Origin of the sequence: Actinomadura nitritigenes, from assembly GCF_017573545.1 — a bacterium.
In the GTDB taxonomy this organism is placed as follows: domain Bacteria; phylum Actinomycetota; class Actinomycetes; order Streptosporangiales; family Streptosporangiaceae; genus Spirillospora; species Spirillospora nitritigenes.
In genome coordinates this window covers 1-57,671 of record NZ_JAGEOK010000040.1, presented here as the reverse complement: position 1 = coordinate 57,671, position 57,671 = coordinate 1, and the positions used below count along the sequence as shown (strand labels likewise).

At 73.9% G+C, this 57,671-nt stretch carries 40 protein-coding genes and 1 pseudogene (1 of these 41 running past the window's edge); 20 read left to right on the top strand and 21 right to left on the bottom strand.

What is annotated here, in order from left to right; genetic code table 11:
• The 3 genes in view from J4557_RS41630 to J4557_RS41620 are tightly spaced (at most 9 nt apart) and all read right to left on the bottom strand, a layout consistent with a single transcriptional unit that may run on beyond the window.
• A protein-coding gene (locus J4557_RS41630; protein WP_208272343.1) for a WXG100-like domain-containing protein crosses the window boundary here: on the bottom strand, positions 1-4,908 show its 5' end (the start). The gene continues 5,829 nt to the left of window position 1, outside the view; the window shows 4,908 of its 10,737 coding nt (coding positions 1-4,908); it begins with the start codon at positions 4,906-4,908; its stop codon lies beyond the left edge, outside the window.
• Between the two features lie 9 nt (positions 4,909-4,917).
• Positions 4,918-5,220: a WXG100 family type VII secretion target gene (locus J4557_RS41625; protein WP_208272342.1), complete on the bottom strand. Its 303-nt coding sequence runs from the start codon at positions 5,218-5,220 to the stop codon at positions 4,918-4,920.
• Positions 5,217-5,624: a YbaB/EbfC family nucleoid-associated protein gene (locus tag J4557_RS41620; RefSeq protein WP_208272341.1), complete on the bottom strand. Its 408-nt coding sequence runs from the start codon at positions 5,622-5,624 to the stop codon at positions 5,217-5,219. The genes J4557_RS41625 and J4557_RS41620 overlap by 4 nt, the downstream gene beginning before the upstream one ends.
• 225 nt (positions 5,625-5,849) lie before the next feature.
• Here J4557_RS41620 and J4557_RS41615 point away from each other — a divergent pair, with 225 nt between their 5' ends.
• Positions 5,850-6,125: a hypothetical protein gene (locus J4557_RS41615; protein ID WP_208272340.1), complete on the top strand. Its 276-nt coding sequence runs from the start codon at positions 5,850-5,852 to the stop codon at positions 6,123-6,125.
• Positions 6,126-6,215: 90 nt separating this feature from the next.
• Here the strand turns inward: J4557_RS41615 and J4557_RS41610 are convergent, their stop codons facing one another.
• A complete protein-coding gene (locus tag J4557_RS41610) occupies positions 6,216-7,043 on the bottom strand; it encodes a hypothetical protein (RefSeq protein WP_208272339.1) in 828 nt (275 codons plus the stop codon).
• Between the two features lie 226 nt (positions 7,044-7,269).
• Between J4557_RS41610 and J4557_RS41605 the strand changes: the two genes are divergently transcribed.
• Entirely contained in the window at positions 7,270-9,084 is a 1,815-nt protein-coding gene (locus J4557_RS41605; RefSeq protein WP_208272338.1) for a MinD/ParA family ATP-binding protein, read from the top strand.
• Complete coding sequence (locus tag J4557_RS41600; RefSeq protein WP_208272337.1) at positions 9,081-9,560, top strand: hypothetical protein; 480 nt, start codon at positions 9,081-9,083, stop codon at positions 9,558-9,560. The genes J4557_RS41605 and J4557_RS41600 overlap by 4 nt, the downstream gene beginning before the upstream one ends.
• A gap of 93 nt (positions 9,561-9,653) precedes the next feature.
• Here the strand turns inward: J4557_RS41600 and J4557_RS41595 are convergent, their stop codons facing one another.
• From J4557_RS41595 to J4557_RS41585, 3 genes are all read right to left on the bottom strand, one after another.
• Positions 9,654-11,081: a DUF1266 domain-containing protein gene (locus tag J4557_RS41595; protein ID WP_208272336.1), complete on the bottom strand. Its 1,428-nt coding sequence runs from the start codon at positions 11,079-11,081 to the stop codon at positions 9,654-9,656.
• A 33-nt stretch (positions 11,082-11,114) separates the two neighbouring features.
• Positions 11,115-12,113 carry a glycoside hydrolase family 113 protein gene (locus J4557_RS41590; protein ID WP_208272335.1) on the bottom strand — a complete coding sequence of 333 codons (999 nt, stop codon included), beginning with the start codon at positions 12,111-12,113 and terminating at the stop codon, positions 11,115-11,117.
• Between the two features lie 146 nt (positions 12,114-12,259).
• On the bottom strand, positions 12,260-13,201 hold the full coding sequence (locus J4557_RS41585; RefSeq protein WP_243777197.1) for a DUF6177 family protein: 942 nt from the start codon (positions 13,199-13,201) through the stop codon (positions 12,260-12,262).
• 138 nt (positions 13,202-13,339) lie between these two features.
• Here J4557_RS41585 and J4557_RS41580 point away from each other — a divergent pair, with 138 nt between their 5' ends.
• Entirely contained in the window at positions 13,340-14,773 is a 1,434-nt protein-coding gene (locus tag J4557_RS41580; RefSeq protein WP_208272334.1) for an LCP family protein, read from the top strand.
• 305 nt (positions 14,774-15,078) lie between these two features.
• Positions 15,079-16,173: a glycosyltransferase gene (locus J4557_RS41575; protein WP_243777196.1), complete on the top strand. Its 1,095-nt coding sequence runs from the start codon at positions 15,079-15,081 to the stop codon at positions 16,171-16,173.
• Between the two features lie 76 nt (positions 16,174-16,249).
• On the opposite strand, the gene J4557_RS41570 is transcribed toward J4557_RS41575, so the two are convergent.
• From J4557_RS41570 to J4557_RS41560, 3 genes are all read right to left on the bottom strand, one after another.
• Complete coding sequence (locus J4557_RS41570; RefSeq protein ID WP_208272333.1) at positions 16,250-19,546, bottom strand: beta propeller repeat protein; 3,297 nt, start codon at positions 19,544-19,546, stop codon at positions 16,250-16,252.
• A 111-nt stretch (positions 19,547-19,657) separates the two neighbouring features.
• Positions 19,658-20,782 (bottom strand): alpha/beta hydrolase, encoded by a 1,125-nt coding sequence (locus J4557_RS41565; protein ID WP_208272332.1) that lies wholly within the window; start codon positions 20,780-20,782, stop codon positions 19,658-19,660.
• A gap of 55 nt (positions 20,783-20,837) precedes the next feature.
• Positions 20,838-22,304, bottom strand: a complete 1,467-nt coding sequence (locus tag J4557_RS41560; protein WP_208272331.1) for a sulfatase family protein — start codon at positions 22,302-22,304, stop codon at positions 20,838-20,840.
• Between the two features lie 288 nt (positions 22,305-22,592).
• Here J4557_RS41560 and J4557_RS41555 point away from each other — a divergent pair, with 288 nt between their 5' ends.
• Positions 22,593-24,050: a family 43 glycosylhydrolase gene (locus J4557_RS41555; RefSeq protein WP_208272330.1), complete on the top strand. Its 1,458-nt coding sequence runs from the start codon at positions 22,593-22,595 to the stop codon at positions 24,048-24,050.
• On the opposite strand, the gene J4557_RS41550 is transcribed toward J4557_RS41555, so the two are convergent.
• The 4 genes from J4557_RS41550 to J4557_RS41535 are packed head-to-tail and all read right to left on the bottom strand — an operon-like array spanning position 24,047 to position 29,205.
• Entirely contained in the window at positions 24,047-25,774 is a 1,728-nt protein-coding gene (locus J4557_RS41550) for a glycosyltransferase family 39 protein (RefSeq protein ID WP_208272329.1), read from the bottom strand. The two genes, J4557_RS41555 and J4557_RS41550, sit on opposite strands and share 4 nt — an antisense overlap.
• Entirely contained in the window at positions 25,752-26,723 is a 972-nt protein-coding gene (locus J4557_RS41545) for a glycosyltransferase (RefSeq protein WP_307800509.1), read from the bottom strand. The genes J4557_RS41550 and J4557_RS41545 overlap by 23 nt, the downstream gene beginning before the upstream one ends.
• On the bottom strand, positions 26,720-27,916 hold the full coding sequence (locus tag J4557_RS41540) for a hypothetical protein (protein WP_208272328.1): 1,197 nt from the start codon (positions 27,914-27,916) through the stop codon (positions 26,720-26,722). Before J4557_RS41540 ends, J4557_RS41545 begins: the two co-directional genes overlap by 4 nt.
• A gap of 2 nt (positions 27,917-27,918) precedes the next feature.
• Positions 27,919-29,205 carry a hypothetical protein gene (locus tag J4557_RS41535; protein ID WP_208272327.1) on the bottom strand — a complete coding sequence of 429 codons (1,287 nt, stop codon included), beginning with the start codon at positions 29,203-29,205 and terminating at the stop codon, positions 27,919-27,921.
• A gap of 134 nt (positions 29,206-29,339) precedes the next feature.
• On the opposite strand from J4557_RS41535, the gene glf reads away from it, so the two are divergent.
• The 3 genes and pseudogenes from glf to J4557_RS52340 form a co-directional block, all read left to right on the top strand.
• Positions 29,340-30,509 carry a UDP-galactopyranose mutase gene (glf, locus tag J4557_RS41530; RefSeq protein WP_307800508.1) on the top strand — a complete coding sequence of 390 codons (1,170 nt, stop codon included), beginning with the start codon at positions 29,340-29,342 and terminating at the stop codon, positions 30,507-30,509.
• On the top strand, positions 30,506-32,587 hold the full coding sequence (locus J4557_RS41525) for a glycosyltransferase (protein ID WP_307800507.1): 2,082 nt from the start codon (positions 30,506-30,508) through the stop codon (positions 32,585-32,587). Before glf ends, J4557_RS41525 begins: the two co-directional genes overlap by 4 nt.
• Positions 32,518-33,234, top strand: a pseudogene (locus J4557_RS52340) (ABC transporter permease); the annotation flags it as partial. The gene J4557_RS41525 and the pseudogene J4557_RS52340, both read left to right, overlap by 70 nt.
• On the opposite strand, the gene J4557_RS51285 reads toward J4557_RS52340, so the two are convergent.
• Complete coding sequence (locus tag J4557_RS51285; RefSeq protein WP_279576372.1) at positions 33,201-33,332, bottom strand: hypothetical protein; 132 nt, start codon at positions 33,330-33,332, stop codon at positions 33,201-33,203. The pseudogene J4557_RS52340 and the gene J4557_RS51285 sit on opposite strands and share 34 nt — an antisense overlap.
• Positions 33,333-33,454: 122 nt before the next feature.
• Between J4557_RS51285 and J4557_RS41515 the strand changes: the two genes are divergently transcribed.
• From J4557_RS41515 to J4557_RS41495, 5 genes are all read left to right on the top strand, one after another.
• Positions 33,455-34,219 (top strand): ABC transporter ATP-binding protein, encoded by a 765-nt coding sequence (locus J4557_RS41515; RefSeq protein WP_243777194.1) that lies wholly within the window; start codon positions 33,455-33,457, stop codon positions 34,217-34,219.
• 78 nt (positions 34,220-34,297) lie between these two features.
• Entirely contained in the window at positions 34,298-36,958 is a 2,661-nt protein-coding gene (locus J4557_RS41510; protein WP_208272325.1) for a hypothetical protein, read from the top strand.
• Positions 36,948-38,828 (top strand): class I SAM-dependent methyltransferase, encoded by a 1,881-nt coding sequence (locus J4557_RS41505; RefSeq protein WP_208272324.1) that lies wholly within the window; start codon positions 36,948-36,950, stop codon positions 38,826-38,828. The genes J4557_RS41510 and J4557_RS41505 overlap by 11 nt, the downstream gene beginning before the upstream one ends.
• 292 nt (positions 38,829-39,120) lie before the next feature.
• Positions 39,121-41,184, top strand: coding sequence for a hypothetical protein (locus J4557_RS41500; protein ID WP_243777193.1), 2,064 nt, complete (start codon positions 39,121-39,123; stop codon positions 41,182-41,184).
• 42 nt (positions 41,185-41,226) lie between these two features.
• Positions 41,227-44,325, top strand: a complete 3,099-nt coding sequence (locus tag J4557_RS41495; RefSeq protein WP_307800506.1) for an ATP-binding protein — start codon at positions 41,227-41,229, stop codon at positions 44,323-44,325.
• Between the two features lie 10 nt (positions 44,326-44,335).
• Here the strand turns inward: J4557_RS41495 and J4557_RS41490 are convergent, their stop codons facing one another.
• The 6 genes from J4557_RS41490 to J4557_RS41465 form a co-directional block, all read right to left on the bottom strand.
• The gene (locus J4557_RS41490) at positions 44,336-45,256 is read right to left on the bottom strand and encodes a LysR family transcriptional regulator (RefSeq protein WP_208272323.1); all 921 of its coding nucleotides are present in this window, start codon (positions 45,254-45,256) and stop codon (positions 44,336-44,338) included.
• A 62-nt stretch (positions 45,257-45,318) separates the two neighbouring features.
• Positions 45,319-46,452: an NAD(P)/FAD-dependent oxidoreductase gene (locus J4557_RS41485; protein ID WP_208272322.1), complete on the bottom strand. Its 1,134-nt coding sequence runs from the start codon at positions 46,450-46,452 to the stop codon at positions 45,319-45,321.
• Positions 46,449-46,637: a ferredoxin gene (locus J4557_RS41480; RefSeq protein ID WP_208272321.1), complete on the bottom strand. Its 189-nt coding sequence runs from the start codon at positions 46,635-46,637 to the stop codon at positions 46,449-46,451. Before J4557_RS41480 ends, J4557_RS41485 begins: the two co-directional genes overlap by 4 nt.
• Positions 46,634-47,815: a cytochrome P450 gene (locus J4557_RS41475; protein WP_243777192.1), complete on the bottom strand. Its 1,182-nt coding sequence runs from the start codon at positions 47,813-47,815 to the stop codon at positions 46,634-46,636. The genes J4557_RS41480 and J4557_RS41475 overlap by 4 nt, the downstream gene beginning before the upstream one ends.
• A 169-nt stretch (positions 47,816-47,984) precedes the next feature.
• Positions 47,985-48,983, bottom strand: coding sequence for a hypothetical protein (locus J4557_RS41470; RefSeq protein WP_208272319.1), 999 nt, complete (start codon positions 48,981-48,983; stop codon positions 47,985-47,987).
• Between the two features lie 272 nt (positions 48,984-49,255).
• On the bottom strand, positions 49,256-50,944 hold the full coding sequence (locus J4557_RS41465) for a hypothetical protein (protein WP_208272318.1): 1,689 nt from the start codon (positions 50,942-50,944) through the stop codon (positions 49,256-49,258).
• A gap of 396 nt (positions 50,945-51,340) precedes the next feature.
• Between J4557_RS41465 and J4557_RS41460 the strand changes: the two genes are divergently transcribed.
• From J4557_RS41460 to J4557_RS41435, 6 genes are all read left to right on the top strand, one after another.
• Entirely contained in the window at positions 51,341-52,591 is a 1,251-nt protein-coding gene (locus J4557_RS41460; RefSeq protein WP_208272317.1) for a Mur ligase family protein, read from the top strand.
• Positions 52,581-53,291 (top strand): type 1 glutamine amidotransferase, encoded by a 711-nt coding sequence (locus tag J4557_RS41455; RefSeq protein WP_208272316.1) that lies wholly within the window; start codon positions 52,581-52,583, stop codon positions 53,289-53,291. Before J4557_RS41460 ends, J4557_RS41455 begins: the two co-directional genes overlap by 11 nt.
• A gap of 86 nt (positions 53,292-53,377) precedes the next feature.
• Entirely contained in the window at positions 53,378-53,830 is a 453-nt protein-coding gene (locus tag J4557_RS41450; protein ID WP_208272315.1) for a hypothetical protein, read from the top strand.
• A gap of 274 nt (positions 53,831-54,104) precedes the next feature.
• Positions 54,105-55,541, top strand: a complete 1,437-nt coding sequence (locus J4557_RS41445) for a purple acid phosphatase family protein (protein WP_208272314.1) — start codon at positions 54,105-54,107, stop codon at positions 55,539-55,541.
• A 100-nt stretch (positions 55,542-55,641) separates the two neighbouring features.
• Positions 55,642-56,181: a hypothetical protein gene (locus tag J4557_RS41440; RefSeq protein ID WP_208272313.1), complete on the top strand. Its 540-nt coding sequence runs from the start codon at positions 55,642-55,644 to the stop codon at positions 56,179-56,181.
• Positions 56,178-56,423 (top strand): hypothetical protein, encoded by a 246-nt coding sequence (locus J4557_RS41435; RefSeq protein WP_208272312.1) that lies wholly within the window; start codon positions 56,178-56,180, stop codon positions 56,421-56,423. Before J4557_RS41440 ends, J4557_RS41435 begins: the two co-directional genes overlap by 4 nt.
• Positions 56,424-57,671: the final 1,248 nt, after the last annotated feature.

Sequence of the window (57,671 nt, the reverse complement as noted above, 5' to 3'; positions counted from 1 at the left end):
TTCGGCCTGCTGGTGCGGCATGCGGGGGCCGCCGGGCTCGTCCGCCGACGTGCCGGACGGCGAGTCGGGCGGCGGGGTCGAGCCGTCGCCGCCGGCGGGATCGGACCCCTCCTCGCCGGGACGGGACCGCCGGAACTGCGGGCCGTCCTCGCCCTCGCCGGGACGCCCGGGCGTCCGCTCGCCGGGGTGCGGTTCGGTCTCGCCGGCCGGGCGGCGCTCGCCGGGGGTCAGCTCGCCGCCGTCGTGGCGGGGCGGTGCCTCGCCGCGGCCCGGCTCGGTCTCGTTCGTGCGGGGCCTGCCGTCGTCCGGGCGGGGCTCGGTCTCGTTGGAGCGCGGACGTCCCTCGTCGGGACGGGGTCCGGTCTCGCCGCCGGCCGGGCGGTGCTCGCCCGGGGGCAGCTCGCCGCCGTCACGGCGCGGGGGCCCGCTCTCGTGCGGACGGCCGTCGTCCGAGGGGAGCTGCCCGCTGTCGTGCCGCGGCGGGGTCTCGCTCCCGGGCGGTTCGGTCTCGGTGGTGCGCGGGCGGCCTTCGTCCGGACGCATCTGGCCGTCGTCGTGGCGGGGCGTCCCCTCGCCCGTGCCCCGGTCGTGCGGTGCGGTGGACGGGTCGGTCGTGCCGTCGCCGGTCCGCGGCGCGCCCTCGGGCGTGCCCCGGTCGGTGCCCGGCGTGCCGTCGTGGGAGACGCGGTTCCCCGGAGCGCCGCCGTCGTTCGCGGACGGGGTGCTCGCGGGCGCCTCGCCGCGGAAGTGGCGGTCCATCACGTCGCCGACGGCGCGGGCGAGGTCGCGCGGGTTCTCGGCGAGGCGGTGCTCGGTGAACGCCTCCGCCATTAGCTCGTGCGGGTTGGTCGCGCCGTACTGCGACAGCGCGTTCTCGATGCGCGACTTCATCGCGGGGTCGTGCGGCCGGGTGGCGTCGTAGGGGACGCCGAGCGCGTCGGAGATCGCCCGGTTGAGCTCGGCCCGCATCACCGGGTCGTTGAGGAGCCGCTGCCCGAGCTGGTGCCCGAACTCGTGCGTGAACACGCCCTCGGTGGACCCGCCGCCGGGGACGGTGTAGCCGTCCGCCTCCTCGTCGGCGCCCTCCGCGTTGCGCTCCGCGTTGTCGCCGAACGCGTCGTCGTTGATGTAGATGCCCTGGTCGGGGCCGCCCGTCCGGGCGTAGGCGAGGGTGTCGCTCTCGTTGGGCGGCATCGCGGTCGTCTCGATGCGGTTGAGCTGCCGCATCGTGCCCGGGTAGTCCGCGGCGAGCCTCCCGAGGGCCCGGTTGATCTCGGCGGCGGCGGCCGGGTCGATCGGGCGGGACGTGAAGTCGACCGCGGGCGCGTCGTCGCCGAACTGCGAGAGGATCTCGCGCGCCTCGTGCTCGGCGTCCGCCAGGTCGTGGGAGGAGTCCCCGCCGTCGTGGTCGCCGGACGCGTCGTCCGCGCCCTGGTCGTCGCCGCCGTGGTCGCCGGTTCCGTCGTCGGACTGGCCGTCGCGCGGGGCGGACCCCTCCGGCTGCTCGTGCTCGCCGGGCGTCCCGGCCTGCTTCGGATGCTCCTCCGGCGCGCCGGACTCCGGTCCCTGGCGGCGCGGCGCGTCGCCGGGCTCGCCGTCGCGCGGGGAGGACGCGCCGTTCTCCCGCGAGGGGCCGCCCTCGCCCGGTGCGGGCTCGCCGGTCGTCTCCGGCGCGTCACCGCGCACGACGCCCTGGTCGTCGACGTCCTGGATGGGCCGCTCGGCGGGGTCGGCGGGGCCGTTGCCGTCGGTGAGCGGACGCTCGGGCGCCGCCTGCCCGCCCTCGTCGCCGGACGGGGTGCGCTCCGGCTCCGGTCCCGCGTCGCCCTGCGGGTCGCCGGGCCGGACGACGCCCTGGTCGTCGAGGTTCTGGATCGGGTGTTCGGCGGGGTCGGCGGGGGAGTTGTCGTCGGTGAGGGGACGCTCCGGCGCCGGGCGTCCGCCCTCGTCGCCGGAGGGCGCGTCGGGCGCGGGCCGGGTGTTCTCCGTCCCGGCGGGCGCGTGCTCGGCCGGAGGCGTGGCGCCCTCCTGGGCGGGCGGCGTCTGCTCGTGCGGCGGCGGCGCGTTCTCCGTCCCCGCGCCGGACGGCGCCTCGTGCGTCGGCTGCGGGCCGTTCTCGCCCGGCGCGGCGCCGTGGCCGTCACCCGGGCGGGACGGCTTCGGAACGCGGCTCCCCGGCTCCTGCGGCGAGCGCGACGTGGTCTCGGGACGTCCCGATCCGGAGGACGGCGTGGTCGTGCGGACCCGCGTCCCACCGCCACCGGACCCGGCGGCGGCATCGCCGCCGCGCACGGCGGACCCGCCGCCGCCCATGCCGCCCATCGGCATCGGCACGCCCGCGATGACGCCGGGCTGGCCGCTCGACCCGTCGGACCCGCCATGGTCGGGCGCCGCCATCGCGTCGGGCAGGTCGGCGGTCGCCCGTCCGCCGTCCTTCGCGTCGGGCGACCCGGCCGTGCTGGTGGGCGGAGCGTCGGCGCCTTCGGGCGCGGACGGGTCGCCGCCGTCCGCCGAGCCGCCGTCCGCCGGGTCGGAGCCGCCGCCTGTCGCCTCGGAGCCGCCGCTGTCACCAGGTGCCGAACCGCCGCCGCCTTCGGGCGCGGAGCCGCCGCCGCTGGTGGGGGCGCCGCCGCCTGTCGTGGCCGTGCCGTGGTCGCCGGAACGCGTGGAGGTGCCGGAAGGCGTGCCGCCGGCCGGCGTCGTGCCGCTTCCGCTCGCCGGGGGCGTGGTGTTGCCGCCGGTCGGTGCGGTGCCGGAGGTAGGGGTGTGCTCGCCGCCCGCGGGCGGCGTCGTGCGGCTGCCGGTCGGTGCCTCGTTGCCCGTGGTGGGCGTGCGTTCGCCGCCCGAGGCCGGGGTCTGCTCGCCGCCTGCGGGCGGCGTGGTGTGCTCGGTCGCGGGCGGCGTGGTGCGGCTGCCGGACGGCGCCTCGCCGTCCGGTGCGGGAGCGTGCTCGCCGCCCGGAGGCGGTGCGTGCTCGGTGGGCGAGGGCGTGGTGTGCTCGCCGGTCGGGGACGGCGTCTCGGTGCGGGCCGCGGGGTCCGTGCCGCCGCCGGACGGCACGGAGTGCTCGTCGCCGGGAGACGTGTGCGGGTCGCCCGGCGCGGCCGTGCCGTCGCCGGGGGAGCGGGACGAGGTCGAGCCGGACGGGGACTCGTCGCGGCCACGGCCAGAACCGCCACCGGACGAGCCGGAGCCCGTCGAGGGGCCGCCGCCCGCCGGTGAACCCGGGGTACCGCCGGGCGCACCGCCACCAGGACGGGCGCCGGAGGGGCCGCCCGAACCGCCGGAGCCGGCCGAGCCGGAGCCGCTGCCCGGCGCGCCCGAGCCGGAACCAGAGCCGGAACCGGAACCGGAACCGCCGGCGCTTCCTGTGCCGCCGCCTCCGGACGGGGTCGCGCCACCGGGGACGCTGCCGCCGCCCGCCGCGGGGGCGCCGCCGGGGGCAGTGCCGCCGCCCATGGGGACGGCGCCGCTCGGTCCACCGCCGGACGAGGCGGAGCCCGGCGCGCCGCCGTCCGAGCCGCCCGCGCCGCCGCCGCTGAACGCGCCGGGGTTGCCGCCGAGGCCACCGCCGGACCCGCCGCCGCCCGAGGAGGGCGCGCCGCCGCCTCCGCCGCCGCCCTCGGGAGCCGCCGACGCGAGGCTGACGCCATGGTTCGTGCCACCGCCGCCGCTGTCGCCGAGCAGGGTGGATATGCGGTTGCCGCCGCCCCCGCCGGAGCCTCCGCCGTCGTGGGAACCGCCGGCGCCACCGCCGTGGGAGCCGCCGCCTCCTCCGCCGGAGCCTCCGCCGTCATGGGAGCCGCCGCCCCCGCCGCCGCCTCCACCGGTGACGTGCGAGCCGCCCCCGCCGCCCGAGCCGCCGCCCGAGCCGCCGCCGTCGGAGCCGCCCCCGCCCGAACCGCCCTCGCCCGAGCCGCCGCCGGTCGACGGGGTGTGCGTGGTCACCGGGGTGGGGTCGACGTTCGGTCCGGCCGGGTCGCCGCCGGGGACGCCCCCGTCGAACTCCGTCAGCCCGCCCTTGCCGCCGCCGACCGCGCCGCCGAACGCGCCCGACGTGGCGCCCTTGGCGATGGCGTCCCAGCTCAGCGGGTCGCCGTGGATCGCGGACGTGGCGACGGTGCCGGCCACGCCGCTGACGGCCTCGGACACGCCGTCGCGCGCCATGCCCTTGAACATGTTGCCGAGCGGGGTGGCGGCCGCGTCGCCGACCCCGGGGATCTTGCCCGCGCCGAAGCCGATGCCGCCGGAGATCGCGCCGCCGATCGCGCCGTCCAGGGTGGCCTGGCCCGTCTTGGCCCAGTCGACGTCCTTCCGGTTGCCCTGGGCGATCTGGACGCCCTGCACGATCAGGTCGAGCCCGCCGCCCTGGAGCGCGCCGAACGCGGCGCCCTTCAGGACCGCGCCGAGGAACTTCTCCCCGAGCTTCTCCATCAGCTCTTTGAAGATGGTGCGGGCCGTGACCTGGGCCGCGCCCTCCACCGCCGGGATCCCCGCCGTGGACGCGCCGAACGTCTCGAACGCCGCCGCGATCAGCATCGCGATCTCGATCGCGGTGACGATCAGCAGCGCGATGAACATGTACTTCGCGTACTCGATGTCCAGCGCGCCGTTGTCCATGACGTCGGCGAGCTTGTTGCAGGCGTCCGCCATGCTCGGCAGCAGCCGCGGATCGGTGGTGATCCACTGCTCGACGTTCTTCTGGAACTTCTCCGCGGCCTCCGCGTCGAGGGTGCCGCGCACGTCGTTGACGCTGCCGGTGACGTCGCCGACGAGATCGTTGATCGAGGTGGCGGCCTGGCGCCAGGCGTCGGCGCAGCGCCGCATCGCGGTCTCGTCGCCCTCGGGCCAGTCGGAGCCGACGATCCACGACAGCCACTGGACCTCGGCGGGGATTTCCAGACCCACGGGATCAGCTCACTTCAGCCTCGAGGCGTCTTCGGCCTTCTTGTATTCCTTGGCCATCTCGTCGACGCCCTTCTTGATGCCGTCCAGCCCCGTCTTGAGCTTGGGGAAGGCCTCCAGGACGTTCTTGCTGGGCTCGCCGTAGCCCTCTTCGAGCTTCTGGCCGGTCTCGTCGGAGCCCCAGCACTTGCCCTCGGCCTGCAGTGCCGAGTTCAGCGCGTCGAAGATCTGCTGCAGGGTGTTGGCGTTGGTCTCGAAGCCGCCGCCGGCGCGTTTGAGGTCCTCGGTGTCGACCTCGTACCCGTCGAAGGTCATTTCGGCTGGATCCCGAGGCGGGCGCGGACCGCCTCGATGTCGTCGGGCCGTTCGGGCAGCAGCTTGGTGAGGTCGAACCCGCCGCCCTCGCCGGACGCGCCCTCGGGGGTGAGGCCCTGCATCGCGGCGCGCATCTGCTCGGCGACGTCGGCCTGCGCCTTCCTGGACGCCTCCATGACGGCCTCGGCGAGCTCCTCGCTGCCGAGCTTGCGGGACACCCGCGGGTCGAACTCGAGCGAGGTCAGCCGGCCCTGCCGGTCGACCTTGACGCGGACCATGCCGTCGGCGGCCTCGGCGGACGCCTCGATGGTCTCCAGCCGGGACTGCATCTCCTGGATCTGCCGGCGCTTCTCCTGATAGGTCTGCAGGAGTTCGTCGATATGCGCCTGCCATTCAGCGCGCACGGGGGACCCCTCTGTTCGTCGGGAGCTGAACGAGCCCGCGACCGCGCACGATCACAGACACACAGGGACCGGTCATTATGATGATTTCGCCGCTCATGTCGCAACCCGCTATCTGGTGATCGCGGCGGGCGGGGAAGGCGTTACCGCGGGTGTGGAACACTGCGGCGAGGCCGCCGGCGGCGCGTGCGGGCGGCGCGAGCGGGAAGCGGAGAGGACGGCCGGACCATGCGCAGGAGACCCAGCATCTGTGACGCGTGCGTGCGTCTCCAGCAGCGGGCCAACCCCGACGCGGAGACGTCGATGGACACCTGGATCCCGTACTGCGACGCCTTCCCCGAGCGGGTGCCCGCCGAGATCTACACCGGCGGCTTCGACCACCGGGAGCCGTTCGAGGGCGACCGCGGGATCCGGTTCGAGATGCGGCCGGGCGGCGAGCGCGCGCTGGCGTCCTACGAGCGGGCGCAGGCCCGCAAGCGCGGGGCGCAGCGGCAGGACGGCTGACACCGCGGCCGTGACCTGGTGGGACGTGGGGCCGCGCGGCGCCGGGACGGGCGGACGACCGCCCCTCCCGCTCCCGCGCGGCACGTTCCATCAGTTCGACCAGAGCAGCGTGTTGGTGACCTCGACGCCCAGCTCCCCGGCCGTCGCGAAGACGCTGCCGGTGCGGCCGCCGGTCGCGCCGCCGCTCTTCCAGTACGACTGCGCGTAGATCACGTTCCGGCCCTGCGACCAGGTCCGCGTCCAGTACGCCGGGTTCGCCCGCGGCTGCGGGAGCCCGCTGGCGTCCGACGGGGTGAGCAGCTTCGGCCAGCCGCTCTGGTCGGTGACGCCCTTGACGTAGATCGCCGCGGACGGGCTGCCCATCGTCATGATCGACACGGACGTGATGATCGTCCTGGTCGGATTGGCGTAGACGGCCGAGTGCATCATCCCGACGCACGGGTACCTGCGCAGCGCGGTCAGCAGCTTGGCGTTGGCGCGCGTCACGCACGACTCGGTCCGGACGCCCGCCTGGGTGAAGGTGTGGCCCTTCGCCGTCCGGATGGTCCGGGTGAGGACGCTGGACGGGTCGCCGGTCCCGCCGCCGATGGACGTCCGCGGCGACGGCGGGGGCGAGTAGGTGGTCCCCGAGGACGGGTTCAGATGGGTCACCGTCGGCAGCGTGACGGGCCGCTTCGGCTTGTCGTCGCTGCGCAGGATGAAGAACGCGCCGATCCCGACGACGCCGAGCACGGCGACCACGCCGATGATCAGCACGGGCACGAGCGCGCTGCCCCCGCCGCGCCGCGGCGAGGGAGGGGGGAAGCCCATCGGCGGTCCCGGCGGACCGGGCAGCGGGGGGCCGGGCAGCGGCGGGCCGGGCGGTGCCGGCGGGTAGCCCGGCCCGCCGGGCTGACCGGGCCATTCAGGGGGATTCATGGTCGCTCCGGGCGGTGTGCTCACGTGGCGGGGTGCCGATCGAGGTCCGGCAAGACTAGCGGGCAGGTAAGGGTGATTTCAGGGGAGATCGCCGGTCTGGGGTTGTCTGTGCCGGTGAGACCGGTGTGCACGGTGCCTCGGACCCCGTCCGGGAGGAGGCGCCGAGCCCGCGGCGGTGCGTGGGGTGACGGGTGTCTCGTAGTCTTGGCAGGGAGAGGGGAGGCCGGTGTCCGACTCCAGCTGGCAGCAGGCGGTACTGAGCGAGATCGGCGTGTCCCGGCGCGGACTGCAGGTCCTCGACGCGACGCCCTCCGGCCCCGCACAGGGGACCTGGGGCGCCGATGCGCCGCCGCGCCCTGCCCAGGAACGGGCGCTCGCGGCGTCCGTCCCGCCGCAGGTGGCCCAGGCCGCCCAGCCGGAGCCGCAGCCCGCGCCCGTCCAGACCGCGCAGCCCGCCCAGAGCGCGCAGCCCGTCCAGAGCGCGCAGCCTGCGCAGACCGTGCAGGCCGCGCAGGCCATGCAGAACGCGCAGCCTGCGCCGGAGGCGCCGTCCCCCGTCCCTGAGGCTCCGCCCTTCCCGCAGGTCGCGGACGCGGCGCAGGACGTCCCGGACGAGCCGGCCCCGCTGCTGCCCGAGCCGCCGGCCCCCGAGCCGCCGGCCCCCGCCCCCGTGGCGCCCGATCCGGTGCCGCCGCCCCAGATCCAGCAGCAGGCGCCTCAGCCGGCTTTCCAGGACCAGGCTTTCCAGGAGCAGGCGGCCCAGCAGCAGGCGCTTCAGGAGCAGGCGTTCCAGGAGCAGGCCGCGCAGCAGGCGGCGACCCAGCAGCAGGCCGCGCCGCAGCAGCAGACAATGCAGCAGACGACGGAGCAGGCAACGCAGCAGGGCGCCGACGTCCCGGCCGAGGCGCAGCAGCAGGCCGACCCGTTCATCCACTCCGACTTCGACTGGGAGGCCGCGGTCAACCCGGTCCTCGGCGCGGTCCAGCCCGCCGCCGACCAGGCGATGCAGCGGGGGCAGCAGGGGCAGCAGGCCGCCTGGCCCGACCCGGCGGCCGCGGCGCAGCAGGCGGCGCAGCCCGCGCCCGTCCAGCCGGTCATGCCCGGGCAGCCCGCCGGTCCCGGGCAGATGCCCGGCCAGCAGATCCCGCCCGCCGACCTCGTCCGCAGGAACCAGCACGGCGACGCGCTGGCCCGCCGGGTCGGGCGCGGCGTCCTGAAGGCGGTCGGCGGCGGCGCCCGCGAGGCCCGGCTGCTGGCGGCGTTCGGCGAGCTGATGCAGCGGTCCGTGCCGAGCTCCCGCCAGATCGCGGTCGCGAGCGTGCGCGGCGGCGCGGGCAAGACGACGATGGCGGCGCTGGTCGCGACGGAGCTGGCCCGGCACCGCGCCGACCGGGTGCTGGCCGCCGACGCCGACGCCGAGCTCGGGTCGCTGCCGCTGCGGCTCGGCGTCCGCTCGCAGCTGTCGCTGTTCGAGCTGGCCGCGCAGAAGCCGCAGTCGTTCGAGGAGGCGGCGCGGTTCCTCACCCGCACGCCCGACGGCCTGTGGGTGCTGTCGTCCACGCGCGGCGGCCGCATCGCCGGCGAGTTCACGCTGGAGACGTTCGAGACGGCGCTGAGCGCGGTCAGCCGGTACGTCGCGGCGACGGTCGTCGACTGCGGCGCGGGCATCCTCACCGAGGTCAACCGCGGGGTCATCGCCGGTTCGCACGGCCTGGTGCTGGTGACGCCCGGGACGGTCGACGGGGCGCTGAGCGCGCGCGGGGCGCTGGAGTGGTTCGTCTCCAACGACCAGCAGGACGTGCTGCGCCGCACCGTGATCGCGATGGTGTCGCACGCCCCGCAGGTCGGCGCGGACCTGCAGCGCGCCCACCAGATGCTGGCCGCGTGGGGGCTGCCCGTGGTGGCGGTGCCCTACGACCGGCACCTGGCCACCGGCAGCTCGCTGGAGCTCGGCCGGGTGTCGGCCGCCGCGCGGATGGCGGGGATCCAGGTGGTGCACGAGGTGTTCGCCCGTTCGCTCGGCGCCGGGGTGGCCCGATGAGCAGTGACCTGGTCGCGCTGGTGCGCCGCCGCCCGGACGTGCACGCCGTCGCCGACGGCATGATCGCGATGGGCGAGCCGCTGGAGCTGCGCGGCGGCGAGCCGGAGCCGACCCTGCTGTACGACGCGGACGGCCGGCTGCTCGTCGCGATCGAGGACGCGGTGCAGGTGTCGGTGCAGGGCGAGATCGGGCGGCTGCTGGGCGCGGAGTTCGCGGCCCGGGTCGTCGCGCCGGTCTGGTGGGTGGACATCCGCGCGGTCGCGGACCTGCCGGACGCGCCGCGCGTCGCCCGCAAGTTCGCGGACTCGCTGGTGCACTGGCTCGGCGGGACGGTGTACCCGGATGGGGAGAGCGACGCGCCCGCGCGGAGCTGGAAGGCGTCCGGCGAGGGCGGCGGCGCGGCGGCGGAGGTGCCGGGGAGCGCGCAGGGCGCGGCGGACGGCGCCGCCTACCAGGGCGGGGTCATCGGCGGCTGACCGCCGCACGCCCTCTCACCCGGACTCCCGGCGCGGACCGGGTCGGACCCGGCCCCGCGCTGGAACCAGCCCCAGGTTGGACCGAGCCCCAGGTCAGGACCAGTCGCGGGTCAGGTCGAGGTCCCATGGCACGAGGTTCCACGGGCTGCGCCGCTCCGCGGCGAGGTGCTCGACGAGCCGGTCGTACTCCGCCTGCGCCCGGCCGCCGCCGCCCGACCACAGCAGCCGTCCCTGGAGGTAGCAGGTCGCCATGTCGTGCCAGGACGTGTAGCGGCGCTGGACGTCCAGGGCGAGCGGCAGCATCCGCTCCCAGCAGTACTCCTCGGTGAGCCAGCCCACCATGTGACCCCACCGGTACAGCATCAACGCGCGCGCGTAGTCCCAGATGAGGAACCGGCCGACGTTGGCGTGCAGGGCCGGGTCGGCGAGCACCTCCAGCCGGTGCAGCTCCTCGGCGGCGTGGCCGCGGTCGTTGAACAGCCGGTGCAGGAACTGGGCCAGCTCCGCGCCCTCCTCGCCGGCGTCCGCGCCGGCCTCGTCGCGCAGCAGCGGCGGGACGAGCTTGGCGTACACGGCGCCCTCGTCCCCGTACCGGACCCGGACCAGCTCGATGAGCCGCTCGACGAACGGCGGCTCCAGCCGGTCGGCGGCGATGAGGCCGTCCACCTCGTTGAGCAGCGCGGCGTAGCGCTCCCGCTCCTCGGGCGGGCGGGCGGCGAGCTCGGCGTCCATGGTGAAGTCGGCGCGGTGCCCCTCCTGGACGAGCCAGTTCACCGCGGCGAGCAGCTGCTCCAGGTCGTAGGCGCCCCACGGTTCGCGCAGCAGCTCCTGCGCGGTGCGCCGGTCGGCGGCCGCGGCGGACTCGCCGGGCGCGACGCCGAGCCGGTCCAGCCGGAACCCGTTGATCGCGCCGTACGGGGCGCCCGCGCCGATGATCCAGCGCTGCACCGGGGTGAGGTCGCTGCCGTGGGTGAGGACGCCGGGCAGGTCCGGCGCGGAGATCAGCTCCCAGAGCCGGCGCTGGAACTCCTCGGCCTGCCGCTCCTCGCTGTCGAAGAACCCGGCGAGCTGCTTGCGCAGCGACGGGTGCCGGACGTACAGCCGGCGGAAGAACCGGCCGTTCTTCCACACCAGGTGCTCGGGGCGCAGGTCGTCGAACGGGACGCGGGTCCGCCGGTGCACCATCGCCTGCTCGGTGAAGCGCAGCTCCAGCTCGGGCCAGAGGGCGGGCAGCGGGGTGAACCGCAGTGCCAGCAGGAAGGCCAGCACGAGCGCGACCATCACGGCGCCGGGCGCCAGCGCCCAGTTCGCGGCGCCCCGCAGCCCGGTGAGGGACAGGACGGCGCCGAACAGCAGCAGCACGATCCCGGCGGCGGCGCAGGACAGGAACCAGCCGGTGGTCAGGACGAGCGAGCCCTCGATCCGCAGGACGGCCTCGTCGCCGTCGAACTCCAGCACCCCCTCGGCGAGGGTCCCCTCGACGGCCCGCTCGAGCGCGCCGAGCTGGCCGTCCGGTTCCATGAGGGGGACGCTACCCCATCCCTTACGGGTGGATCATCGGCTCTGTGCGCCATATGCGGCGGCCAGGGCGTGGAAGGCCGCTTTAGGGCGCCACGTGCCGTCCTGGGCCGTCGCGACGACGCCGTAGGAGGCCATGTCGAGGTCGCGGGCCGGGTCGTCGGGATCGTGCGGGAGACCCCATCCGGCGAAGGTGAACCAGAACGCGCCGTCGACGCCCTCGGTCTCGAAGACGTCCAGCAGCTCGCGCATGTAGCGGACCTGCTCCTGCTCGTCGCGGACGGGGGCGCCGGACAGCCGGGGCGGCTCGGCGCCCCGGTCGACGATCATCCAGCCGGTGCCGCCCCGGTCGCCGGCGCCCGCGTAGGTGCAGCAGCCGAACTCGGTGACCGCGACGGGCTTGCCGTGCCGGAAGTGGCCGCGCAGCCATTCGCGGTAGTGCGCCGCGTTCTCGGCGGACCGGTAGCCGTCGACGGACACCAGGTCGAACGGCCCCCAGTCCAGCTCCTCCCAGGGGCCGGACGCGTAGGTGACCCGGCCGCCGAACCGCTCGCGGGCCGCCGCCACCGTCTCGGCGAAGAACGCGTTGACCCGGCCCGGGACGTCGCCCATCGCGGCGTACACCTCCGGGTCGCCGGACATGACCGCCTGGATCCGGGCGTACACGTCGTCGCCGGGGACGAACCCGCGCGCGAACAGGCTGACCTCGCAGCCCGTCACCAGGACGACCTCCGCGCCGCCGCGCCGGACCGCCTCGGCCCGCCCGGCGCACTCGGCGAACAGCGCGGCCATCTCGTCCGGCGGCAGCTCGCAGGGGAACGGCGCGAACCAGACCTCCAGGCCGGCGGCCGCGGCCTCCTCGGCGGCGGCGCCGAGCCGATCCGGGTCGCCGCCGCTGACCCGGACGGCGGTGCAGTGCAGGTCGGCGGCGATGGCGCGCATGTCGCGCCGGACGTCCGCCCGGTCGAAGCCGGGGCGGCTGTCCCTCCCGCCGGGGAAGAAGCCGGTGTCGTAGTTGATGCCTCGGGCTCGCATGGCCTTCCCTTCTCGCCTTTTCTCCCCGGGGGGCTTGCGACCCGGCGGTGGCGGTCCCAGCTTCGCGGGGTCCGGGGCGGGCCCGGCAGAGCCGTCCGTCCACGTTTGGGCAGGACGAATGTCACCGCCGGCGACGAGCGGAGGGGTCAGGCGGACTGGAGGTGCTGCATCAGGAGGCTGTGGCGCTGCCAGCCGTCCTGGGAGCGGCCGTCGCCCAGCGGGAACATCGTCAGCGGCTGGCGCGGCGGCCCGACCTGCTGCCCGGGGATGCCGTTCGGCCCGCCGACGGTGCCCGCCACGGCCAGCGCGACCGGCGCGGGCGCGCCCGTCCAGCGCGGCTCGGTGGTGAGGTCGGCGCGGCCGGGGGTGAGCTGCACGAACAGCGACGCGACGGGCTGGTCGGCGGCGAGCGCCCCGACCAGCGACCCGAGGTGCTGCAGCGGCGGCGGGTCGTCCGGGCCGTAGCCGACGGTGACGGTGCTGACCTCGGCGACGCCGCCGCCCTCGGTCGCGGTGAAGTCGCAGATCGCCTGGGCGGGGCGCGGGCCGTCCCCGGCGACGAGCAGCCGGGAGGTGGACCGGCCGCGGGCGTACTCGGTGAGCCGGTCGGGCCGCCACGGGTGCTCCAGCGGCTCGGCGGGGCCGAGCCCGGCCGGGAGCTTGCCGGTGGTGAGCTGCAGCAGCCGCTCGACCGGGCCGCCGAGGTGCCCGTCGGCGCCGTGCCGGATCCGGTAGACGAGGGTGAGCTGCGAGCCGATCGGGGCGGTGGGGCGGGTGGTGAACCCGGCCGCGTAGTCGCGGGCCTCCGGGACCGGCACGAACATCGCGCCGCCCCACTTCAGCGGGCGGCCGGTGAGTCCCTCGTAGTAGCCGTCGCCGTCGCGGACGACCCACTGCAGCTCGGCGCCGGACGCGGCGCTGCGCAGCGGCAGCGACAGGCGGGACTCGAGCGGCGTGACCAGCTGCAGGGCGCGGCCGGAGGCGGCGCATTCGCCGAGGGCCCGGTTCAGCCAGGCGCTCAGCGCGACGACCGGGCGGTCCTGCAGCACGACCATGGCCTGGTCGGTCAGCGCGTCTACGATGCTCATCCTCACCGGAGTCTAGTCACCTCGCCGCCGCGCTCCGGGCGGTCCGGCCCGCCCGCGCGGGAGGCCCGGACGGCCCGTCCCGGCCGAGTTTTCCGTGACGGGGGTGACCGGTGTCCAATCTGTGCTGAAATGTTACGGATGCAGCGAGCCGCCTCACCGCCGCCGGTGTACTACAGCGCCCCATCGCCGCCGGAATCGCCGGTGCAGCGCGGGCGCCTCTGGCGCTTGCTCGGCTGGGTGTCGATCGCCATGTCGGTGGTGCTCGTCGGCGGCAGCCTCACCGCGTACGGGTTCTGGCGGCGGCTGGACGGCCAGATCCACCGCGAGAACGTCAGGGACAAGCTCGGCGCGCACCGGCCCGCCAAGCTCAACGACTCCATCAACATCCTGCTGATGGGGTCCGACAGCCGGCAGGGCGCCAACGCGCAGTACGGCACCGAGCAGGGCGAGCGGTCCGACACCACGATCCTGCTGCACATCTCGCCCGGCGGCGCCGGCGCGATCGGCATCAGCTTCCCCCGCGACTCGATGGTCCAGATGCCGAGCTGCAAGAAGTCGAACGGCACCACCGTCCCGGCCCAGTTCGGCATGATCAACGCCGCGTTCTCCAACGCCGGCCCCTCCTGCACCTGGCGCACCATCGAGTCGCTCACCAAGATCCACATCGACCACTTCGTCGAGGTGGACTTCGCCGGCTTCAAGCAGGTCGTGGACGCCCTCGGCGGCGTCGAGATCTGCGTCCCGAAGCCCATCAACGACCCGAAGGCCGAGCTGCACCTCAAGGCGGGCAAGCAGGTCGTGCACGGCGCCGAGGCGCTCGGCTACGTGCGCACCCGCTACGTCCTCGGCGACGGCTCCGACCTCGACCGGATCAAGCGGCAGCAGGCGTTCATGGCCTCGGTGGTCAAGAAGGCCACCGACAAGGGGATGCTCACCGACCCGGGCCGCACCTACTCCTTCCTCTCCGCCACCACCAAGTCGATCAAGGCCGACGACCAGCTGACGCTGTCGGTGATGGAGAAGCTGGCGAGCGGCCTGAAGGGGATGAGCGCCGGCAAGGTCCGGTTCGTCACCGTGCCGACGATGGCGTACCCGAAGGACAAGAACCGCGTCCAGTTCAACCAGGCGCTCGCCGAGCCGCTCTTCCAGGCCATCCGCGAGGACAACACCCCGCCCGAGCCCGCCCCGACCCCGGTGCCCGCGCAGCAGAAGGTGCAGCCCGTCCCGCCCGCCCAGGTCAGGATCGGCGTCTTCAACGGCACGAGCGAGCACGGCCTCGCCCAGCGCACCGCCGACCAGCTCACCGAGCGCGGCTTCAAGGTCGTCAAGGTCGGCACCGTCAAGTCGTCGGCCAGGACCCGGATCCTCTACGGCGCGGGCGCCGAGCGGCAGGCGGCGCGGGCCGCGATCGCGGTCCCCGGCCACCCGCCCGAGGCGTGGGCCAAGGCCAAGCCCGGCTACGTCTACCTCATCATCGGCAAGGACGGCGCGAAGCTCAGCGGCGGCGGCCCGGCGGTGCCGAAGGTCGCCGGCGAGATCCGCGCCGACCGCGACGTATGCGCGCAGACCTGAACCGGACACGCCGAATCGGGCACCGCCGGACCGTACCGGGCACGTTCCATCGTCAGCGGTTCCACCACACCGGTATCTTGGCGGCGCGCAACCATCAACCCCACCAAAGCGTCACATGAACGACGGCGTTCGCGCCCGCCCTCCGCCCCCGACCCCGCCCCGCCCCCCGTCCCGCCCCCGCCCCGTCCCGACCGACCCCTGTCCCCGCCCGCCCGACCACCCCACGAGGAGCCCCCTCCCGAGCCACGCCCCCTCCGCGGCTCGCGCTCCGAACGGCCGTCACGGCCCCACCCGGAAACGGACCGATGCAGCCCGAACCCTTCACCTTGCTGATGACCGTCTACGGCGGTGACCGGGAAGAGTACGTCCGGGACGCCTTCCACAGCGCCGTCGACGACCAGACGCTCCGCCCCGACCAGGTGGTGCTGGTCCAGGACGGGCCGGTCCCGCCGGAGCTCGCGGTGGCGCTGAAGGAGCTCGTGGCGGCCAGCCCGGTCGAGGTGACCTTCGTGCCGCTGGAGGTCAACCGCGGGCTCGGGCCCGCACTGGACGCGGGGCTGCAGGCCGCCCGGCACGACATCGTCGCCCGGATGGACGCCGACGACATCGCGATGCCGCACCGCTTCGAGCTGCAGGTCCCGCTGGTGCGGGCGGGCGCCGAGCTGGTCGGTGCCGGGCTGCTGGAGTTCGGCCGGGACACCGGCGACGTCGTCGGCCGCCGCATCCCGCCGAGCGACCCCACCGACATCGTCCGCTACTCGCGGCTGCACGACCCGTTCAACCATCCGACGGTCGTCTACCGGCGCAGCGCCGTCATCGCCGCCGGCGGCTACGGCGACCTGCCGCTGATGGAGGACTACTGGCTGTTCGTCCGGATGATCGCCGCCGGCGCCCGGCTGGTGAACGTCGCCGAACCGCTCGTCTACTACCGCGTCGGCGACGGCGCCTACGACCGCCGCGGCGGCCGGGCGCTGCTCCGCTCGGAACTGCGCCTGCAACGCGAGATGCTCACCGAGGGGTTCATCTCCCGGCGCCAGTACGTGCGCAACGTCGTCGTCCGGGGCGGCTACCGCCTCGTGCCCACCGTGATCCGGCGCCCCTTCTACCGGCTGCTCGTCGCCCCGTACGGCGCCCGCCGCAACGCGGCGAAAGCCGCCGAGGCGGCACAGCTGGCCGCGGCGAACGCGGCGGCCAGGCTGCCCACCATGGACCTCCCCGAGCCGACCGTCACCCTCCGGGACCCGGTCGCGTCCTCCGCGGACCCGACGATGACCGTCCCCGACGGACGGGCCTACCGGCCGCGGCACGCCCGGCCCGACGACGACGTGCAGACCGGATACGACATCTGGCCCGCGTACGGGGCACAGGACCCGACACCCGCCGACCCCTGGGAAGGCTGACGTCCCGGTCGGGAAGGCGCGCCGGACCGAGCGGCCGCAGGCCCCGGCCGCCGGCTCGGGGCCTGCAGCGGCCTTCCTACGGAACGGGGCGGCTCCACAGCACCGGCTGCTCACCGCTCTGGCCGACGGTGCCGCCGACCCCCAGAAGCGAGTTCCCGATCACGCTCAAGCCGGTGATCCGCTGGTCGCCCTCGCCTGACAGCCCCGTGCCGGTGGGGGTCGACACCTTCCACGACGAACCGTCGGACGACGTCCAGGACACCACGTCCGTCGCGCCCGGCTCGCCCGTCGTGCCGGCCGCGGCGAAGCCCTTCGGGGTGGACGTGAGGGCCGTCACCGTCGCGTTCGTCCCGCCGCCGGGCGAGGCCAGCGGCCGCCATGTCCGTCCGGAGTCGGCCGACACGTAACCGAGCCAGCTCAGTCCCTGCTCCGTGGCGGCTATCCCGGTGGCGACGACCGTTGTGCCCTTGACCGCGACGCGGGTGAGGTGGCCTTCCTTCACTCCGCCGGGCAGTTTGAGCTGCTGCAGCGTCCACTGCTTGCCGTCCGGCGACGTCCACACGTTCGGGTGGTTCCCGTTGCCATCGCGGCCTCCGCCGACGGCGATGTAGCCCGAAGGCCCGTTCGCGACGTCCAGCATCCAGTGGCCTGCCCCGGCCTTGCCCTCCAGGGCGTTCGGGGCGGCGCTCTTACCGCGTTCCCAGGTCTTCAGGTCCGCGGAGAACCAGGTCGCCGCCGAAGGGCCCTCGGTGCCGACGACCACGTACCCGGCCGGGCCGCTCGCGGCGGCCGCCGTGACCGGCACCCCGTTCCTGCTCGCGGCGAACGGGGCGGCGGTGTCGGCGGCCCGCCAGGCCGCACCGTCCGCCGACGTGACGACGAGCGGGCGCCGCGGCGAAGCCTGGTCGTAACCGACCGCCAGCCAGCCCGCCTTCCCGTCCGTCACATCGAGGAGCCGCTGCGGTCCGGGCCGGGTGAACGCCGCTCCGAGCCCCTGCGCCTCCTGCCACGAGGCGCCGTCCTTGGACGACCAGACGGCGGCGTCGCCGGACGCGCTGCCCACCGCGACGGCGAGGCCGCCCGCCGCCCGGACGTCCTGGACCGTGTGGTCAGGCCGCAGGGCACCGGCCACCTTGGACGGGTCGACCGGGATCGCGGCGCCGTGCGCGTCCCAGACGCTCAGCAGCGGATCGGTGTCGCCGCCCCCGGGCTCGCTCCCGACGACCACCGTCTGGTCACCGGCCAGTGCCGCCCCCTCGAGCTTGCGCCCGGCCTTCGACTCCGACGTGCCCGCGTCCTGCCAGCTTCGCCCGTCCGCGCTCCGCGACACCAGCACGTCGCGCCCGCGGACGACGACGGCGGCGTAGCCGCGCTCGTCGCCGAGGACCTGGCTGGTCCGCCGGTAGCCGCTCGGGCTCAGCGTGCCGGCCTTCGTCCAGGAGGCGCCGTCCTTGGAGACGAACGCCTGGCCGGCCGGCGCGCCGGACGCCGTGACCTCGCGCATCGCGAGGAAGCCGGCCGGGCCCCCGCCGATCTCCAGGCCGCGGCTGCCCTTCGGCACCGGCACGTCCGAGACCGCCCAGGTCCGGCCGCCGTCCTCCGAACGCCATACCTTGCGGTAAGGGCCCTGCCTGCCCCCCTTCGGGGTGATGAGCGCCTCGAGCAGGATGACCTTGCCGCCGGCGGCCGCCTCCACGAGCGAGAACGTCCCGTTCTCGACCTGGAGGCCGATCTGGGCGCCCCCGCGCACCTCCCAGCGGCGCCCGTCGCCCGAGAGCCAGACGACGGGAACCGCGTCGCTGAAGTCGCCCTTCTGGCTCCGCTCGCCGATGGCCAGGAAACCGGAGTCGGTGCCGACGATCCGCTGCACGCGGCTGTGCCGGCCGAAGACGTCTCCGACGGGGTCGGGCTGCCTGGTCCAGGTCCGCCCGTCGGTGCTGGTCCACACGACCCCGCCGCCGCCCGTCCGGGTGCCGACGGCGACCCAGCCGTGGGACGAGCCTCCCACCGCGGAGGGCACGTCGCCCGGGGCGGGGACCGCACCGTCGGTGCCCTTGAGCGTGGCGGACTTGAACGTGCGTCCCCCGTCGGCGGAGACGAGGAACAGGCCGCGCGCGCTCTCCGGATCGGACTCGCCACCGACCGCGACGACGGTCGACCCGGCGGAGTCGACACCGGTGATCTGCTGGTCGCGGCCGTCGGTCTGGGCCGGGCGATTCACGGGGAACAGCGCGCCGGCCAGCTTGGCGCCGCCGCCGGAGCCGCCGTCGTCCTTGCTCCCGCCCAGCCGGGGCACGAGCACGATACCGCCGCCGACCAGCGCCGCCGCGGCGACCACGGCGGTGCCGATGAGCAGCGGCTTCTTGAGGCTCCGGCGGGGCTTCTTGCCGCCCCCCGCGGGTTTGCGCCATGGCTCGTCGATCACCGGCGGGGGCGCGACGGGCTGCACGCTGTTCGGCGGCTGCTGGAAGGCGGGCGACGGGACGCCCGGGATCTCCTGGGCGTAGGGGAACGGCTCGGGCCCGCCGAGCACGGGCTTGCTGTCCGGGATCTCCTGCGCCCAGGGGAACGGCTCGTGCGCGGGCTGCGCGGGGCCGGGCTGCGGAGGACCGGGAAGCGGCGGGGCGGGCTGCGGTGTGGCCTGGGGCGCGGTCGGCAGCGCGGCCTGCGGGCCGCCGGGGATCTCCTGCGCCCACGGGAACGGCTCGGGCGCGGACGCCGGGGGCGGCGCGGGGACGTCCTGGGCGTAGGGGAACGGCGCGGGCGGCTGCGGGACCGGCGGCTGCTGCGCGAAGGGCGGCAGGGTCGGCGGCGCCGGCGGCTGGACGGGCGGCTGCTGGGAGGCGGCGGGACGCTCCACGCGGGTGACGTCCGCGTCGTCGTCCTCGTCGTCATCGCGGCCGGTGTTCCCGAGCCAGGCGGAGGCGTCCAGGATGGTCTGGTCGCCGATCGGGCCACCGGGAGCGGGACCCCCGGAAGCCGGGCCGGTGGGCGCGGCTGGGCCCGCGGGCGCGGCGCCCGGCGCGCCGGGGAACGGCGGGAGCGGCGGGGGAGCGCCGGGCTCGCCGCCCTCGCCCCCGCCCTGGTTCCCGCCCTGGTTCCCGGCCGGGAACACCTGGGTGCGCATCATCCCGCTGATGTCGATGTCGCTGATCGTCCGGTCGGACTCGTTGTCCTCCGGCTCGGGCAGCGGCTCCCCGAACGGCGGCGGCTGCTCGGCCGGCTCCGGCAGCAGCGGCGTGGCGCCGGACGGGCCCTGCTCGCCCAGCCACTGGGGAGGCGGCGGCGCCTGCTCCGGCCGCCCGGCGTCGGGACGCTCGACCCCGCCCTGCCCGGGCCCGTGGTCGCCGTCCTGCTTTCCGGTCGAAGTCACGCCCGCACTCCCAGCCTGAGGTCACGTACACGTCGCCCGCGTGTCAGATGGTCGTGAGCGATGATAATGGGGCATTCGCCCCTGGGGGCCGCGTTGCGGACGGCAACGCCGTCACCCGGCCTTCAGCCGGCCGTTCATCCACTGCATGATCTCGGGAGTCAGCCGGGTGAACGTGCCGAAGTTGTGGCCGCCGTCGTCGGGGAACAGCGTGTCCACCCGCAGCGGCGGTTTCGCCATCTTGATGAACTGCTGCGCCTGCCGGTACCCCTTCTCCACCTTGCTGGAGGCCAGCAGGACGGAGGTGGGCGGCGGCGGCAGATGCCCGACTCGCCAGATCAGATCGTTGTCGTTGCGCACCATCGCGCTGCCGCCGTACAGCTCTCCGGTGGTCGGGTCCTTGACCGCGTGGAGGTAACCGCCGAGCGAGGCGCCGGCGACGAACCGGTCGGAGTGCATCATGGCCAGCTTCACCGCGCAGTAGCCGCCGGTCGACTGGCCCATCACGCCCCAGCCCTGCTCGTCGGCCGCCAGCCGGTAGGTCGCGCTCAGCGCCTTCGGGACGTCCTGCGCGAAGAACGCCAGGGACTGCGGCCCGCTCGGCACGTCCGTGCACTCGGTGTCGCGGGGCGGGGCGACCATCGTCCGGGTGATGACGTAGACGGTCGGCTGGATCGTTCCGTTGCGCATGTCCTTGGCGGCGAGCTTCACCATCGCCTGCCGCTCGATGATGCCGCGCGGGTCGCCCGGATAGCCGGCGAGAACCAGCGCCACCGGGAAGCGGCGGTCCTTGAACTGCGGCTGGAAGTACTGCGGCGGCAGGTAGACGAACGCCTGCACCTGAAGGCCCGTCCGGGCGCCGCGGATCGTCGTCTGCTCCAGCCGCCCGTCCCGTTCCGGGTCGTGCAGGCCCTGCTGCGCCGACAGCGGCGAGACGGTGCGGGCCAAGGGGCCGCTCGCCCAGGCGCCATGGCCGGCGGTGGCGCCGTGCACGGCGACGGGGCCGTCCAGCCGGCCGAAGAGATCGCTCCAGCTGTTGTAGAAGACGAAGTAGGCGTTCATGCCGGTGACGAGGGCGAGCGTGATGAACAGCTGGCAGCCGACCAGGAGCGCGCCGCGGGCCGCCTGCGGGCCGAGACCGCGTCCGGTGACCCTCGGCAGCGCCCACAGCGTGCCGACCAGGGCCGCCACTGCGAGCAGGCAGACGAGGACGACGAAGGCCGTGCTGGTCAGCTGCATGGATCGTGATCCCCCTTCTTCGGGCCGCCCTCCCGGGTGATCCCGGCGGCCCGGCTCACCCGGTCTGCCCGGCGGCGGCGCACCCCTGCCCGGAGCAGTGCACGAACGCGTACAGCTGGTTCGACAGCTCCCGGCGCCGCTGCTCGGGCAGCCGCCCCGCGGTGTTCTGCAACTCGTTCGGGTCGCTTCTCAGGTCGTAGTACTCGCGCTCCCCGTCGGCGTACTCCACGTAGAGCGCGTCGCTCGTGCGGATCGCGTTGTAGGTCGTCGGCGCGCCCGGCGCGGAGTCCTGCTGGTCCGGGTCGTCGCGCGACGGCGGGGGCTTGACGTGCTCGATCAGCGCCGCCTGCCGCCAGCCGCCGGGCGTCTCGCCGCGCAGGAATGGCACCAGCGACCGGCCGTCGGCGCTCGGCGGCGCGGGCAGCCCGGCGAGCCCGAGGAAGGTGGGCGCGAGGTCGGTGTTCTGCGCGAACGCGCCGACATGGCGCCCCGCGCCGACGCCGGGCCCGGTGACGACGTACGGGACGTGGATGTCGATGTCGAACGCGGTCATCTTGCCGCCGGCGAGCCGGTGCTCGCCCATGTGGAAGCCGTTGTCCGAACCGAAGACCACGTAGGTGTCGCGGTCGATGCCGAGCGACGCCAGCTCGCCGCGGATGCGGCCGATCATGTCGTCGACCGACTGCACCATCCGGACCCGGTCGCGGAACCCCTCGTCGATCCGGGCGATCGCGCCCTTGCCGAGCTTGGGGTGCTTGCGCAGCCAGGACGGCTTGTCGCCGACGTCCTTCTCGTTGAACGACGGCGGGCGCGGCGCCTTCAGGTGGGGGAAGCTCTTGGCGTACCTCGGTGCGGGAGTGAACGGGCCGTGCGGCGCGAACGTCGAGATCTCCATGAAGAACGGCTGGGAGGAGCCTGCGGCGCGCCGTACGAAATCGGTGCCCTTGCCGGCCAGGACATCGGTCAGGTAGTCCTGCGGCTCGTGCCCGTAGGAGACGAGGCGGCCGTTCTCGTTCAGGTTGTAGTCGTACTCGGGGTATCCGTTGCCCGCGACGTACCATTCGCCCCACCCGGGCGGTACGTACGGCTGTGCTCCGCCCTGCGTGTCGGCGGGCTGGTACCCGTTCATGTACTTGCCGAGGAGCGCGGTGCGGTACCCGGCCTTCTGCAGTGCGGGCGCGAACGAGTTCTGCTCCCCGCCGTGCTGCTCGAAGACCTGGTAGCCGCCGAGCGGCGGGAAGTTCGTGCGGACCTTGGTGTTGTGCGGATAGAGCCCGGTGAAGATCGTCGCGCGGGACGTGCAGCACAGCGAGTCGGCCATGAAGAACTCGTCGAAGGTCAGCCCGTCCCGCTGCATCCTCTGCACCTGCGGCATGTGCGCGACGAGGTTCCACGACAGGTCGTCGGTGAGCACGAAGATGATGTTCGGCTTCTTCGCCGCGCCCGGCGCGGTCCCCCGCTTGCCGTGGACGGTGCCGGGCGCGGACCGGTCGCTGCAGCCGCCGGCCAGGAGCGCGGCCACCAGGCACAGGAGGGCGGTCGCCGCGCGTCCCCGCGGGTGCGCCGGCGAAGGCCGGGCCGATCGCGCACGCGGGCGTGACCGCCGTTGTCGGATCAATGTCCGCCTTTCCCTCCTGGCGCGGGGACGCGCGTCCGGTCCGGTCTCGTGCCGCGGCTCCGGCCGCGCGCTATCGATCAGAGGTCCGGCCTGCAAGGGTAACCAGCCCTGTGGTGATTCGTGCACTTGGCGCCAGTTCGCGGTTCGATGCCCCTTGTTGGCATCATGCGGGAGGACGGGGCGAGGGAGGGCGTGGACCTGCGACAGAACGGGTTGCCGAGACCGCTGGTGGGCGGGACCGTGATCAGCGCCGTCGTGGCGCTGCTCGTGGCGCTGGCCGCCTCCTGCCTGCCGGGGGCGGCGAAGCCGGGACCCGGTCCCTCGGCCGCGCAGCGGACGCGTGTCCCGGTCCGGCCGCCCGCGTCCGCCGGATCCCGGACGCCGGTCACGCCGCCCGGGTACTCGCCCGTCAAGCCGGTGATCGACGGCTGGTTCGCCGACCCGATGGCGATCAAGGTGGGCGGCAGGTACTACGCGTACGGCACCAACAACGGGGACGCGACGATGCCCGTGGCGACCGCACCGTCACCGGCCGGCCCGTGGACCCGCTCGCCCGGTGACGGCCTCGCACGGCTCCCGTCCTGGGCCGAGGCGGGGCGCACCTGGGCGCCCGAGGTCGTGCCGCCGCCCTCGGGATCGGGTACCTACGTCCTCTACTTCTCCGCCGCTCGCCGGGACCGGGACGTCCAGTGCATCGGCGTCGCGACGTCGACCTCGCCGGCCGGACCCTTCGTCCCGGTCGACGGACCGCCACTGGTGTGCCCGCTCGACCTCGGCGGGGCCATCGACCCGTCCTCCTACATCGAGACCGACGGGACCAGGTACCTGCTCTACAAGAGCGACGAGAGAAGGACGGCGGCGATCTACCTCGTGCCGCTCACCGCGGACGGGCTCCACGTGAACGGTCCGGCGAAGCGCATCCTCGGCCATGACGGGAGCGAGCCCGTCCTGGTGGAGGCGCCCGACCTCGTGCGCCGCGGCGGCGAGTACGTGCTGCTCTACTCGGCCGGCTGGTACTTCAGGTCGGATTACCAGACCCGCTACGCGGTGGCCACGTCGCTCGAAGGCCCGTACCGGAAGGCGCCGCGCCCGCTTCAGTCCACCGGTGCGTACGGGGGAGCGGTCGAGGGGCCCGGCAGCGCGGACATCCTCAGCGACGAGACCGGCGACCATCTGGTCTTCCACGGAATCCTGAAGCACCACGGCGGCTCGACGGTGGATCGCGGGATGTTCGTGGCCCCGCTCGGCTGGGACGGTTCCCGGCCCGTGGTGCGGGGGGTGCCCGCCCGCTTCGAGGCCGAGCGGGGACGGCTGAACGGCTGCGTCGCCACGCTGCGGCGGCCGCAGGCCTCGGGCGGCTCGGCCGTCGGCCCGTTCGACCGGGACGGCTGCCGCCTGGACGTCCCGGTGTTCGCGCCGGCCGCCGGCCGCTACTCGGTGCGGATCGGATACGCCAACCGGTCGGGCGGGGCCGCGCACCTGGAGCTCTCGGTGAACGGTGTCGCGGACGCGACGTTCCCGCTGCGTGAGACCAAGGATGCGGACTGGACGTCCGGCACGGTCGACGCGGTCCTGAACGCGGGTTGGAACACCCTCAGCCTCGCGAGGATCGACGGGCAGGGCCAGGTCGACTACCTCGAGATCCGTTAGGGCGCCGCCGGGGCGGTGCGGTGCGGTTTCGGGGCGGCGGGCCTCGGTTTGGCGGTGGACCTCGGTTTGGTGGTGGGCCCGTGGGCCTTCGACGGAGAGCGGTACGGGCCGGTCCGCACGTAGAGGATGAGCCGCCCGCCCTTGAACCTCCATCTGCCCTCGATCCGCCAAGGGCCGGTGGCCTGGACCAGCTTCAGCCGTTTGTCGACCAGGGGGCCGGGAGTCTCGCTGATGGACCTGGTCCGCATCACCCACAACCGGTCCGTGCGGACGAGCGGGGCCCGCAACTGCCAGGGGAGCTTGTCACGGCCCGTGAAGTTCCCCGCGTGCACGGGGTCTTCGGCCAGTCCGATGTCGCGCAGGCGGCCGAAGGCGTCCGGATAGGCGCCCGACTCCCAGCGCACGACGCCGTTGAGGTAGAGGATGGGATCCCCGTTGTGCGCCTCGCGGCGGACGATCTCCGCAGGGGTGCGCACGTCGTCGAGCTTGCCGTCGTGCCGTCGGACGGCGGTCTGCGGCTGGATCGACGGGACGACCAGTGCCGCGACCGCGACCGCGAGCAGCGCGCCACCTAGCCAGGGGCGCCAGAAAGCCGCGACTCTCGCGAGCCCGGCGCCCATGAACAGCGACAAGGCGGGCACGCAGAACAGGACGTAGCGGAAGATGAACATCGGGTCGGTCGCCATCGACGCCAGGAACAGCAGCGCGGAGGGCACGAGCAGCCAGGGCAGTGCGAGGACGGTGAGCGGGACGCTGGATCCGGCCGCGCTTCGGCGAGCGCCGTCCCCGCGGTCCCCGCCGTCCCCGCCGTCCCCGCCGTCCGTGCCGTCCCCGCCGTCCGTGCCGTTCCCGCCGTCCGCGCCCTGCGCCCGGAGGCCGGCGAAGGCGCCGATGAGGGCCAGCACCAGGGTCGGCGCCACCAGATGGGAACCGCCGACCATGAACTTCACCAGCCGCCAGGCGAGCATCCACGACGGCCGGGGCAGCCAGGCCACCTGTTCGGTCTGGGTGTGCGCGGCCAAGGCGAGCGGGAGAAGGAGGGCGCCGGCGAGTCCGCCGCAGACCGTCCACCGCACCCAGGTCCGCCGGGCCTTGGAACGGGCCAGGAGGAGCGTCGTGCCGTGCGCCGGCAGCAGCAGGATGCCGTCGAGGTGCAGGAGACCGAGCAGCAGGGCCGCGACGCCGTACCCCGCGAACCAGCGCCACGGATGCCGCTCCTGCGGATGGACGCCCCGGACGAGCAGGTAGGTGGCCAGCACCGCCACCGTGGTCACCATCGCGTAGGAGCGGGCTTCCTGCGCGTAGACCGAGACGGGAACGGAGCCCGCGTACGCCAGCCCGGCCAGGGTCCCGGCGAGCGGTCCGGCGCAGCGCCGGCCGATCAAGGCGACGCCCGCAGCCGCCGCCGTGGTCGCCAGCGCGCTCGGCAGCCGCAGCGCCGTCTCGCCCGCGCCGAAGGCCGCGACCCACACCTTCATGACCAGGTAGTAGAAGGCGTGCACGAGGTCGAGGTGGTGGAACAGGTGCAGCATCTGGCCGACGGACCGGCTCGTCGCGCTGATCGTGGCGGCCTCGTCCAGCCAGAAGGAGGGCCGGCCGATGCCGATCAGGCTGACGGCGAGCGCGGCGGCGGCCGGGACGAGCGGTACCGCCCATCGGGCGAGACGGCCTTCCGGCCGTGCCGCCCCGCTCTGTAACCGGCTATCGAGGGCGAGGCTCGTCATCTCCAGGGACCTCCACTCCGACCTCGCGCAGCAGGTCGGCCGTCGGCTTCGGGCGGGTGAGCAGCCCGTCCCGCATGCCGCGGAGCATCGCGCGCCGCAGCACCGCCCTGTCGCTGGACCCGGCGAAGGTGCGCGTCCAGCGCCTGAGCGTCGATCCCGCGTAGAGGGCGCGTTCCGGCGGCGCGAGCCCGGCGCTGCCGCTGAACAGCCAGATCTTGTTGCGGACCTCGTAGAAGAAGCGGTCGCCCGGGTCGGCGTCCGCCCCGCCGAACTCCTTGGTCTTGTGCACGACGATGCTGCGCGGGCACAGCACTCCCCGGCGTCCGCGCAGCAGCCGGGTGGTGAACTCGAAGTCGTCGTTCCACAGGAAGTAGTCGGCGACGGGGAGACCGCGCTCCCGCACCGAGGCCGCGTCGACCAGGACGGAGACGAAGGACGCGGAGCGGATCGGGACGCAGCCGGCCGCACGCGCGATCTCCCGCTCGGCGGCCGGGGTCCGGGGCTTGGCGCGCGGGGTGTTCATCGGATGGTCGCGGCCGTCGGTCCACACCACTCGGCTCGCCACGAGCGCCGGCGGCCCGTCCGCGGCCGTGGCCCCGCCGCGGGCGAGCAGCAGCTCATGGAGCGCGTCCGGCCCGGGCACGGTGTCGTCGTCCAGCAGCCAGAGCAGGTCGGCGCCGGCCGCCAGGGCGCGTGCCATACCGGCTCCGAACCCGCCGGCCCCGCCGATGTTGCGCGGAAGGACGAGCAGGTCCGTGTCCGGGAACTCGCGCGCCACGACTTCCGCGGTGCCGTCAGAGGACGCGTTGTCCACGACGACGACATGGTCCGGGCGGCGGGACTGGGCGGCGAGCGCCGCCAGCGCCTCTTGGAGCAGATCCCGCCTGTTGTAGGTGACGACCACGGCGGCGACGGACTCGGCCCCGCCGCCTGCCGGCTCCGCGGTCACGGGAGCCGCCGGCCGGTGGCGCGCCGGGCGGCCCGCTGCAGCGCGGGCGGCGCCGAGGCCGCCGCCTGCAGCAGCTGGTCCAGGTTCTCCCGGACGTCGGCGAGCTCGCTCTGCAGGTGAGCGAGGCCGATGCGCTCGTTCGCCCTCGCGAGTTCGCGCAGGAGCGCGGCGGCGACGCCGACGGACGCCGAGGCGATCAGCTCGTGCGGCACGTCACCCGGAAGCAGCGACCGCTCCGGGTGCCGGGAGGTGGTCAACTCGTCGAGGTCGCCCGCCACCCGGTAGCCGGAGGCGCGCAGGGACGCGGCGAGGTCGCGGGTCCGCTCGGCGGCCCATGCGGCGTGCCGTGCGGGGAGTCCCATGCGGGTGCGTCCGGTGCCGTCGGTCCCTTCGGTGAGCCCGTGCCCGACCAGGTGCTCGCGGACCAGCCGCTCGTAGTCGCCGCCCAGCGCCGGGGCGATCTTCTCGTTGAGCCGGCGCAGCAGTTCCGCCTCGATCGCCGAGAGCGGCTCCTCCTCGGCGATCCCGCCGAGGTCGCAGGTGCCGGGCTCGATTCCGGTGAGCGCGCAGAACCGCTCCCACAGCAGCCCGGGACGCTCCCCGGGCGGCGGCAGGGTGAGGATGTGGATCCGCTCCTTCGGCACCACCGACTCCCACGTTCCGAGGACCCGGACGGCGTCGTGCAGTCCCCAGAACATCTCCCCGTACGGTTCGGGCGCCTGCTCACCGAGGCTGATCAGGTCGTCGACGAACCGCTCGAAAGTGATCGTGTGGGTGTGCCTGATCTGCTCCTGCCAGTCGAAGATCAGCTGCCAGCCGAGGTCGCGCGTGGCGAACACCACGTGGACCTCGGCCGGTTCCAGCGCCGCCACGGCCCGCTTCGCCTGGTGCTCGGTGGTGCCCCCGAGGAGCCCCTGGGAGAAGACCGCGGTGGGACCGTCCCAGTCGTGGACGCGCGCGGCCATGCGGTCCCACGCGCCGTCCCAGGCGGGGTCGCGGTGCCCGCCCCAGCTCATCTCGCGCAGGTCCATGACCGCGCCGAAGTGCTCCTGCGGCCCCGAGATGGGGTAGCAGACCCCGGCGTCGCCGAGGCGCCGGCGGTTGGCCCACAGCGCCTCATGGAGGAACGCCGTGCCGGCGGTCGGCGCTCCGACGTGCAGGTAGACGGTCTTGCCGGGTCGGTTCCCGCCCATGGTCACCCCGTGTTCGTCTCGACGTCGGGTCGGCCGCCGCGCTGGATCCGGCGGTAGGCGCCGCGCAGTTGGCGGACGGCAGGGTAGCGTTCGGCGGCTCGCTGGGAGAACGGCGCCGCGTCGCGGACGAGCCGGGCGGTGTGCTCCGACAGCGCCGCGGTCTCCGCGCGCAGCAGGTCGAGGCGCTCGGTGACCGGTACCGCCGAGCCCTCGACCTCCGTGCCGCGCCGGTCCTCGTCCAGGAGGCGCCGCAGCAGCGCCGCGACGGCGTCGGTTCCGACGTCGGCCATCTCCGCCCACGAAGGCGCCGCGGCGGGCCCTCCGCGGGGCGCGGTGGGGATCAGGTCGTAGAGGTCGCCCACCACGTGGTAGCCGGCCGCGCGCAGGCCCTCGACCGTCTCGATGGCCCGTTCCGTCGCCCACATCAGGTCGTCGGCGGACAGCGTGATCTTGGTAGGCGCGGGTCGGCCGGTCAGCACCTCCTGCGCGAGATGGAGCTTGACCTGCTCGTTGTAGACGTGCCATCCCACGCGCTCGTCGAGGGACTCGTTGAGGTCCCGCAGGAACAGCGTCTCGGCCAGCCCGAGCGACGGATTGGAGAACGAGCCGGCCAGGTCGTACCGCCAGGGGGACAGGCCCACGGCCGCGCAGAAGCGCTGCCAGAGCAGGTCCCGGGGGGCTCCGGGCGGGGGGAGGGTGACGACGTGGACCCGCTCGGGGGGCAGCTCCACGCCCCAGCGGCCCAGCACGGCGACGGGGTCCTGGAGCCCCCAGAACAGCCGGGCGGTCTCGAAGCTGCGCCAGTCCGCGCGCCGCAGCGCGGCGACGAAGTCGTCGAACGGCGTGGTGAACCGGTTCTTGACGTCCTCCTGCCAGTGCGCCGGCAGCTGCCGGCCGAGGTCGCGCACGGTGAACACGACGTGCACCTCGGCGAAGTCCAGGTCGGCCATGGCCTCCCGCACGTAGCGGACGCGGGCGGGCGCGAACAGCTCCTGCGAGATGATCGTGGTGCCGGGGAAGTCGCGGGCCTCGCCGACCAGTTCCTGCCAGGCGCCGCGCGTCGAGGGGTCGGAGGCGTCGCGGAAGAAGGTGCGGCGCAGGTCGAAGGCCGCCCTGACGTGGGCGGCGGGGTCCCGGCCGGGGTAGTTGAAGCCGTGCCTGCGCAGCCGGTCCCGGTTGTGCCAGAGCACGTTCTGCAGGTAGGTGGTGCCGCTCTTGGCGGCTCCGACGTGCAGGAAGACCGCGTGGCGCGCGCTCTGCGTCGTGCTCTGGGGAGTCGGGGCTGCCACCGCGTTCCTGGATTCCTGCCTCGGTACCGATCGAACGCCGGGTATCTTAGCCCCATTCCGTACCATTGGCCCGGCTGATGCCTTTCTGCGCAGCCGAGTCTTCCACGCTCCCCACACGGGATGGACGCCGTCCAGTGAACATTGATCTCGTGGTGGCCGGTTCCGGGTTCTTCGGACTGACGGTCGCCGAACGGTGCGCGGCCGACCTCGGCCTGCGCGTGCTCGTGCTCGACCGCCGCGGGCACATCGGCGGCAACGCCTACAGCGAGGACGAGCCCGAGACCGGCATCGAGGTCCACCGGTACGGCGCGCATCTCTTCCACACGTCCAACAAGCGGGTCTGGGAGTACGCCAACCGGTTCACCTCCTTCACCGGGTACCGGCACCGGGTCTACTCGACGTTCAAGGGCCGGGTCTACTCGATGCCGATCAACCTCGGCACCATCTGCGAGTACTTCGGCCGCAGCTTCACCCCCGACGAGGCCCGGGCGCTGATCGCCGGGCAGGCGGCCGAGGTGGCCGCCCCGTCCAACCTGGAGGAGAAGGCGGTCTCGCTGATCGGCCGTCCGCTGTACGAGGCGTTCATCCGCGGTTACACGGCCAAGCAGTGGCAGACCGACCCCCGGGACCTGCCCGCGGAGATCATCACCCGGTTGCCGGTCCGGTACACCTTCGACAACCGCTACTTCAACGACGTGTACGAAGGGCTGCCGGTCGACGGCTACACGGCGTGGCTGGAGCGGATGGCGGACCATCCGCGGATCGAGGTGCGGCTGGACACCGACTTCCTCGACATGCGCGACGACGTCGTCGGCAACGTGCCCGTGGTCTACACGGGGGCGCTGGACCGCTACTTCGGCTACGCCGAGGGCGACCTCGGCTGGCGGACCCTGGACTTCGAGATGGAGGTCAAGCCGACCGGGGACTTCCAGGGCACGCCGGTGATGAACTACGCCGACGAGGACGTCCCCTACACGCGGATCCACGAGTTCCGGCACTTCCACCCGGAACGGGACCGTTACCTTGCGGACAAGACCGTGATCATGAGGGAGTACTCCCGCTTCGCCGCGCGCGGTGACGAGCCGTACTACCCCATCAACACGGCGGCCGACCGCGCCCGCCTCCTCGCCTACCGGGAGCTCGCCCGGGCCGAGGGCGGCGTGCTGTTCGGCGGCCGCCTCGGGACCTACAAGTACCTCGACATGCACATGGCGATCGCGAGCGCCCTGAGCATGGTCGACAACCAGCTGCGTCCCCATTTCGCCGAGGGTGCGCGTCTCATCAACGGAGGCGAGGACGAGTGACCGATCTGACAGGGACACCGAGCGCCGGGGGCACCGACGGCGAGGGCGAGACGCTGCGCGTCCTGCAGCGCGTCGTGATGCCGGTGGACCGCGACCTCGACGTGCTCAAGCTGTACGTCGAGGGGGAGATCGCGCGCGGGGCGGAGGCGCTCGCGGCCTCGACCGCGGTGGAGGCGGGCCTGACCGGCGCGCCGGGCGACGACGTCGGCCGCCGCAGCGTGGTCGTGCCGGTCGGTCAGCGCGTCTCGTTCGCCACCTACTTCAACGCCTTCCCGGCGAGCTACTGGCGGCGCTGGACGTCGGTGGAGGACGTCGTGCTGCGCGTCCGCGCCCGCGGCGAGGGCACCGTGATCGTCTACCGGTCCAGCTCCAAGGGCCATGTGCAGCGGGTCGCCTCCGTCCGGATCGACTCCGAGACCTCCCGCGAGGAGACGTTCGCGCTCAGCCTCCGCCCGTTCATCGACGGCGGCTGGTACTGGCTGGACATCCTGGCGGGCGAGCGTGACGCCGTCCTGGAGCGGGCCGAATGGTGCGCGGCTCCGGGCACCGGCGGCGGTTACGTCCGGCAGGGCCGGGTGAGCCTCGGCATCACCACCTTCAACCGCCCGTCGTTCTGCGTGGACCAGCTCTTGGCACTCGGCCGCGCAACCGAGGTGCTCGACGTGGTGGACCGCGTCTACGTCGTCGACCAGGGCAACGAGAACGTGCGCGACGACGACAGGTTCGCGGCGGCCGCCGACGCGCTCGGCGCCCGGCTGCGGCTGATCGAGCAGCCGAACCTCGGCGGGTCCGGGGGCTTCTCCCGCGCGATGGACGAGACGCTCCAGGCCGGGACCAGCGACTACGTGCTCCTCCTCGACGACGACGTGGTGACCGAGACCGAGGGGATCCTGAGGGCGGTCGCCTTCTCCGACTTCGCCCGGACGCCCACCATCGTCGGCGGGCACATGTTCAACCTGTACGTCCGATCCCAGCTGCATGCCTACGGCGAGGTCATCGCCAAGTACCGCTGGTGGTGGGAGGAGGCTCCCAGCACCTGGCGCGAGCACGACTTCGCCAAGCCGGCCGTCCCCGAGGCGCTCGCCGAGGCGTCCGGCCCGCGCGTGAAGACCAGCTCGGGAAGCCTGCGCGAGACCGCCTGGCTGCACCGGCGCGTGGACGTGGACTACAACGGCTGGTGGATGTGCATGATCCCGGTCGACGTCCTCCGCAAGGTCGGGCTCTCGATGCCGATGTTCATCAAGTGGGACGACGCCGAGTACTGCGTCCGGGCGGGCGCCGCCGGCTTCCCGACCGTGTCCCTGCCCGGGATGGCCGCCTGGCACGTCCCCTGGCAGGACAAGGACGACGGCATCGACTGGCAGGCGTACTTCCACGAGCGCAACCGGCTGGTCACCGCGCTGCTGCACTCCCCGTACGACCGGGGCGGCAACCTCGTCAAGGAGAGCTTCATCATCACGGTGAAGCACGCGCTCGCGATGCAGTACTCGGCCGCGGAGCTGATGCTCTCGGCGATCGAGGACGTGCTGACCGGGCCGGCGCACATGCACGCGGGGATCGCCGGCAAGCTGGCCGAGATCAACGCGCTGCGGACGGCCTTCCCGGACGCGCAGAACCGGCCGAGCCACGAGGAGTTCCCGCCGGTCCGCCGCAACAAGCCCCCGAAGCGGGGCCGCGGCTTCCGGCCGCCCCGCGGCAAGGTGAACGTCCTGGCGAGCGCGATGCTGGGGACGGTCAAGCAACTGCGTCCAGTGGACCCGGGCGCGCGCGGCAACCCCCAGGTGGTGGTCCCGCACATCGACCGGCACTGGGGGCTGCTCTCGCAGGTGGACAGCGCGCTGGTCTCCTCGGCCGACGGCACCAAGGTCGCCTGGTACCAGCGTGATCCGGAGCGTTTCAGGCGGATCCTCCGGCGGGCCTCGGTCCTGCACGCCCGGCTCAGCCGGGAGTGGCCGGAGCTGACCGGCCGGTACCGGGTGGCCATGGACGAGCTGGCTTCTCCGGAGGCATGGCGCCGCACGTTCGAGTCCGCGGAGCAGGACGCCCCCGCACGTCCCACGAGGTCCGCCGACGAATGACGGTCACGGAAACGGAACCGGCCCCGCTCCGACCGCCCGGTGACAGCGGCGGCCTGCGCGAGACCTTCCGCAACAAGTACCTCCTGCGGCTCCTGGTACGCCGGGAGCTGCGGGCACGGTACAAAGGATCGTTCCTCGGCCTCGGCTGGTCCTACGTGCGGCCGACCGTGCAGTTCCTGGTGTACTTCTACGTCGTCGGCGTCTTCCTCGGGACGAACAAGTCGGTCGAGGACTTCCCGGTCTACCTGTTCTCGGGCATGGTCCTGGTCAACCTGTTCACCGAGACGCTGCACTCGACGACCCGGTCGGTGACGGGGAACGCGCCGCTCGTCCGGAAGGTGTTCCTGCCCCGGGAGCTGTTCCCCACGGCGTCCACGCTCGTCTCGCTGGTGCACTTCCTGCCCGGGGTGATCATCGTGATGATCGCCTCGGTCACGGCCGGGTGGCGGCCGTCGCCGGCGGCGCTGGGCGCCGGCGCCCTCGGTTTCGCGATCGTCGTGGTGCTCGGGTTCGGCCTCGGGCTGATCTTCGCGGCGGTCAACGTCTTCTTCCGCGACCTCGAGCAGGTCGTCGACATCTCGATGATCGTCATCACCTGGTCGGTGCCGATGATCTATCCGTGGGTGGCCGTGCGGAACAAGGCGCCGAGCTGGGTGCTCGACCTGTACCTGGCCAACCCGCTCGTCAGCGCCATCTCGCTGTTCCAGCGGGCCTGCTGGTACCCGGGGACGGACGGGACCTTCACCTTCCCCCCCGCACCTCTACGGGCGCGCCGGCATCGCCCTCACCGCGAGCTTGCTGATCCTCTTCGCGGGGCGGCTGCTCTTCTCCCGCCTGCAGAAGCGTTTCGCTCAGGAGCTGTAGCCGTTGATCCCCTCCATCGTCATCGACTCCGTGTCGAAGCACTTCACCCTGCGCCATGCCCATTCGTTCAAGGAGATGAGCGTCCGCGCGTTCCGCAAGCAGCGGCTCTCCGACCGGTTCACCGCGCTGGACAGGGTGAGCGTCACCCTGCACCAGGGCGAGACCGTGGCGCTCATGGGGCTCAACGGGTCCGGCAAGAGCACGCTGCTGAAGCTCATGTCCGGGGTCATGCAGCCGGACGAGGGGTCGGTGCGGGTGCGCGGCCGCATCGCCGGGCTCATCGACGTGGGCGCCGGCCTCCACCCCGAGCTCACCGGCCGCGAGAACGTCTACCTCAACGGCGCGATCCTCGGCATGTCCCGGGCGGAGATCCACCGCAAGTTCGACGCGATCGTGGACTTCTCCGGCGTCGAGCGCTTCCTGGACGACCAGGTGAAGTTCTACTCGTCCGGCATGTTCATGCGGCTGGCGTTCTCCATCGCCGCGCACACCGAGCCGGACGTCTTCCTGATCGACGAGGTGCTGGCGGTGGGGGACCCGCCGTTCCGGGAGAAGTGCCTCGCGCGCATCCGGGAGCTTCGCGGCGAGGGCCGGACGATGGTCGTCGTGGCGCACGACATCCAGATGCTCGTCGGGCTCTGCGACCGGGGCGTCACGATGCGGCAGGGCCGGGTCGTCTATGACGGGCCCACCGAGGAGGCGGGGCGGCTCGTCCGCGAGGACCGGCAGGCCCGCCGAGCGGCGGCAATGGGAGAAATCGGTGGATAAGGTATCCCGAGCCGCCGGGCGGCGCGGCCACCGGTCCGGACGGGGGACCAGGCCGGAATCCATGGAAGGAACGCGGCGATGAGCGCGAACGAAGCCGGCCACCCACTCCTCGACAACGTCTACCGGATCGTCGCCGACGGAACGTGCTCCGTCCTGTCCCTGGACATCTTCGACACCGTGCTGTGGCGCCGCGTGCCCCGTCCCACCGACGCCTTCGCCCTGCTCGGCGCCCGCCTGCGCGATGCCGGCCTCTGCCCGGAATGGGTGACCGACGCGACCTTCCGGCGGATGCGGATCGGTGCCGAGGAGAGGGCCCGCCGCAGCCGCGACACCCTCGGCACCGAGGTCTCGCTGTTCGACATCTGGCGGGCCATGCCGGCCGGGTTGTTCGGCTCCGCGCCCCTGGACCAGCTCGTCGCGGCGGAGGTGGACCTCGAACGCGAGATCACCGTGGTGGACCTGGACGTCGCCCATGTGATCAACGCCGCCAGGAAGCAGGACATCGACGTCGTCCTGGTCTCCGACACCTACTTCACCCAGGACCAGTTGGCGCATCTGCTCGACCGCCCGGAACTCGGCCCGATGGAGGACGTCCGGATCTTCCGGTCCAACCAGCACGGCACCGACAAGGCGTCCGGCCTGTGGGACATCGTGCTGCGCGATCTGGGCCGCAGCCCCGAGCAGATCGTGCACGTCGGCGACAACGAGATCGCCGACGACGAGGTCCCGGCCGGGCTCGGCCTGCGCACCGTCCACTACCGGCGGCTGGACGAGCCGTACACGCAGGTGCTCCAGCGGGAGCACGAGCCGCTCAGCCCGGCGGGCGAGCACGCCCCCGACCTGGACGGGCGCCATGGCGACCTCGGCCTGACGAGCCTGCGGGCCAAGGCCGTCCAGGCCGGCGGTCCGTTCGCCACCTCGGCACTGGAGACGACCTGGCGCTACGGCGCCGGCGTGCTCGGCCCGGTGCTGACCGGATTCGCCGAGTGGGTCGCCGAGCGGGCGGCCGCGAACGGGACCCGCACGCTGTGGTGCCCGATGCGCGAGGGGGAGCTGCTCTCCAAGCTGATCAACGACGCCGCGCGGGTCCGGGGCTTTGACCTGGAGGCCAGACCGGTCTGGCTGTCGCGGTTCGTGACGTCGCTGGCCGGCCTCGACCCCTTCGACACCGACGCGGTGCACGCGTTCGTCCGCAGCGGCTACCAGCTGACCGTCCGGCAGACGCTGGCCGTCCTCGAACTGCAGCCCGGCGACGTGCCCGGGCTCGCGACGGAGCTGGACACCGTCGTCGACAACGGCGACATCGCCGACCGGGTCAGCAAGGCGCTGACCGAGACGCCGCACCTGTGCAACCGGCTCGCCGTCACGGTCACCGCCGCCCGCGAGCGGCTGATCCGGTCGCTGCGGGAGGCGGGCGCGCTCGACGGCACCGAGCTGACCCTGGTCGACCTCGGCTGGGGCGGGACGATCCAGCGCCAGCTCGCGCGGGTGCTGGAGATCGCCGGCATCGACATCGCGCCGGCCGGGTTCTACCTGGCCACCGACAACCGGGCCGAGCGGCTGTACCTGGCCGGCCTGCGCGCCGAGGGCTATCTGGCGCAGGCCGGGCACCCGGCCGAGGTCGCCGCGACGGTCACCCGCAGCCCGGAGATCGTGGAGCAGTGCGTGAACGCGCTGTGCGGATCGCTGATCGGTTTCACCGAGGAGGGCGGTCCCGTCCTCGGGGACGCCGCCGACTCGCCCTCGCAGAACGCCGAACGCCGAACCGTCCAGGACGGGATCCTGGCGTTCCAGCGCACATGGAACCGGTACGTGGCCGCTGCCGAGGGCGCCTGGCCCAGCCTCACGCTCCCGGCCGCCCGGGAGCGGCTGGCCCGGATCCTCATCTCGGCACTGCGGTCGCCCACCTCCGACGAGGCCGCGGTCTTCGGCAACTGGGTGCACGAGGACAACTTCGGCTCGACGCTGGTCACCACGCTGCTGCCCGCCGACCTGAAGCCCGCCATCCCGTACCTGTCCCCGGGAGACCTCGAGGACCTGCACATGCGGGACTCCTTCTGGCCCGCGCTGCTGGCCGCGTCCGACACCGGGCTCGGCGCCGCGGCCAGGGCGATCACGGACGGGGCGATCCGCGCGGAGGACTTCGACCCGTCCGGTGAGAGCTACGAGACGCGGCTGCGGTACCGGACGGCGGACGACCGCTGGCACGAGCCGATCCGGCGGCGGGTCAGGATCAATCACAACGGCCTGTCGTTCGCGCGCTTCGCCTTCGAGCACCACGACACGGTGGACATCTCCCTGGCCGTTCCCGGCCGGCCCGCGATCGTGCGGGTCGACTGGATCGAGGCGCGGGTCATCGCCGGCGGACGGCGGCACGAGCAGGTGCTGCGCTGGGACAAGCCCGAGGATTTCGTCGGTCTGCACTACGCCGACTGCCGTTACCTCGGCGGCAACCTGATGGAGTTCGACACCTCCTACGCGGCGGTGTGGCTGCCGCTCGCCCGCCGCGCCGGGGCGCCGGTGGTGTCGTCGGGGCAGATCACCATCGCGTTCGCGATGCTGCCGCAGTCGATGACGGGCATGGCGCCGCGGATGCCCGTCGACAGGAAGGCCGCGCGGGCCGCGAGGACCGCGCGGCTCACCGACCGGCTTCGCGAGGAGTACCGCGCGGCGGGTGTCCGGGGCGTGGCGGCAGGAGCGGGACGAGTGGCCAGGAGGAAGCTCGGCGATGGTTCGTGACCGAGGCGAGGAGATGACCGGGTCCCGCGAGGATCCGCACCGGCAGGCCCGCGCGGCGCGCGAGCTGCCGATGCTCCTGCATTCCATGTCGGTGTTCCGGGAGCTGTTCGCGCTCGTCTTCGACTGCCGCGAGATCGGCACGGTGGTCGAGGTCGGCGTGGAGTCCGGCCAGGTCAGCTCGGTCTACGCCGACCTCGGGGCCACCGTGTACTGCGTCGAGCCGAGCCCGGACGACACCCTGCGCGCGGTCCTGGACTCCGACCCCCGGCTCAACCTGGTCGAGGAGCACTCCCCGGCGGCCCTGGACGGGCTGCCGACCGCCGACCTCTACGTGCTGGACGGCGACCACAACTACGCGGTCGTCCGCGCCGAACTCGACTGGATCATGAAGAACGCCCCTGACGCGGTGGTCGTCCTCCATGACGTGCTGTGGCCGTCGGGCCGCCGCGACTTCTACTACCAGCCGTCCACCCTGCCCCCGGAGGACGTGCACCCGAACACGGCCGACGGGCCGACGGTCTGGCACGACGAGGTCACCCCGGCGGGCTTCGTCGGGAAGGGGGCCTTCACGGCCGCGACGCATGCCGGCGGGGAGCGCAACGGAGTCCTCACGGCCGTCGAGGACGCGGTGGCCGAGAACGGCGGCGGCTGGCGGCTGGAGATCGTCCCCGCGGTGTTCGGGTTCGGCGTGCTGGCCCGGGACGGGGCGCCCGGCGCGGACCGGATCTTCGCCTCGCTGCGGCCGTTCACGTCGTCCTCGCTGCTCGCGACCATGGAGAACAACCGGATCGCGCTGTACTCCCGCGTCCTGCAGCTGCAGTACGAGGCGGTGTCGCGCGCGGACGACGCGAACCGGCTGGCCGAGACCATCGCCGTCCAGCAGCAGAAGATCGAGCAGTTGCGGGCCGAACTCGGCCGCGCCACCGCCGGCGTTCGGTCCCGCCCTTCCGCCGCCGAACGCGCCGCGAAGGCGCCCGGGGTCAACGACTACGTCACGACCGTCGCCATGCACCGCGAGACGTGGGGGACGTTCATCGAGCAGGACCCTGCCCTGGTCGACGCGGAGAAGCTGCACGAGACCCTGGGCATCCCCATCCTCGGCGGGCATCGCGCGGACCTGGAGGGCTTCGCGGGCCACAACACCGTGTTCGACCGCATCGCCGCCCGTGTCGGGGCCGGGGGGCTCGCGTACGAGGACCAGGGCAGCGCCAAGCACTACTTCGACCTCTTCGGCCGCGCGGAAGCCCATCACCAGGAGCTGACCAGGCTCGTCGACGTCGGCGTCTTCATGGGCGGCTCGTCCGTCGTGCTGGCCGGCTGCGTCGAGCCGATGGGCCTGGAACTGGATCTCGTCGACGTCAACCACGCCTATCTGCAGTTCACCTACGAACGGCTGCGCCGGATCTTCCCGGGCGCCATGGCGCGCGTCCGCGTGTTCCACGGCGATCTGCCCACCTACGTGGAGAAGGTGCTGCTGGAGGAGAGCCCGGTGCGCGCCATGATCCATCACGACGGGGCGCACGCCTTCGGGCAGGTCGTGAAGGATCTCAGCGCACTGCACTTCGCCCGCGACCGGGTGCACAGCCTCGCGCTCAAGGGCACCCACCTGCGCGGCGACATCGTGCACTCCAACTTCGTGGACGCCGCGGCGTACGCCGTGTTCGGCGCCGACGTGAAGTACGAGCCGCTGGGCGCGGAGTTCACGCCGGACGCGCCCGTGACGAATCCCGACCAGTGGGCAGGGAACTACTTCCTGCCCGGCCGGCCGGAGGGCATGTACATCACGTTCGGCGGCCTGGACTGGAAGTACCCCCACCGGACGATGACGCTGGACGCCTTCCTGCCGGCGAAGGCGGATCCCCGGGACTGAGGCGCGCGGCACGGCCCCGAGCCGCGGCGGACGCCGGCCGCCCCGGGTTGGCCGGGTGCGGCCAATCCGGGGGTGGGCGGGGTGTCCGATGTTTACCGCAGGTGAACCCCGTGACCGAAATGGCGGTTCGTGTCGCACTTCTGGGCTCATGTTCCGGCGAACGTGACACGCGACCCCGGCAGGCTCTTTACTCTTGCCGTGTAGGCGAACCGACACCGACGACCAACTGGACTCCAACCCCCAGGCGTTTCCCCCGTTCCGCGACTCCCAGGGGTCTCACGACGTGACGGACATGGCGAGCGGGTCCGCGATGGCGCGGCTCACACAGGCCGACCGCGTCTACGTGGGCTGGCGCTACGCGCAGGTGCACCCTGACCCGGGCCCGCCCCCCGGCGTGCCCGAGCCGGCCGAGCGGCCGCCGGCCGGGCCGCCCGCGCGGCGTCCCGGCGAGCACCTCGCCGCGCACCCCCTGCGGCTCGTCACCGGCGGCACGTTCGCCGGGGTCGCGCTGTTCCTGGCGTGCGGCATCGCCGGGCTGCTGCCGTGGGCGTTCGCGGGCGTGGCGCTGCTGGCGTGCGGCGTCGTCCTCGCCATCACCGGCGGCGCCCTGTGGCGCGACGAGCAGGCCGTCCGGGAGCGGCTCGCCGACGAGCGGGAGCGCACCCGGCGCGAGTACGCCCGCCGCGCCCGGGAGCGGGAGGCCGCGCAGCGCGCCTACGACGACGCCCGCCGCGAGTGGGAGCGGCGGCACCGCGCGTACGAGAGCCAGCGCGAGTGGTACCCGGTCGCCGTCCCGCCCGGCGTCGACCGGGTGGACGTGGTCGGCGGGACGCTCGCCGGCTGGTCCGCCGCCGTCACCACGATGGGCGCGGCGCGGCTCGCCGTCGGCGCCCGGCTCACCGTCATCGACCTGTCCGAGGGCGCCGTCGCGCACGACCTGCTGCGCCTCGCCGCCGACCGCGGCGACGACCCGCTCGTCTGGGTGCTGCCCGCCGACCTGCCGCGCCTCGACATGTCGCGGGGGCTGAGCCAGGAGGCGCTCGCGGACGTGCTGTCGCTGGTGGTGAGCGCCGGCGAGGAGGAGGGCGGCACCCGCGACCTGTCGTTCGACAACTCGATCCTGGAACGGCTCATCGAGGTCCTCGGCCCGGACGCGACGATCCCGCGGATCACCGCGGCGCTGCGCGTCCTCGCCCAGGTCGGCGACCCCCGCGACGACCTGCGCAAGGGGCTGCTCACCGACGAGCAGCTGGAGCGGGTCGCGACGCTGTTCGGCCGGGACGCCACCGACCGGATCGTGGTGCGCCGCGCGTGGGCGCTCGAGGCGCAGCTGCGCAAGCTGGAGAAGCTCGCGACGGAGCCGGTGGGGCTGCCGCCGTCCCGGCTGCACGTCGTGTCGATGGACCGCCGCGCCGGCGTCCTCACCAACCGGATCCTCGGCACGTACGTGACGACGGCGCTGACGCACCGCATCCGCGAGTCGCCGCCCGGGGGCCGCTGGGACCACACGCTGTTCCTGTGCGGCGCCGAGAAGCTGCGCGGCGACGTCCTGGACCGGCTCATCGACGCCTGCGAGGCGACCGGGACGGGGCTCGTCCTGATGTACCGGTCGATCCCGCGGCACGTCCGCGAGCGCCTCGGCCGCCGGGGCCACGCGGCGGTCGGGTTCATGCGGCTCGGCAACCCCGAGGACGCCCGCGTCGCCGCCGAGCACATCGGCACCGACCAGCCGCTGCTCGTCGCGGAGATCACCGACTCGGCGGGCGAGACGCTGTTCGACGTGGCGGGGGAGAGCTACGCCAGCACCGTCGCCTACGCCCGGCCGCGCGGCGACGGCCTCACCGACCCGGTCTGGTCACCGCTGCCCGCGCCCGCCGCCGACGACTCCGTGCTGGTCGAGGGGATCAGCTCGGCGACGGCGTGGGGCCGGACGGTCGCCGCCGGGGGCGCCGCGAAGCAGCGGTTCCGGGAGCTGCTCATCGAGCCGCCGCAGCTCCAGGAGTTGCCGCCGACCGCGATGGTGTTCACCCACTCCGGCACGGCGGGCCGCCGCATCATGCTGGTGGACGCCAACCCCGGCATCATCACGCTGCCGACCGCGCACTCGATGGAGTTCGAGGAGTACCTGCGCGAGCAGGAGGCCCTCGAACGCGCCGCCGCCGAGGAGCCCCAGGACGCCCCCGGCGACGCGCCCCCGCCCGCGGCCGACGTGCCGCTGCCCCCCGACGCGGCGCCGCCCTCGGAACCCGCCGACGACGAGGAGCCTCCCGCCCCGCGCGCCCGCCACGCCCTCCCGCGCGGCGGCACCCGCTTCCCGCCCCTCAAACCCAACGGCCGCCACAAGGGCTCTCGCTGACGTGCGCTGGCGCGGTGCGGGGGCGGGGGGAAGGATGGTCGGGTGACGTTCCCCCCTGGTTCCATGCCGCCCGGTATGCCCCCGTACGGACGGGGGGCGGGCGTGCCGCCCGGCGCGCCGCCGCCCCGCATGGCCGGAGCGGGCCGCGGGGCCGGCGGCGGCCGCGGCGAGGCGGTCGCGCTGCCGGGGCCCTGGTACCGGATCCAGGCGATCCCCGCGCCGCAGCGGAACGCGTCCGCCGAATGGGACTTCGTCAGCGTGCTGCCCGCCGCGCTGTCGGCGGCGGGGCGGAACCGCCCGTTCGTCGTCGGGTGGCTGTCGGCGGGCGGCGGCGCCCCGCTGGAGCTGATCACCAACGCGGGCCCGATCGGCGGCCCGGGACCGGACGCGGAGGCGCAGGGCCTGCTGTTCCCGAGCGGCGCCCGCGGCGTCCGGATCGGTGACGGCTGGCTGCGGCAGGCGTCCCGGATGGCCTGGACGCGCTGCCCCGGACGGCTCGCCCCGCAGGTCGGCCCGGCCCTCCCGGCGGGCGGCGGGGCCGGGCCCGGCCTGTTCGAGGCGACGCTCGTCACGCTGATGGAGCGGCCGTTCGGCTGGTTCGTGGTCGCCGAGCCGTGCGACGAGCGGCTGATCGACACCGAGATGCGCGAGCTGCACCACGAGCTGCGGATGCTGCGGCGCGGCGAGGACGAGCAGGCCCGGCTCGCCGTCGCCCGCGCCGACCAGCGGCTCGCCGAGCTGGACGCGTTCCGCGAGGCGGGGCTCTGGCAGGTCCGGGTCCTCGCGGGCGCGGCGACGCAGGCGGAGCTGGGGCAGATCGCGCCGGTCCTCGTCGGCTCGATGGAGCTCGGCCACCACCCGTACCGGCTGCGGTCCGGGCACGGCAGCGGCACGTTCGAGGAGATGCTGCGGCCCGCCGCGGAGCCGGCGCCGCTGCGCCCCGGGGCCGAACCGGAGCAGCGGTTCCCGTTCGTCGCGACGGCGGGCGCGCTCGCCGCCCTCGCGGGCCTGCCGCGCCGCGAGGTGCCGGGCCTGCGCGTCCTCGACGCCGGGTACTTCGACGTGACGTCGGAGACCGACGACGCGCCGCCCCGCCCGCCCGAGGCGCGGATCGAGCTGGGCGCGATCCTCGACGGCCAGGACCGGCAGGTCGGCACGTTCACCGTCCCCCGCTCGACGATCAACCGGCACGTGTTCGTCACCGGCGCGACGGGCGCGGGCAAGTCGCAGACCGTCCGGCACCTGCTGGAGCAGCTGACCCGCGCGGGCGTGCCGTGGCTGGCGATCGAGCCGGCGAAGTCGGAGTACGCCGCGATGGCGGGCCGCATCGAGGACCTCGGCGGCCCGGTCACGGTGGTGAACCCGTCCGACCCGGCGTCGGTGCCGCTGTCGGTGAACCCGCTCGCGCCCGAGCCGGGCTACCCGGTGCAGGCGCACATCGACATGGTCCGCGCGCTGTTCCAGGCCGCGTTCGACGCCGAGGAGCCGTTCCCGCAGATCATGGCGCAGGCGCTGCAGCGCGTCTACGAGACGAACGGCTGGGACGTGGTGACCGGCGCGGGCGTCCCCGGCTCGCTGATCGAGCCGGCCGTCCCGACGCTGGAGCAGCTGCAGAACGCGGCGCTCCAGGTCATCCAGGACGTCGGGTACGGCCGCGAGCTGATGGCCGACGTGCAGGGGTTCGTGGACGTCCGGCTCCGCTCGCTGCGGATCGGGTCGGCGGGCCGGTTCTTCGAGGGCGGCCATCCGGCCGACATCGGCGGGATGCTGCGCGACAACATCGTCCTCGCCATCGAGGACGTCGCGAACGACGAGGACAAGGCGTTCCTCATGGGGACGCTCATCATCCGGATCGTCGAGCACCTGCGGATGCGGGAGCGGCGCCGCGACCGGTCGGACGGCCCGGCGCTGCGGCACGTCATCGTGATCGAGGAGGCGCACCGGCTGCTGCGCAACCGCGGGCCCGAGCGCGGCAGCTCGCACGCGGTCGAGCTGTTCGCGGGGATGCTCGCGGAGATCCGCGCGTACGGCGAGGGCATCATCGTCGCCGAGCAGATCCCGACCAAGCTCGTCCCCGACGTGATCAAGAACACGGCGCTGAAGGTCGTGCACCGGCTGCCCGCGCACGACGACCGGCACCAGGTCGGCGCGGCGATGAACCTGGACGCCGACCAGTCCCGCGAGGTGGTGTCGCTGCGTCCCGGCGTCGCGGCGGTGTTCGCCGACGGGATGGACCGGCCGCTGCGCGTCCGCGTGCCGCTCGGCGAGGGGCGCGAGGCGGAGCTGCCCGGCCCGCCGCCTCCCGTGGACGGCCGCAGGTCGGCGGCGTGCGGCTGCGAGTGCCGGTCCGGACGCGCCTGCACCCTCTACGAGCTGCGCGAGGCCGACCTCGTCGCGGGCCATCCCGACTGGGCGTGGCTGCGGCTGTGGGCGGACACCCTCGTCCTCGCGCATGTCGTGAACCGGCCCGTGCCCGCCGTCCCGCCGGAGCTGGGCCGGGCCTGGTCGCGGCTGACGCCGCGCCTCCGCGAGTGCGCGCTGGCGACGGTCCTCGAACGCGCGGTGACCCGCCGGTCGTGGGCGCTGCGGACCGTGTACCCGCCGTCCGACCTGACCGCGACCGCCGCGGGCGCCGCGCAGAAGCTCCTCGGCGGCGGCACCTCCGGCGCGGCGCCGGGCCCCACCTGGGTGATCCCGCAGGTCCGGTGGCTGCACGAACTCGACCGGCTGTTCCCCTACGGCGGCGGCGCCCCCGACAAGCACGCCCCCGCCCCGCCGCTGGACTACCAGCTCCCCGGCCTCAAGCAGCCGCCTCAGCCGAAGCTCGGCCACCGGCTGCGCGCGCTTCGCCGCCACCCCCTGTCCATGGAACTGGACCGCAACCGTCCTCTCGCCCTGACCGCGCTGGAAGGCGACGACGGCCACGCGGCCTTCTACGCCGACCTCGCCGTCGTCGCGATCGGGCTCCCCGAGGACGAGCAGATCGAGGACGCCGCCCGGACGATGCGAGTCGAGGAGTGGCTGGAGCCGGTGCTGAGCTGGCCGGAGCGCTTCGTCGAGCCGTTCGCCGACCCGTCCGCCGGACTGCCGTTCCTGTCCCGCGACCCCGACCCCGAGCCGGACGGCCCCGACGGCGGGTGAGCACGCGGCGTCAGGGGCGCGCGGCGTCGAACAGGACCAGGCGCAGCCACTCGACGAAGTGGCGGTCGCCCAGATGCGGGTTCCAGACCACGTCGATGCCCAGCCCGGGGAGCGGGAACGGGAACTCCTCGATCCGCAGGCCGACGAGCCTCTGCATCTCCGCGGCGACGCGGAAGCGGAGCAGGGCGACGCCGCCGGCGCGCCCGACGAGGTACGGCACGAGCAGGAAGTCGGAGACCAGCTGCCCGACGCGGTAGCCGATCCCCTTCTCGTCGAGCACCGAGTAGGGGAAGGGCCGCCGCTCGGTGTCCACGACGATGTGCGGCTGCGTGGTGAGCAGGTCGAGCGCGCCCGCCTCCGGCGGCGCGTCGGCCGAGGCCACCACCACGATGCGGTCGTCGTACAGCCGCTCCCGCGGGTACGGCGACGCGAACCCCTCGGAGATCAGGACGGCGTCGACGCCGTGCTCGGTGAAGGTGGACGGGCTCGGCACGGTGATCGTGCGGAGCCGGAGCGTCGCGTGCGGGGCCCGCTCCGCGACGAGCCGTCCCAGCCGCCCGCCGAGGACGAACGCGGTGCTGGTGGTCATCGCGACGGTGATGACGCGGCGGTCCGTCGCCGGGTCGAAGCCGGGGAAGGCGACCACGTCGGCGGCGTGCTGGAGCGTCGCCCGCAGCGGCGCGATCAGCTCCATCGCGCGCGGCGTCAGCGTGACGGCGTTCCCCTGCCGGACGAGCAGGTCGTCGCCGAGCAGGCGCCGCATGCGCCCGAGGGCGTGGCTCATCGCGGGCTGGGTGAGGCCGACGCGCTCGGCCGCCCGGGTCACCGAGCGCTCCTCCAGCAGCGCGAGGAGGGGGACCAGCAGGTTGAGGTTGACCGACGCCAGCCGGTCCAGCCCGGAACCGGTGGTGCCCTTTCCGCCGTCGCTCATCGCGACGAGACTCTACGCGCCGACCCCCTCACGCGGCGGTCCGGCTCACGGGGCGGTCCGGCTCACGGGGCGGTCCGGCTGACGCGGCGCAGGCGGGAAATGGGGACGCGGTGGTTCAGCGCCACGGCCGTCCCGGAACCGTCGCCGCGGGACCAGCGCATCAGCCCGGGCCCGCCGGGACCGCCCTCGACGTACACCGGCGCGCCGTCGACGGGGAGACGGCCGGCGGCCTTGAGGGAGAGGCCGAACTGCTCGGTCCAGAAGTACGGCTGGAACCGCAGCGGCGGCGCCTCCTCCCCGCGCACGAGGGCGGCCCCGGCCGCCTTCGCCTGCTCGATCGCGCTGCTCCACAGCGGGACGCGCCGCCGACCGGACGGCGTCGGGAACGCCGCGAGGTCGCCGGCCGCCGCGACCCCGGGGCGGACGAGCCCACGCGCGTCGACCGGGAGGACGCCGTTCTCCACCAGGCCCGTGCCCGCGAGCCACTCCGTGTTCGGGACGTCGCCGACGGCGGAGACCACCAGCCCCGCCTCGATGACGGTCCCGTCGTCCAAGGCGACCCGTTCGTCTCCCGCACGCCCCTCGATCCGGGCGGCGGCCGTCTCCACGATGGTGAGGCCGCGCTCCACGGCGGCCCGCACGAAGACGTCCGCCAGATACGGTCCGAGCTGCGCGGCCAGCGGGACGCCCTGGGAGACGAGCGTGACGCGGCAGCCCGCCGCCAGGCACGCCGAGGCGATCTCCATGCCGAGCGGGCCGCCGCCGACCACCGCGACCGGCGGGCGCCCGGCGAGCCGCCCGCGCAGGGCGAGGGCGTCGTCGAGCCCGCGCAGGGTGACCTCGCCGGGCAGGCCGGACAGCCGCCGCGCGCGGGAACCGGTCGCGATCACCAGCCCGTCGTACGGGAGATCGGAGCCGTCGTCGAGGCGCACGACCCGGCGCTCCACGTCGAGCCCGCAGGCCCGGACGCCGAGGATCTCCTTCGCCCCGTGCGTGGCGGGCGGAAGCTCGTGGGCCGCCGTGCCGCCGTCGAGCAGGAGCGCCTTCGACAGCGCCGGACGGCTGTACGCGGCGTGCGGCTCGTCGCCGACGATGGTCAGCTCCCCGTCGAACCCGTTCGCCCGCAGCGCGTCGGCCGCGGTGAGCCCGGCGATGCCGTTGCCGGCGACGACGACCCGCCCGATCGGGGCGCTCACGCGAGGCGCAGGGCCGCGACCGGGCAGACGCGGACGGCGGCGGTGGCCAGCGGGGCTTCGGCGTCGCCGATCTCCTCGCGGTCGAGGACGAGCTCGCCCTCGTCGTCGAGGTGCATCAGCTCCGGCGCGGCCTCCTCGCAGAGGCCGTGCCCCTCGCAGCGCGGACGGTCGAGGACGATCTTCATGCGGGGACCACTTCCAGGACGGGGAGCTCGTCGATGCTCCGGGTGATGTTGCTCGGCACCCGCACTTCGGGGCCGGTGACGAGCCGCTCGACGCGGCGGGCGAGCGCCCTGATGACCGCGTGGCCCTCCAGGCGGGCCAGGCCCTGGCCGGCGCAGCCGTGCGGGCCGTACCCGAACGACAGGTGGTCGACCGGGTTGCGCTCGACCAGGAACGCGTCCGGGTCCGCGTAGTGGCGCGGGTCCCGGTTGCCGGCGCCGAACAGGATCGCGACCTTCGCGCCCGCCGGGATCGGGACGCCGTCGATCTCCACGTCCCGGGTCGCGCGGCGTCCCCAGGCGTGGACGGGTGCCCAGTAGCGGAGGGCCTCGTTGAACGCGGCCGGCACCAGAGACGGGTCCTCCCGGACCAGCGCGAGCTGCTCGGGGTGCGCGGCGAAGAGGGCGACGATGTTGCCGATGGCGGCGATCGTCGTGTCGACGCCGGCGCCGAGGTACTGGTGGATGATGTGGCCGGCGGAACCGGACGGGATGTCGCCGCGCGCCTCGGCCTCGAAGATGCCGCGCCCGACCGAGCCGGGCGCGAGGTCGCCGGCGGTGACGCCCGAGCACCACGCGTACAGCTCGCCCGCGATCGGGAAGCTCTCCGCGGTGCGCCGGTTCATCGGCCCGATGACCTGCATCGCCGCCTGGCCCCAGCGCAGCATGCCGGCGCGGACGTGGCCGGTGAACCCGATGAGGTCCGCGACGATCTCCAGCGGGAACGCCCGGGCCAGCGCGTCGACGGCCTCGAACGAGCCCCGGGCGACCAGGTCCGCGACGAGCGCGTCGGCCTTGGCGTCGATGCCGTCCTTGAGGCCCCGCAGCGCCCGCGGCGACAGGCCGGCGGTCAGGGCGGCGCGCAGCCGGGTGTGCTCCGGCGGGTCCGAGGCGAGGGACGTGCCGGCCAGCGCCTCGTTGACGGCCGGGTTGAAGCCGATGGCGCCGGCGGAGGAGAAGGTCTCCCAGTCGCCGAGGGCGCCGCGGATCGCGTCGTACCGCGTCAGCACGTGGACGTCGTTCGCGGGGAGGCGGACGACGGCCCCGAGATCGCGGAGCGCCGCATAGGACGGGTACGGGTCGACGAGCACCCGGTCGTCGAACAGATCGATATCGGAGACGGGAAGGGCTGTGTCGGTCATCGGTTCACCTCGGCTCGGTCGCTGGAGCCCCAGTGAAGCGACCGAACTCACATCAGGCAAACACATGTTCGGCATGGGCGGGCATGCACACCATGCATGACGCGGCGGGAAACGGTGCGGCCCCGGCCCGGCGCCCGGTGGTGCGCGCGGTCGTGACGCCGTTGAACCGTCAGATGTTGTCGCCGTCGCGGGTGGGGAGCCCGGCCTGCTGGGCGATGGGGGTCCAGTAGCCGATGAACTCGTTCTTGGCGTTCGTCGCCTCCTGGTTCACGTCCGCCACCTCGTCGTCGGACGGGCAGCCGGGTGAGACGTCCAGGTAGCGCTGGTTCGACTCGACCGACGCGCGCAGCGCCCGCACCAGCGCGTCCTTCATCGCGGTGCCGTTGTCGAGCGCGCTGACGTCCAGGGCGTTGGCCTTGTCGAGCTGGGACTGCCGCTCGTCGTGGATGCGCTGGAGGCCGTCGGTCGGGCAGCCCTCGGTGACGACGGTGCCCAGCTCGGAACGCGTCTGCGCCATGTCCTCGATCAGGGCGTCGACCGTGCGGGCCTGCGCCGTCATGTCGGCGCTGGGCGAGCCGTCCGGGGTGCTCGGGGACTCGCCCGGGCTCTGGTCGTCGGTCGTGACCGGCTGGCCCGCCGGCGAGGACGCCGGCCCGGCGACGGACCTGGCGGGCTTGCCCGATCCGCTCGGCCAGAACACGATGCCGAGCGCGACCACGACGAGGAGCACCACGCCCGCCGCGATGAGGAAGTACAGCGCGTTGTTCCGCTTCGGCGGCGCCGGCGGCTGCCAGATGGCGGGCTCGGCCCACGGCTCCGGCCCGAGCTGCGTCGACCGCTCGGCCCACGGCTCGGCACCGAGCTGCGTCGACCGCTCGTCGGACGGCGGCATCGGGGTGGTGTAGTCCACCGGCGGCTGCCACTGCCCGGGGTCCGGCGCGTCCGGCACGGGGATCCACGGAGGCGGCAGCGGCTCGGCGGGACCGGCGCCGAACCCGGACGGGGGCGCGCCGCCGGGCGGCTGCTCGAACGGGTTCCCCTGCCCGCCGGACGGGGCGGGCGGGACGCCGTGGTCGCGCGTCGCCTCGTCGTCCATGGACGGGTCGCGCGCGGTCTCCTCGCTCGCGGACAGCGTGTGGCCGGGACCGTCCGGCGACGCCGGCCGCACCGGCGCGTTGCAGCGCGTGCAACGGGGGAGCGCCGGATTGGTGTCGCTTCCGCAGCCCGGACACCGCATAACAGCCCCTTACCCCGTGAGGTGCATCGGGGACAAGATACTGCCCCGTCCCCGAGAACGGACGGCTCCTCCGCGGGTCGCAACCCGGTTGTGATCGGACGGTCACGCCCGCGGACGGCTCACCCGGCGGCTCGTGCGCGGGCCGCGCGGGCCGCCGGGACGGGCGCGGGCGGGCGCCGATCGGGCCCGCCCCCGCCAGCCGGTCAGACCCGCTGCCAGCTCCGCACCGGCTGCCCGGTCTTCCTCGCGACCGGGTTCCACACCGCGACGAACCGCTGCTTGGCGAGCGTCGCGCGGCGCTCGCCCTGCGCGCGTCCCGGCACGTGCGCCGCGTCCGGCCTCGGCTTGCCGTGGCAGTGCGCCCGGCTCCGCTGCGCCCACTGCAGCAGGAGCTGGTCGACCTGCAGCGACGCCTGCAGCGCCTGGGACAGCGACGTCCGCAGCTGCTCGCCCTTCGTCAGCTGGCCGACCTTGAGGTTGCGGGTCCGGTTCAGCTGGTTCTGGCGGCGCTGGACGGCGTTCTGGAACCCCTGGACCGCGGCCGGCAGGTCCTTGCAGCGGCCCGCCCGCCCGAGCGCCCCGGCGAGGACGCGGCGCGCGTCGACGCTCGCGTCCAGCACCGCGCTCATGGCCTCGGCCTGCTGCTTCTCCGCGTCGCTGATCTTCTCCTTCTGCGCCACCGGCCGGCTGGACGACTTGGAGGCCTTCGGAGACGTATCGTCCTTGCCGCCCGACGGCCACGCGACGAACGCGACCGCGACGAGCGCCACGGCGACGAGGGCCGCGACGCCGATCAGCAGCGGCTTGCTCGTCCCGCCGCCGGAACGCGCCGGGCCCGGCGGGTAACCACCGGGGCCGCCCGGACCGCCCGGACCGCCGGGGCCCATCTGGCCCATCGGCATGCCCTGGTTCCCCATGGGCATGCCCTGGTTCATCGGGTCGCCGTAGCCGCCGGGCGCGCCGAACCCGCCGGGGCCGCCGGGGCCCATCGGGGGAGCGCCCATGACGGACGTGCCGCCCGGGTCCATCCGGGTCTGGTCGAACCCGCCGCCAGAGCCGAAGTCCATCCTGGTCGGGCCGTCGAGCGGCGCGCCGCCCATGGGGCCCGCGCCCATCGGACCCGTGCCCATGGGGCCGCCGGGGGCGATCTGCGTCGCGTCCGCGTCCGGCAGCGGCGGCGTTCCGGGCGGCGGCGTGCCGCCGCCCGGCTGCGGCGCGCCCCACCCCTGGTCGGCGGGCGGCTGCTGGGAACCGTAGATCTGGGTGGCCTCCGCCGCGTCCTGCGGGTCGGGCCTGCGCGGCTGGGCGAACCACGAGTCCGGGACGATCGACTCGACGGGCGGCAGCTCCGCCTCCGGGGCGAGCGCCCCGCCGGGGAACCCGCCGGCGGGCGGCAGCGCGGCCGCGCCGGGCGCGGCGCCCAGCGCCGGCTGCTGCCCGTTCGCCTGCCCGTTCGCTTGGCCGTACGCCTGCCCGTTCGCTTGGCCGTTCGCTTGGCCGTTCGCGTTCGCCTGCTCGCCGCCCCACGCCGCCTGCGGCGGGGCTCCAGCGCCGTTCGCGCCCGCGTTCGCACCGTTCGCCTGGCCGTTGCCCGCGGGAAGCGCGGGCATGCCGCCGGTGGGCGTGTAGCCCTCCTGGTCCGGGTCGAACGTCCACGTCGCGGTGGACTCGGGGTCGGCGGGCGCCGGGTTGGCGGACGCCCACGCGGGCGTCGGCGGCGGCACCATCATCGTCTTCTCGCCGAGGCCCGACCTCTCCTCGACCGCGGCGGCGGCACCGTTCTGCACGGGCGCCGGAAGCGGGCCGACCGAGTACACGTCGATCGGCGCGTCGCAGTTCGAACACTTGCCGAGCGTCCCGGGCGTGTGAGAACCGCACGTCGGACACTGCATCGCTCTGACCTCGCCTTGTCGCCGCTTGCCACGCCTGCGCATTCCGGCCCGAGGGCTCGGGCGGGCTGCCCTTCCCCCGCAAACCGGCAGGGCTCCCGACAAAAGTAGTGGGTGAAGTCGTCCGAGGGCGCGTGGATGGGAATCTGGACTCACCGCTGACGGGCTCGCACCGAATCACGACAGCTCGGTACCGGTCAAGATTGCCGCCGGTGGTTTACCGGAACGCCTGTGAGGCTGCTCACATCTTAGGGCGGGCGGCGTCGCGCCGCCGGAGAACCGCCCGCACCCGCCGCCGCAACACGCCCGGCGCGCGGCGAGCGCCGCGCGCAGCGGCTAGGCTCGGAGCGGTTCAGGGCGCACTGAACAAGACAGGCGCATCCAGAGAAGACGGAGTCCATGAGCGATCTTCCGCTGCGTTCGCAGCTGGCCGTCGCGCTCGGTCGTACGGCCGCCAAGATGTCCCGGATGGCGGGCCGCGGGGACGGCTCGGTGATCGGCGGGCGGCTCGGCCTGCGACTCGACCCCGAGCTGCTCACCAGGCTCGCCAAGGACCGCAAGCTCGTCCTCGTCAGCGCCACCAACGGCAAGACGACGACGACCCGGCTGATCACCTCGGCGATGACCCCGCTGGGCGAGGTCGCCACCAACGCCTTCGGCGCGAACATGCCCACCGGGCACGTGTCCGCGCTCGCGTCCGCGCCCACCGCCCGCTACGGCGTGCTGGAATGCGACGAGAAGTACGTCCCGATGGTCCTGCGGGAGACCGGCGCGAACATCGTCGCGCTGATGAACCTCAGCCGCGACCAGATGGACCGCGCCGCCGAGATCTGGCTGCTCGCCGGCAAGTGGCGGCGCGCCCTGGAGGCGTCCCCGAACAGCCACGTCATCGCCAACTGCGACGACCCCCTGGTCACCTGGGGTGCGTCGTCCGCCAAGAGCGTCACGTGGGTCGCCGCGGGCCAGCACTGGCGCGAGGACTCCTGGTGCTGCCCCGAGTGCGGCGGCCCCCTCGACCGGCAGGACACCGACGAGGACAGCGACTGGGCGTGCCGGCAGTGCCACTTCCGCCGGCCCCGCCCCGACTGGGCGCTGAAGGGCGACCAGATCACCGGCCCCGACGGCCGCGCCTTCTCCCTCTCCCAGCTGTCCCTGCCCGGCCGCGCCAACCGGTCGAACGCGCTCATCGCGCTCGCGGTCGTCGCCCAGTTCGGCGTCCCGCCCGAGCAGGCGCTGCCGCTGCTGTCGCAGGTGCGGTCGGTCGCCGGCCGCTACACCACCGTCGAGCACCAGGGCCGCACGCTCCGGCTGCTGCTGTCGAAGAACCCGGCCGGCTGGCTGGAGGCGTTCGACGTCCTGCAGCCCGCGCCCGGCCCCGTCGCCCTGTCGATCAACGCGCAGGGCCCCGATGGCCGCGACACCTCCTGGCTGTGGGACGTCGACTACCGCATCCTGCGCGGCCGCCCCGTCTGGGTCGCCGGCGAGCGCCGCATCGACCTCGCCGCCCGCCTCGAGGCCGCCGACGTGCAGTTCACCGTGGTGGACGACTTCGACCAGGCCGTCATGGCGGTCCCGCCCGGGCACCTGGACGTGATCGCCAACTACACCGCCTTCCAGAGCATCCGAACGAGGTACGGCCGTGTCGTCTGACCGCATCAAGATCGTCTGGATCTACCCGGACCTGCTCAGCACCTACGGCGACCAGGGCAACACCATCGTCCTGGAGCGCCGCGCGGCGCTGCGCGGCATCCGCACCGAGACCGTCAACCTGCGCTCGGACGAGCCCGTCCCCGCCGACGGCGACATCTACCTGCTCGGCGGCGGCGAGGACCGGCCGCAGATCCTCGCCGCGCAGCGGCTGCTCGGCGACGGCGGCCTCGCCCGCGCCGTGCAGTCCGGCGCCGTGGTCTTCGCGGTCTGCGCCGGCTACCAGCTGCTCGGCCACGAGTTCGGCGGCGAGGAGGGCCAGCCCGTCCGCGGACTCGGCCTGCTCGACATCAGCTCCGGGCGCGGCGAGCAGCGCGCCGTCGGCGAGATCGTCGGGGACGTCGCGGGCGAGCTGAACGTGCCGCGCATCACCGGCTTCGAGAACCACCAGGGCGTCACCCGCCTCGGCCCGAACGCCCGCCCGTTCGCGAAGGTCGTGCACGGCATCGGCAACGGCGACGGCTATGAGGGCGCCTACGCGGGCCGCGTCCTCGGCACCTACATGCACGGCCCGGCGCTCGTCCGCAACCCGGGGCTCGCCGACCTGCTGCTGCGCTGGGCCGTCGGCCACGAACTGCAGCCGATCGACGACTCGTGGGCGGGCCGCCTCCGCGAGGAGCGCCTCGCCGCCGTCCTCGGCTGACCGGCAGCGGACGCCGGACCGCCCGTTTTCCGGCACCTTCCTCGAATAGGATTCGGCGTCCTGCCGGATCCGATCATGGAGGTGCCGTGTCGGCGAGGACGAAACTGGCGGAGCGACTGGCTCCCCAACTGGCGCCGGACGAAGCGGTCGACACCGTGGTCGTGGCCCAGCTCAAGCGGGGCATGAAGAAGCAGCTCGGCAAGGGCCTGGCCACGGGCCTCGCCACGGGCCTGGCCACCGGCCTCGCGACGGCGGCGGCCACTGGCGGGGTGGGGCTCGTGGTCGTGGCGGTGCCGCCGGCCGTGTGGGTCGTCGTGACGTCGCACCGGGTGCTGATGTTCAAGCGGATCAACGGGAGCTCCCGCCCCGGCGCGCTCGTGTTCGACGCGCCGCGGGAGGCGCTCGCGGCCGAGCGGAAGAGCGGCCTGCTGAACCAGGTCGTCATCGCCGACCGGAGCGACGGGCAGTCGCTCGTCCGGCTGAACCTCGGCGTGCGGAAGAAGGCCGCGAACGAGATCGTGGCCTCCATCGAACGCTGAACCGCCCTCCGGAGCCTCCGGACCGCGGACAGCAGACGGTCGCCCCGCGGCCGGTCGGCTTGCGGGCGCTCGGCTTGCGGGCGGTTGTCCTGCGGGCGGCGGGCCTGTGGGCGGCGGGCCTGCAGGCGGCGGGCCTGAGGGCGGTTGTCCTGCGGGCGGCGGCCCGCGCGTGGCGGCGTGCCGGGCTTGCGGGCCGGGCCGTCTCGGCGGCGATCCGGTGAACGTTCCGTCAGGGGTCTGGCGGCGCATCCGGCGGGCTGCCACCGTGGCGATCATGATCTGCTGCCGTCCCGGCCGCCGCGACCTGCTGCGCTGGAGCGCGATCGTGGCGGGGGCGGGCCTGCTGCCCGCCCTCGACCCGCCCTCCGCGCGCGCCGCCGGCTCCGCCCGCCCGGTGAACCTCGAACTGGTGACGCTGACCGAGACGTCCGCCGTCCTCACCTGGTACACCGGCGTCCCCGGCACCGACGACGGCCTGGGACGGATGCAGCCCGCCCCGTCGGACGCCGAGGTGCTCTACGGGACGCACCCGTCCCGCCTCACCCGCTCGGCCCACGGGCCGTCGGGTACGCCGTACCACTACGTCGAACTCACCGATCTGGAACCGGGCCGCACCTATTACTACAAGGCGCGGTCCAACGGCGCCGCCGCCACCGCGACCGGGCTCGCGGGCGGCCAGGCGGCGGGCGTCCCGCAGGGGGACGTGTTCGCGTTCACCACGCCCCAGCCGCCGCCCGGCAGGCACCTCTTCTCCATCGCGCTCTGCAACGACCTGCATCTCGGGGAGACCGTCGCCGGGCTCATCGGGCAGCTCCCCTGGATCGCGGGGATCTCGCAGGTGCCGGGCCACGCCCCCTACCCGGAGATCATGGCGAAGGCACTGATCGCGGACGCCCGCGCGCGGGGCGCCGACCATCTGCTCGCCGCCGGGGACGTCTCCAGCGAGGCGGCCCCCGCCGACCTGCACGAGGCGAAGAGCATCCTCGACACCTTCGGCACTTATGCGCAGGACTATCTCGTCGCTCGCGGCAACCACGATCGCGCCCATGAAGGCGCCGCCTATTCCACCTGCACGGTCGGCCGGTACCAGGGCAACGACTGTTTCCAGGACGCCTTCTTCCCGTCCGGTCCCAGCTATTTCGCCCACGACCTGCACGGGCTCCGCGTCATCGGCCTCGACACCTATGACAAGCCCGGGAACGGCGGCGACTCCGGCGGGTTGTCGCCGGAACAGCAGTCCTGGTTCGACGCCGAACTCAAGAAGGACCCGGACCGTCCGACGCTCGTCTTCGGGCACCACCCGCTCTTCACCGAGAACGACCCGCTGTCCGCCACTGGCGCCCATTCCCTCGACGCCGGGCAATCGCTGCGCATTCTCGGCGCCTATGCCCGCACCCCCGGCGTCTTCCTCCACCACGCCGGCCATACCCACCGGAACCAGCGGTCGGTGTTCCCGCTGGCGCCGAAGGTCGTGCAGCAGGAGGTCGGCGCCGTCAAGGAGTATCCCGGCGGCTTCACGCTGCTCCGCGTCCACAGCGGCGGTTACGCGCTGAACTTCTACAAGACACGCAGTGCGGAGGCCCGGGCGTGGAGCGAGCGGAGTCGGCAGGAACTGTCCGGGCTCTGGCCGCAACTGTCCCTGGGCAACCGCGTCACCGACCGCAATTCCGTCGTTCGCCGTGACCTTTCCGGGCTCGCGGCCGCCGGCTGAGGCAGCCGATGGCGTGTGCGTGAACGTTCGGTGACGCGGCTCCCGGAAATGTGCGCCGGCACGTACGCTGACCGTACTGGCGACGTTTTCGGGGGATCTCGTGCCGACACGCGGCTGGCTGAGCCGGATCGACGAGGCGTCCGGCACGCTGCTGGTCGGCGTCGCCATTGTGGCGGGCGCCGCGGTGGTTTTGGGATTGCTCGCCTGCGTGGTGCTGGTCTTCGCCGGTGTCGTCCACGCCCTGATTCCGTACTGGGCTTACGTCCTCGCGGCGTTCGGCCTGCTGGTCGTCCTTCCGCTGACCGTCAGCGGCATCCGGCACTCGGCGCGTTCGTCGGAGCGGAGGTCCGAGCCGCCGTATCGGGGACCGTCTGTTTCGTCCTACCTGGGGACGTCCGGCTTGGACGTGCCGCCCAGGCGCCATAGCGGGACGTCCATCGACTGGCACACCTCCACGACCTATTCATGCCGCCGCTGCGGTCATAACTGGACGTCGCACGGGCGCGGGCAGGGAACCTGCTCGGTGGAAGGACCGCCCTACACGACGGAGACAACCGTCGGCTGGGAAGGCGACATCGTCCAGACCGAGAGCGGCACCCCGTGCGGGTGCAGCCGGTACGAGGGCATCGAGCCGTCATGACATGGCTGCGCAAGATCGACGAAGCGCTGGGGTGGCTGTTCCGCGTCCTCGCGGTCGTCGTCCTGGTGGCGGGCGCGCTCGGCCTGCTCGCCTCCGTCGCCCTCATCGTGGCCGGGCTGTTCAACATCTCCCCCTTCCTCGCGCTCGGGGCCGTCGGGGTGGTGAGCCTGCTGTTCTACCTGGCGCGCAACACGGAAGGCGGCTCCCCGACCGAACCCGGACAGCCGGGCGACTGGTACTAGCGCTCGTCCGAGACCGCCTGGCGCCTGCTCCACCAGTCCTGCCTGCCTCACCGACACCGCGATCGCCGGGACGGCCCGAGCGCTGCCGGCCTGGTTCGTCTGGACGGGTGATGAGGGTCGTGATGTCGACGTCCCTGCACCGCCCGCCGCCCGCCGCTCGGCACGCTGCACCCGGCACGCCGCATGCCAGCCCCACGCGAACGCCCCGACGTTGTGACTACGAACGACATCGAGCCGCAGCCACCGCAGATGCTGCCCCTGCGCAGCCGAGTCTCCATCACCGAAGTGGAGGGCACGTTCCCCGAACAGGCCGCAGCGGTTGCCGCTACCTCGGCGAGGAGGGCAGCTCCGCCCATGAAGGGGCGTGCTGTGAAGGGGAGAGCGCAGGGAGGCTGAGGCTGGACGGGGCGGGACGCTCTCAACCCGACCTGCGCCCAGTGCGATTTGGCCGCGGCGATACGCATCGACGATTCCTCGCTGTGGCAGGGCGCCTGGCCGGATCCGCGTTCTGGGACGCGCCCGCAGAGGTGGCGCTCGCCCACCTGCTGGTCGCTCCGTCGATATCGTCTTGGCCCCGGTGCGCCCGCAAATCGGCGAAGTATGACGGTCGCCGTCCAGAACGACCGATTCGGCGTCGTCTGATGCAGTGTTGATTCATGCGGTGTCGGACCGGTGCCGGGTCGTTCGATGTGGCGCTGACGGGAGCGGTATCGGTCGAGGCGGTGCAGACTGGCGTCATGCGGCCCGGGGCGGGGCGGCCTGAAGTGGTGCCGTTGGCCGTCAATGTAGGGGTGCGGTTGGTCTCGCCCTACAAGGGGACGGCTGCTCCAGTCGTGGGCGGCTTACCGAAAGGTCCCTGGCGAGACGACCCGCCGCCGCGACTTTGGAAGCGCTGATCAGGCCAATCTCAGAACATCCTTAGGCTGTCTTGGGTGCTGTCGGAGGCTGGGCGGCCGTGGCTTCGTCAGATCTGTGGCTGAGTAAGCGAATCCTCGTACTGGCCTCCGGCCTAGCCTAGTGATGCAGGAACCGGCATTGTCGATCACGGCTCTTAGCTTCGTTGCTGATGTAGATGGGAATTCAAGGTGCGAACTGTTTGAATGTTCAATTGCTACGAGGTTAAAAGGGTGTTCGGGTGGTGGGGTGGCGCTGGCGTACGGGGCCGCCCCTCCAAAGTCAAGGGCGCCTTCGGCGTCGCTTCGCGATGGACTTCGTCCACCCTTGACTTTGGAGCCTCTGCGGCCCCTG

Excerpts from the sequence above, each read along its gene's own strand:
- J4557_RS41625 (WP_208272342.1), bottom strand. The coding sequence starts at position 5,220 with ATGACCTTCGACGGGTACGAGGTCGACACCGAGGACCTCAAACGCGCC.
- J4557_RS41615 (WP_208272340.1), top strand. The coding sequence starts at position 5,850 with ATGCGCAGGAGACCCAGCATCTGTGACGCGTGCGTGCGTCTCCAGCAG.
- J4557_RS41610 (WP_208272339.1), bottom strand. The coding sequence starts at position 7,043 with ATGAATCCCCCTGAATGGCCCGGTCAGCCCGGCGGGCCGGGCTACCCG.
- J4557_RS41600 (WP_208272337.1), top strand. The coding sequence starts at position 9,081 with ATGAGCAGTGACCTGGTCGCGCTGGTGCGCCGCCGCCCGGACGTGCAC.
- J4557_RS41595 (WP_208272336.1), bottom strand. The coding sequence starts at position 11,081 with ATGGAACCGGACGGCCAGCTCGGCGCGCTCGAGCGGGCCGTCGAGGGG.
- J4557_RS41590 (WP_208272335.1), bottom strand. The coding sequence starts at position 12,113 with ATGCGAGCCCGAGGCATCAACTACGACACCGGCTTCTTCCCCGGCGGG.
- J4557_RS41585 (WP_243777197.1), bottom strand. The coding sequence starts at position 13,201 with ATGAGCATCGTAGACGCGCTGACCGACCAGGCCATGGTCGTGCTGCAG.
- J4557_RS41580 (WP_208272334.1), top strand. The coding sequence starts at position 13,340 with ATGCAGCGAGCCGCCTCACCGCCGCCGGTGTACTACAGCGCCCCATCG.
- J4557_RS41575 (WP_243777196.1), top strand. The coding sequence starts at position 15,079 with ATGCAGCCCGAACCCTTCACCTTGCTGATGACCGTCTACGGCGGTGAC.
- J4557_RS41565 (WP_208272332.1), bottom strand. The coding sequence starts at position 20,782 with ATGCAGCTGACCAGCACGGCCTTCGTCGTCCTCGTCTGCCTGCTCGCA.
- J4557_RS41550 (WP_208272329.1), bottom strand. The coding sequence starts at position 25,774 with ATGACGAGCCTCGCCCTCGATAGCCGGTTACAGAGCGGGGCGGCACGG.
- J4557_RS41540 (WP_208272328.1), bottom strand. The coding sequence starts at position 27,916 with ATGGGCGGGAACCGACCCGGCAAGACCGTCTACCTGCACGTCGGAGCG.
- J4557_RS41510 (WP_208272325.1), top strand. The coding sequence starts at position 34,298 with ATGAGCGCGAACGAAGCCGGCCACCCACTCCTCGACAACGTCTACCGG.
- J4557_RS41505 (WP_208272324.1), top strand. The coding sequence starts at position 36,948 with ATGGTTCGTGACCGAGGCGAGGAGATGACCGGGTCCCGCGAGGATCCG.
- J4557_RS41500 (WP_243777193.1), top strand. The coding sequence starts at position 39,121 with ATGGCGAGCGGGTCCGCGATGGCGCGGCTCACACAGGCCGACCGCGTC.
- J4557_RS41490 (WP_208272323.1), bottom strand. The coding sequence starts at position 45,256 with ATGAGCGACGGCGGAAAGGGCACCACCGGTTCCGGGCTGGACCGGCTG.
- J4557_RS41480 (WP_208272321.1), bottom strand. The coding sequence starts at position 46,637 with ATGAAGATCGTCCTCGACCGTCCGCGCTGCGAGGGGCACGGCCTCTGC.
- J4557_RS41475 (WP_243777192.1), bottom strand. The coding sequence starts at position 47,815 with ATGACCGACACAGCCCTTCCCGTCTCCGATATCGATCTGTTCGACGAC.
- J4557_RS41465 (WP_208272318.1), bottom strand. The coding sequence starts at position 50,944 with ATGCAGTGTCCGACGTGCGGTTCTCACACGCCCGGGACGCTCGGCAAG.
- J4557_RS41460 (WP_208272317.1), top strand. The coding sequence starts at position 51,341 with ATGAGCGATCTTCCGCTGCGTTCGCAGCTGGCCGTCGCGCTCGGTCGT.
- J4557_RS41445 (WP_208272314.1), top strand. The coding sequence starts at position 54,105 with ATGATCTGCTGCCGTCCCGGCCGCCGCGACCTGCTGCGCTGGAGCGCG.
- J4557_RS41435 (WP_208272312.1), top strand. The coding sequence starts at position 56,178 with ATGACATGGCTGCGCAAGATCGACGAAGCGCTGGGGTGGCTGTTCCGC.